Below are 52,975 nucleotides of genomic sequence, written 5' to 3'. Positions count from 1 at the left end.
TGGTGGGCATGGACGCGACCCTGCGAGCCCGCACAGGCGCCCGCTCAGCCGAAGGCCAAGGCCGCTCCCGCCGCCGAGGCCCCGGCGGGCCCCGAGCTGGTCACGCTGCGCGGCCCGGCCGCCGCCGTCGCCAAGAACATGAACGCCTCGCTGGAGCTGCCGACCGCCACCTCGGTCCGCGCGGTCCCGGTGAAGCTGCTGTTCGACAACCGGATCGTCATCAACAACCACCTCAAGCGCGCCCGGGGCGGGAAGATCTCCTTCACCCACCTCATCGGGTACGCGATGGTGCAGGCCATCAAGGCCATGCCGTCGATGAACTGGTCCTTCGGCGAGAAGGACGGCAAGCCGACCCTCGTCAAGCCGGCGCACGTCAACCTGGGCCTGGCCATCGACCTGGTGAAGCCCAACGGCGACCGCCAGCTGGTCGTCGCGGCCATCAAGAAGGCCGAGACGCTGAACTTCTTCGAGTTCTGGCAGGCCTACGAGGACATCGTCCGCCGCGCCCGTGACGGCAAGCTGACGATGGACGACTTCACCGGTGTCACGGTCTCCCTGACCAACCCCGGCGGCCTCGGCACCGTCCACTCGGTCCCGCGCCTGATGCCCGGCCAGTCGGTCATCATGGGCGTCGGCTCCATGGACTACCCGGCGGAGTTCCAGGGCACCAGCCAGGACACCCTGAACAAGCTCGGCATCTCGAAGGTCATGACGCTCACGTCGACCTACGACCACCGGGTGATCCAGGGTGCCGCCTCGGGCGAGTTCCTGCGTCAGGTCGCGAACCTCCTCCTCGGCGAGAACGGCTTCTACGACGACATCTTCGAGTCGCTGCGCATCCCCTACGAGCCGGTCCGCTGGCTGCGGGACATCGACGCCAGCCACGACGACGACGTCACCAAGGCCGCCCGCGTCTTCGAACTGATCCACTCCTACCGGGTCCGCGGCCACGTCATGGCCGACACCGACCCGCTGGAGTACCGCCAGCGCAAGCACCCCGACCTGGACATCGTCGAGCACGGCCTCACCCTGTGGGACCTGGAGCGCGAGTTCGCCGTCGGCGGCTTCGCCGGCAAGTCGATGATGAAGCTGCGCGACATCCTCGGCGTACTGCGCGACTCGTACTGTCGCACCACCGGCATCGAGTTCATGCACATCCAGGACCCCAAGCAGCGCAAGTGGATCCAGGACCGGGTCGAGCGCGGCCACTCCAAGCCGGAGCGCGAGGAGCAGCTGCGCATCCTGCGCCGTCTGAACGCGGCCGAGGCCTTCGAGACCTTCCTGCAGACGAAGTACGTCGGCCAGAAGCGGTTCTCGCTGGAGGGCGGCGAGTCCGTCATCCCGCTGCTCGACGCGGTCATCGACTCCGCCGCCGAGTCCCGCCTGGACGAGGTCGTCATCGGCATGGCCCACCGCGGCCGCCTGAACGTTCTGGCGAACATCGTCGGCAAGTCGTACGCGCAGATCTTCCGCGAGTTCGAGGGCAACCTCGATCCGAAGTCGATGCACGGCTCCGGCGACGTGAAGTACCACCTGGGCGCCCAGGGCACCTTCACCGGCCTGGACGGCGAGCAGATCAAGGTCTCGCTGGCCGCGAACCCGTCCCACCTGGAGACGGTGGACCCGGTCATCGAGGGCATCGCCCGCGCCAAGCAGGACATCATCAACAAGGGCGGCACGGACTTCACGGTCCTGCCGGTGGCGATCCACGGCGACGCGGCCTTCGCGGGCCAGGGCGTGGTGGCCGAGACCCTCAACATGTCGCAGCTGCGCGGCTACCGCACCGGCGGCTCGGTCCACATCGTCATCAACAACCAGGTCGGCTTCACCGCGGCCCCCGAGTCCTCGCGTTCCTCCATGTACGCCACGGACGTGGCCCGCATGATCGAGGCCCCGATCTTCCATGTGAACGGCGACGACCCCGAGGCGGTCGTCCGCGTCGCCCGCCTGGCCTTCGAGTTCCGGCAGGCGTTCAACAAGGACGTGGTGATCGACCTCATCTGCTACCGCCGCCGCGGTCACAACGAGTCGGACAACCCGGCCTTCACCCAGCCGCTGATGTACGACCTGATCGACAAGAAGCGCTCGGTGCGCAAGCTCTACACCGAGTCCCTGATCGGTCGCGGCGACATCACCCTGGAAGAGGCCGAGCAGGCCCTGCAGGACTACCAGGGCCAGCTGGAGAAGGTCTTCACCGAGGTCCGCGAGGCCACGTCCCAGCCGGCCGTCGTCGACGCCCGGGCGCCGCAGGACGGCTTCCCGGTCGCGGTGCCGACCGCGATCTCCTCGGAGGTCGTGAAGCGCATCGCCGAGTCCCAGGTCAACATCCCCGACCACTTCACCGTGCACCCGCGTCTGCTGCCGCAGCTGCAGCGCCGGACGACGATGGTCGAGGACGGCACGATCGACTGGGGCATGGGCGAGACCCTGGCCATCGGCTCCCTGCTGCTGGAGGGCACCCCGGTCCGCCTGTCCGGCCAGGACTCCCAGCGGGGCACCTTCGGCCAGCGCCACGCGGTTCTCATCGACCGCGAGACGGGCGAGGAGTACACCCCGCTCCAGTACCTCGCCGAGGACCAGGCGCGCTACAACGTCTACAACTCCCTGCTGTCCGAGTACGCGGTCATGGGCTTCGAGTACGGCTACTCGCTGGCCCGCCCCGACGCGCTCGTGATGTGGGAGGCGCAGTTCGGCGACTTCGTCAACGGCGCGCAGACGGTCGTCGACGAGTACATCTCGGCGGCGGAGCAGAAGTGGGGCCAGACGTCCGGCGTCACGCTCCTGCTCCCCCACGGCTACGAGGGCCAGGGCCCGGACCACTCCTCGGCCCGTGTCGAGCGGTTCCTCCAGCTGTGCGCCCAGAACAACATGACGGTCGCGATGCCGACCCTGCCGTCGAACTACTTCCACCTCCTGCGGTGGCAGGTGCACAACCCGCACCACAAGCCGCTGGTGGTCTTCACCCCGAAGTCGATGCTGCGCCTGAAGGCCGCCGCGTCGAAGACGGAGGAGTTCACGTCGGGCCAGTTCCGCCCCGTCATCGGCGACTCGACGGTCGACCCGGCCGCGGTGCGCAAGGTCGTCTTCTGCGCGGGCAAGGTCTACTACGACCTGGAGGCCGAGCGGGTCAAGCGCGGTGCCACGGACACGGCGATCATCCGCCTCGAGCGGCTGTACCCGCTGCCGGGTTCCGAGCTCCAGGCGGAGATCAAGAAGTACCCGAACGCCGAGAAGTACCTGTGGGCACAGGAGGAACCGGCGAACCAGGGTGCGTGGCCGTTCATCGCCCTGAACCTGATCGACCACCTGGACCTCGCGGTCGGCGCGGACGTGCCGCACGGCGACCGACTGCGGCGCATCTCGCGCCCGCACTCCTCGTCCCCGGCGGTGGGCTCTGCCAAGCGCCACCAGGCCGAGCAGGAGCAGTTGGTGCGTGAGGTCTTCGAGGCGTAGGCCTTGGGCAAGGGGCCCGGTGTCGAGTTCTTGCTCGGTGCCGGGCCCCTGGCATGCCCAGGGGCTGTTGAGAACGGCGTGTGGACGGGACGGTACCGCCTACCCTGAAGAAGTAACGTCGACGGCGTCAGCCCGTCCTCATCAGGAGCAAGAGTTGTACTTCACCGACCGAGGCATCGAAGAACTGGAGAAGCGGCGCGGCGAGGAGGAGATCACCTTCGAGTGGCTCGCCGAGCAGTTGCGGACCTTCGTCGATCTGAATCCGGACTTCGAGGTGCCGGTGGAGCGGCTCGCGACGTGGCTGGCCCGGTTGGACGACGAGGACGACGAGTAGCCACCTCGGTGTGGGCGCCCTGGCGGCGCCCTTTTTTTTCGCGGGAGCCCTCGGGGCGGAAGACCCACGCGCGCGTGAAGACGGCCCGCAGGAACGCATCCCACGCCCGGCGCAGGAAGCCCGGGGCTCACACGAAAGGGTGCCTTGACTTCCACGAGCCACGATATATCGTGTTCACCAGAGGACGCGATATGACGTGTCGTGTGACTGTGCCAGGCCGAGGAGTCCCCATGCCCGAGTGGTCCGTCAACGAGCCCCAGAAGCTGACCTTCGACGCCCGCGTGAGCGACCTCCAGGTCCGCATCGTCAACGGAACGGTGAACGTGGTGGGCACGGACGAAGGTTCCGCCCGCCTCGAGATCTCGGAGATCGAAGGCCCGCCCCTCGTGGTCACCCAGGAGGACGGCACCCTCACGGTGGCCTACGAGGACCTGCCCTGGAAGGGCTTCCTCAAGTGGCTCGACCGCAAGGGCTGGCGGCGCAGCGCGGTCGTCTCCCTGGCGGTGCCCGCCGACACCCGCGTGGAAGTGGGCGTGGTCGGCGCCGGCGCGGTCGTCTCCGGCATCCGCGGTCCGGCGGTGGTCAAGGGGGTGACCGGCGACACGACCCTGGTCGGCGTCTCGGGCCCGGTCCGCGCGGACACCGTGTCGGGCAACCTGGAGGCCCAGGCGGTCACCGGCGACCTGCGGTTCAACTCGGTCTCGGGAGACCTGACGGTGGTCGAGGGCTCCGGCCGCTCCGTCCGCGCCGACTCCGTCAGCGGCTCCATGATCGTCGACCTGGACCCGGACGGCCCGACGGAGGTCAGCCTCACCAGCGTCTCCGGCGAGATCGCCATCCGCCTGCCGCACCCGGCGGACGCCGAGGTGGAGGCGAACACCGCGAGCGGCACGATCTCCAACGCCTTCGACGGACTGCGGGTGCACGGCCAGTGGGGCGCCCACAAGATCACCGGACGCCTCGGCGCGGGCACGGGCAGGCTCCGGGCCACCACGGTCTCCGGCTCGATCGCCCTGCTGCGCCGCCCGCCGCGCGAGGACGAGGCGGACACCCCGCGGGAGGCCCGGCCCACAGACCCCTCGGCCCCCTCCGCGGCCCCGCGGGACCCCGGCACCGCCCCCGCCGCCGACGCCGACGCCCCGGCCGACGGCACGACCGACAAGAAGGTGCTCTGACATGCCTCCCGTCTTCGCCCACGGGCGTCTCCGCCTGTACCTGCTCAAGCTGCTGGACGAGGCCCCGCGCCACGGCTACGAGGTGATCAGGCTCCTGGAGGAGCGCTTCCAGGGGCTGTACGCCCCCTCGGCGGGCACGGTCTACCCCCGGCTGGCCAAGCTGGAGGCCGAGGGCCTGGTCACGCACACCACCGAGGGCGGCCGCAAGGTGTACGCCATCACGGACGCGGGCCGCGCCGAACTGGCCGACCGCAGCGAGGAGTTGGCCGACCTGGAGCTGGAGATCCGCGAGTCGGTCGCGGAACTGGCCGCCGAGATCAGGGCCGACGTGCGCGGCGCGGCCGGCGATCTGCGCCGCGAGATGCGCGCGGCCGCCTCCGAGGCCCGCCGGGGCACGAAGGCGGGCGGCGCGGGCCCCGTCGGGGAGTACGGCGACCTCGGCGACAAGGAGGCCTGGCGGGCCGCCAAGGAGGAGATGCGCCGGGTCAAGCAGGAGTGGAAGGACCAGGCCCGCCGCGCCAAGGACGAGAGCCGCCGGGCCCGCGAGGAGGCCCAGCGGGCCCGCCGCCAGGCCGAGGAGGCGCAGGCGCGGGCGCGGGCCCAGGCACAGGAGGAGATGCAGCGCATCGCCCGCCAGGTCCAGGACCGCGTGCAGGACCACTTCGCCCAGGGCGACTGGCCGACGGGCGTCCGCGAGGGTCTGTCCGAACTGGCCAGGGAGCTGGGCGACTTCGGCAAGCACTGGGGCTCCCCCCGCACATCAGGGGAACCGGCCCCGAAGCCCGCCGCCCCGAGGCCCGCCGCCACGACACCGCCTGACGCGCACTACGTCTCTCCCGCCGAGGACTTCCCGGCAGAGTACGAACCCACCTGGGCCCACGAGGACCCCACCGGCGACCCGGCCCGCGACCTGGACCGCCTCCTGGACCGCTTCCGCGACGACATCCGCGACGCGGCCCGCGACCACGGAGTCACCCCCACCCAGCTCCGGGAGGCCCGCCGCCACCTGTCCACGGCAGCGGCCCACATCGGCGCGCTCCTGGGCACACCGAAGGCCTGACGGGCGAGAGCGGAGCGCCGGACGCCGAAGGCCTGACCGGCGGGAACAGGACGGCGGACACCGAAAGGCCGGCCGTCCTGTCCGGGGTGGCGGCGGGATCCGGCCGGTGCCTCAGCCGACCCGTGCCTCAGCCGACCCGTGCCTCAGCCGACCCGTGCCTCAGCCGACCGGTGCCTCAGCCGGCCTGCGCCTCTCCCGCGCCGTACAGCACATGGGTCACCGACGCGTGCGTCACCCCGTGGTCCGCGAGCACCTCTCCCACCACCCCGGGCAGGACGGTCAGCGCGAGCAGAAGGTGCTCGTCCCCGATGTACCGGTCGCGGTGCCCGACGGCTACCCGCAGCGCCCTCTCCAGGACGTTCCTGGCACCCCGGCCGAAGCCCGGCCGCCGTCCCGGCCACCGGCGGCGGTCCTCCGGGTCGCCGGACATCGCCCCGACTCCGTGCACCTCCTCGACCCGGGCGACGATCTCCGACACATCGATGCCCAGCCCGGCCAGCGCGTCCGAGTCGGCCCGTGACAGCCCGCCCCGCCGCCGCGCCTCCTCCAACTCCTGCCGTACGGACGCCTTGCGCTCCCCGAGCCCCAGCGCGGCCAGCGCGAAGGAGGCGCGGCTGCCCTCCCGGTCGAGAAGGGCGAGCAGCAGGTGCTCGGCGCCGACGGTCTGTTCACCCGAGCCTTGGCAGTGGACGAACGCGCCCTTCACGACCTCGCGGGCGTCCTTGGTGAAGCGTTCGAACATCACTGCCTCCCGTACTTCTTGTGCACGGCCTGCCTGCTGACTCCGAGCTCCGCGGCGATCTCCTGCCACGACCAGCCCTGATTGCGCGCACTGCGCACCTGTACCGCCTCCAGCTGCTCCAGCAGCCTGCGCAGCGCGGCCACGGCCCGCAGTCCGACCCGCGGATCTCGGTCGCCGGCGCGCTCGGCGAGATCGGTTGCCTCGGTCATGATGTCAACCTACGTTGACAGCGCCCTCATGTCAACCGACGTTGACAAGCCGGGCACGCAAAAGGCGGGCCCGGACACCCGGACCCGCCCGACGACCGCTCTGGTCGAGGACCTCAGGAATGAGTGAGCACGATCTTCCCGAACTGCTCCCCCGACGCGAGCCGTTCGAAGCCCTCGCGGGCGCGGTCCAGCGGAAGTTCCTCGTCGATGACGGGCCGCACCCCGGTCGCGGCGCAGAAGGAGAGCAGGTCCTCCAGCTCCTCCTTGGTGCCCATGGTGGAGCCGACGACCTTCAGCTCGAGGAAGAAGATCCGGGTCAGTTCGGCATGCGAGGGCCGGTCCCCGCTGGTGGCACCGGAGATGACGATCGTGCCGCCGGGCCGCAGCGACTTCACCGAGTGGGACCAGGTCGCGGCGCCCACGGTCTCGATCACGGCGTCCACCCGCTGCGGCAGCCGCGCCCCCGGCTCCACCGACTCGACGGCCCCCAGTTCGAGGGCCCGCTTCCGCTTGGCCTCGTCCCGGCTGGTCGCGAAGACGCGCAGACCCGCCGCCTTGCCGAGCACGATCGCGGCCGTGGCGACCCCGCCACCCGCGCCCTGTACGAGGACCGAGTCACCGGGCCGCACCCCGGCGTTGGTGAACAGCATCCGGTAGGCCGTCAGCCAGGCGGTCGGCAGACAGGCCGCCTCGGCGAAGGACAGCTCCTTGGGCTTGGGCAGCACGTTCCAGGTCGGCACGGCGACCTGTTCGGCGAAGGTGCCCTGGTAGCGCTCGGTGAGGATGGAGCGCGGCTCGTCGGGGCCGACGCCGTGGCCGGTCTGGCCGATGACGGAGTGCAGGACGACCTCGTTGCCGTCCTCGTCGACGCCTGCGGCGTCGCAGCCGAGGATCATCGGCAGCTTGTCCTCCGCGAGGCCGACGCCCCGCAGGGACCAGAGGTCGTGGTGGTTGAGGGAGGCGGCGCGCACCGTGACGGTGCTCCAGCCGGGCCGGGCCTCGGGAGCCGGACGCTCCCCCAACTCCAGGCCGTTGAGCGGCTGGTCGCGGTCGATTCGGGCGGCGTAGACAGCGAACATGCAGCCGACGATAGGTGCGCTGATCAGCCAGCGGAACCGTGAGGACCTGTGACACATACCCTCTTGCGCAGGGCCACCCATGCGGCGCAGGCCGACGGGACGTCTTTCGGGCGGGCGGGTGGGCAAGAAAAATGGCCCCGCCCACACGGACGGGGCCATTTCCACGCAACGTCAGCGACGAGCAACACCCTCGGCGCGCGCGGCAGCCGCGACCGCCGCGGTGACCGCCGGAGCGACCCGATCGTCGAACGGCGAAGGAATCACATAGTCGGCGGCAAGGTCATCGCCGACCACCGCGGCCAGCGCCTCCGCCGCGGCGATCTTCATCCCCTCGGTGATCCGAGAGGCCCGCACCTGCAGCGCGCCCGCGAAGATTCCGGGGAACGCCAGCACGTTGTTGATCTGGTTCGGGAAGTCGGACCGCCCGGTGGCGACGACCGCCGCGTACTTGTGCGCGACGTCCGGGTGCACCTCGGGGTTCGGGTTGGCCATCGCGAACACGAAGGCGCCCTCGGCCATGGAGGCCACGGCCTCCTCCGGGACCGTACCGCCGGAGACGCCGATGAAGACGTCGGCGCCCACGAGGGCGTCCTCCAGCGAGCCGCTGATGGCGCCCTTGTTGGTGAAGCCCGCGAGCTCCTGCTTGACCGGGGTCAGGTCCTCCCGGTCCGCCGACACGACGCCCTTGCGGTCCGCCACGGCCACGTCGCCGATGCCGGCCTCGACCAGCATCTTGGCGATGGCGACACCGGCCGCGCCGGCGCCCGAGATGACGGCCCGCAGCTGCCCGATCTCCCGCCCGCTGAGCCGCGCCGCGTTCCGCAGCGCCGCGAGCGTCACGACGGCCGTACCGTGCTGGTCGTCGTGGAAGACCGGGATGTCCAGGCGCTCCTGGAGCCGGCGCTCGATCTCGAAGCACCGGGGTGCCGAGATGTCCTCCAGGTTCACTCCGCCGAAGGACGGGGCGAGCCGGACGACGGTCTCGACGATGTCGTCCACGTCGGTGCAGTCGAGCGCGATCGGCACCGCGTCGACGCCGCCGAACTGCTTGAAGAGGATCGCCTTGCCCTCCATCACGGGGAGGGAGGCCTGGGGACCGATGTCCCCGAGTCCGAGCACGGCCGTACCGTCGGTCACGACGGCGACCACCGAGGACTTCCACGTGTAGTCGTTGACCAGCTCCGGCTGCTCCGCGATCGCGGTGCACACGCGCGCGACGCCGGGCGTGTACGCGAGGGAAAGGTCGTCCTTGTCGCGGACCGGCACGGTGGCCTGCACGGCCATCTTGCCGCCACGGTGCAGCGCGAACACCGGATCGAAGGAATCCAGGGGCTCGGCCCCGCCGTCCTGATCCGTATTGCTGTCGCTGCGAGGATTGACGATCTCCGCTGCCACTTTGTTGTACCCCTTAGGTATGCATGGTTTGAGGGTCGACCACTCCTGGTGAGGGGTGGGCGGGCACCGCGTACCGCCCGATTGCTGATACGTACGGGCCATACGCGACGGGCGCGCCGCACACGCGCCCTGAGCCCCGGATGAGGGGTGTAAAGAACCTTCTTACCGGACGGACGGTGCCCACGACGAGTCCATTAGGTGCAAGGTCACATCGCGGAACCGCAAAGCCACGGCGAGATGACGCGCGGCTGACAAGCGGGCCGGGGATGTGAAAGCCGCTGGTACGCCCGCGCCCGCGCTGACCACATCGTGAGACATGCCGAAGATTCTCCGGCCGGAGAGCTGGGTTTCCGCAGATGGTCCGGTGGTGAACGACCGAGGATGTACCGGCCTGATGCGGTTCGGGGGTGACCCGTTATCCGATTTTGACATGGCGGCACCCCCGGACGGCGCAGTCCGCACGACAAGATGCGGTAAACCCACGGGGTCCGACACCGGCGGCCGTTCCGCATACCGCCACAGCAGACCAGCACGCTTGACGGCTACCTCACGGCGAGCAGCAGCGTGTCCGACGGCGAGCACCACACCGGCCGGGCCTCGGTGAAGCCCCGGGCCAGCAGCGTGCGGGCGTGCCAGGCGGCCGAGGGCGTGTCCCCGTCGGCGTGCTCACCGTAGATCTCGAAGCGGCGGGCGGTGGGCTCGGCGAGGACCGGGTCCTGCGCCGCGAGCCGCCACCATTCGGCCCAGTCCAGGACACCGTCCCGCTTGGCCTGATCCATGCGGGCGTGCCGCTGGGCGCGCTCGGCCGCGTTGATCCTGGGCGTGCGGTCGTCGATCATGTGGTCCGCGTTCATGAAGACACCGCCGTCGCGGACCAGCTCCGCGACCTGACCGTAGAGGGCCGCGAGGGGTTCGCTGTGCAGCCAGTGCAGGGCCGTGGCGGTCAGGACGGCGTCGTAGGAGTCGTACGGCAGCTTCGCCGGCCAGTCACGGTCCTTGAGGTCGGCGGTGACGAAGGAGACGCGCTCGTCGCCCTCGAAGGTGCCGCGCGCGATGGCGAGCAGGGCCGGGTCGAGGTCGACGCCGGTGCTGGTGGCCTCGGGGAAGCGCGCCAGCAGCCGGGCGGTGATGCTGCCGGTGCCGCAGGCGAGGTCGAGGACGCGCGGCGCCGTACCGACCAGCGCCTCGACCATGTCGAGCATGATCCGGAACCGCTCCTCCCGGTCCGGCATGTACCACCCCTGCTGCCGGTCCCAGCTCTCCTGCCACGCGGCCCAGTCGGTACCCGTGCTCATCGTCATGAAGTCTGTCCCCCTTGACTGCGTAATACCCTGAAAGCACGACCGGCTCTTACCCGACCGCAGACATGACCATAAAGCGCCCCCGTAAGGACTACAAGTGGAACTGGCCTATTACTCGGATTACGCCGTCCGACTCGTCAACAGCGAGGAACCGGCCCGGGGCAAGGACTCGCTGACCTCGGTCGAGGCCGTCCGCGACCTGTTCGGTGACATGTCGGCGGCCCGCCGCGCCACCGACGCCGACGTCACGCGCTTCCGCTCGGTGCGCGCCCGTCTGCGCGCGGTCTTCGAAGCGGCGGACAAGGGCGACGAGACCCTCGCCGTCGACCTCCTGAACTCACTCCTGCTGGAGTTCCCGGTGTCGCCCCAGATCTCGGGCCACGACCACCGGGACGAGGACGGCCGCCCGCTGTGGCACATGCACCTCGCCGATCACCCGTCGAACGCGACGGCGGGCTACGCGGCGATCGCCGCGATGGGCCTGGCCTTCCACCTCACCGAGTACGGCGTCGACCGCCTCGGCCTGTGCGAGGCCGCCCCCTGCCGCAACGCCTACCTCGACACCTCCACCAACCGCTCCCGGCGCTACTGCTCCGACCGCTGCGCGACCCGCGCGAACGTGGCCGCCTACCGGGCCCGCAAGCGCCTGGAGGCCGACCGGTCGGGCAGCAGCGGCCTCGCCGCCGAGAGCGCCCAGCGGACCAGCGCGAGCGGCGAGCGCTGACCGGCGGGCAGCGGCCGGTACCGGAAGCGCGCGCGCCCGAGGACGAGCTCATCGGGTACGACCCCGTAGTCCGTGCTGTCCCCGCCCGCGTACGGGTTGTCCCCGAGCACCCACCAGCCGCCCTCACGGCGCTCCACGGCACGCTTGACGACGAGCAGGTCCTGCTGGAACGGATGCCGCAGGACGACGACGTCGCCCGCCCTGACCGTCGCGCCGTACTGCACGAGCAGCCGGTCCCCGTGACGGAGCGTGGGCACCATGGACGGCCCGGTCACTTCCGCCACTCCGAACGGCGCCACGGCCCTCCCCCGCTCGGTCTCCTGCGACAGCTCCGGCATCCCCGGCACCTCCCCGGTCCGTTCCTCCACCAGTCTCAGTCTGACCCTGGACTTTTGTCCTAAGCCCTAGGGGGCACCCGAGAAATCGCCTTCCTCAGGGAGTAATGTCGCACCTGAGAAGACGATCACGAGGAAGGAATGCTCCATGCTTTCCCGCCTGTTTGCCCCCAAGGTCAAGGTCAGCGCCCACTGCGACCTGCCCTGCGGCGTGTACGACCCGGCCCAGGCCCGCATCGAGGCGGAGTCGGTGAAGGCCATCCAGGACAAGATGGCCGGCAACGACGACCCCCACTACCAGGCGCGTGCCACCGTCATCAAGGAGCAGCGCGCGGAGCTCGCCAAGCACCACGTCTCCGTGCTCTGGAGCGACTACTTCAAGGCCCCGCACTTCGAGAAGTACCCGGAGCTGCACCAGCTGGTCAACGACACCCTGAAGGCCCTGTCGGCCGCCAAGGCGTCCACCGACCCGGCGACGGGCCAGAAGGCGCTGGACTACATCGCCCAGATCGACAAGATCTTCTGGGAGACCAAGAAGGCCTGAGGCTTTCTGTCCTGCTTGGCAGGGGCCCGGCCGGTTTCTCCGGCCGGGCCCCTGCCTGTGCGGCCGCAGATCAGGGATTCCAGCCCCACACCTGGCTCGCGCCCTGCCTGGGACAGGAGTTCAGCCCCTGTGTCGTGGGCAGGCGGTCTTGCGACATCACGTGCGCATACGTGTTCCAGACCTCGGCGTGCCCCAAGCTGTAATTGCACACCAGGACACGGCTGCGCACCGCACCGCCGGCGCGTTTGACGGCGGGGAAGTAGTTCTGCTGGATGCTCTGGTGGTGGTTGGTGGCAGTGAGCTTGCCGGCCATGACGATCAGCCGATTGTCCGACGAGAGCTGCAGCCACCAGGCCAGCGTTTGATCGGCCTGTACGGTACGAGTGCCCGGTTCGTCGCATTTCCCGAAGTCCGACTGCGGCGTCCCCGGGTCGTAGAGAACCACGTAGTCGATGTTCCTCGCCCGGGCCGGATCGTGATCCTTGAGGTAGCGCAGAGCGTAGATCGGACCCAGTCGGCCCAGGCTCCATCCGGCCAGGCGTGTGATGTTCCGGCCCGCGAACGCCACGGCGTTCGCCGACGGCCGGCAGGAGCCGTCACCCGGCCATTTCCCGTCGTAGCTGCCGTCGGCCGTCAGCACCCGACCGAAGTGCAGGCTGCGCGCCAGATCCGCCCCGGCGTTGCCCTTCCCGGAGTAGTAGGCCACGTTCTGGCCCGCCGGAGCGGGAGGACTCGGAGTGCCGCCGCACGGCGGGACACCTGGGGCCACGTGGTTGGCGGTCATGCCGTCGTTGACGTAGTGGGTGTTGAGGAACCCTTTGTTGGCGCGTCCGGCTGCGCTGGGACGGGAGATGTTGTCGCTGTAGTACCAGACCCGGTTGCCGTACGGTCCGACGGAATCCCCCATCAGGTAGCACTCGGCTCGTACCTGCTCACCGCGGTAGACGCCCAGGCCGGTGATGCGGTCGGTGTCCTGGGTGTGGGGGCTGTTGCGGAACCATACGCCGTCGGGGAGGGTCTCGCTGGTGTTCATCACCGTGAAGACCGGGCCGGCGTCGGCGGACGCCGGCGCAGTACCGGCGATCAGGCTACCGGCGATGACGGCGGCGCTCGCGGCCGAGGCGAGTGCCGCGCGGAGTTGTTGCAACAACTAGCTCCTCCGAAGAGTGGAGATGGTGCACCGTGCGGAGAGCCCCGCTGTGGCAGAGGGTGCCGCCCAGGTACTGATCCCTCCAAGATTGCCGAATACCGTATTTTCGGCTCCAATCCCCCTTCAGCGTAGTGAAGTTGTTATGACGCATATGCCGGGTGGTCGATGCCGCCGAGGCCGCCGCCCTGACTCCCGCGCGGGTCGTGGGCGCGCGAGCCGGTGCGGACGGCGAGCCGCCCGGGATGGACGACCCCCGTCGCGCCGATCGTCCGCTCCCACAGGCCACGTCCGCCGCGCTCACCTCCGCCGAACTCCCCTTCCCGGACGCCGACTTCGGCGCCGCCCTCCGCGAAGCCGCCGTCCTCGTGCCGGCCTTTCCGGTCGGCGCCCCACGGAGCGGCGCTACTCCGCCAGCCACGCCGCCTGGTCCGGACCCAGCCGGCCGTCCTCGACGGGTCCGCCGGCCAGCAGGATCTCGCTGTGGGCGGGCAGCGGGTACGGCTCGGTGGAGAGGTTGACCACGCAGACGAAGCCGGGGTCGCGGCGGAAGGCGAGGACCCCGGCCGGGGCGTCCAGCCAGGTGAGGGTGCCGTCGCCGAGGGCGGGGTGCTCGCGGCGCCGGCGCAGGGCGGAGCGGTAGAGCTCCAGCATGGAGGTGTCGTCGCCGGTCTGCGCCTCGACGGTGCGCGCGGCCCAGTCCGCGGGCTGCGGCAGCCAGGGTGCGGCGTAGGCGTCCTCGGGGCTGAAGCCGTACGGTGCCGTCCGCCCCGACCAGGGGATCGGCACCCGGCAGCCGTCGCGGCCGCGGTCGGTGTGGCCGGAGCGTTCCCAGACGGGGTCCTGGAGGACGGCGTCGGGGAGGTCCTCGACCTCGGGCAGGCCGAGCTCCTCGCCCTGGTAGATGTACGCGCCGCCGGGCAGGGCGAGCATCAGCAGGGCGGCCGCACGGGCCCGTCGGGTGCCCAGTTCGAGGTCGAGGGGGCCTTCGGGTGCGTAGCGCTCGTTGGCCACCCAGCGCCGGGCCGCCCTGCGGCCGTACCGGCTGGCGTGGCGCATGACGTCGTGGTTGGAGAGCACCCAGGTGGCGGGCGCGCCGACCGCGCCGAGCATGGCGAGGGAGTCGTCGACGACCGCGCGCAGGTCCTTCGGGTCCCAACGGGACATCAGGAAGTCGAAGTTGAACGCCGTGTGCAGGCCGTCCGCGCGGACGTAGGCGGCCAGCCGCTCGGGGGTGTCCGCCCAGGCCTCGGCGACGAAGCACCGGTCGCCGGGGAACTCGTCGGCCACCTTGCGCCAGGCGCGGTAGATCTCATGGACCTCGTCGCGGTCCCAGTGGGGGTGGTCGAGGTGCTGCCGGCGCCGGCCGACCCCGGCCGGACGCGGGGGCAGGTCGGGCAGTTCGGGGTGCTTGATCAGGCCGTGCGCCACGTCGATGCGGAAGCCGTCCACGCCCCGGGCGAACCAGAACCGCAGGACCGACTCGAACTCGGCCCGCACCTCGGGGTGCTGCCAGTTCAGGTCGGGCTGCTGGGGGGCGAAGAGGTGCAGGTACCACTCCCCGTCGGGCAGCCGGGTCCAGGCCGGGCCGCCGAAGGAGGAGACCCAGTCGTTGGGCGGCAGGGCGCCGTCGGGGCCGCGGCCGGGGCGGAAGACGTAGCGCTCGCGCTCGGGGCTGCCCGGTCCGGCCGCGAGCGCCGCCTGGAACCAGGCGTGCCGGTCGGAGGTGTGGTTGGGCACCATGTCGGGGATGATGCGGATCCCGTGCCGGTGGGCTTCCTCTATGAGCTGCTCCGCCTCCTCCACGGTGCCGAACAGCGGGTCGATCGCGCGGTAGTCGGCCACGTCGTAACCGTGGTCCGCCATCGGCGACTTGTACCACGGGTTGATCCACAGGGCGTCGACGCCCAGCGACTTCAGGTACGGCAGGCGGGAGCGGATGCCGGCGATGTCGCCGACGCCGTCACCGTTCCCGTCGGCGAAGCTGCGGATGTAGACCTGGTAGATGACGGCGCTGCGCCACCAGGGTGCGGTACCGGGCATGCTGTTCCTTCACAGTGGGAGGGTCTACTTCGCGGCACCGGCCGTCAGGCCGGCGACGATGCGGCGCTGGAAGAGCAGCACCATGACCACCAGCGGGATCGTGACGAGGACGCCCGCGGCCATCTGGCTGCCGAACGGGGTCTCGTACGTCGTGGCGCCGGTGAACTTGGAGATGGCGACCGGTGCGGTCTGCATGTCCGGCCGGTTGGTCATCGACAGGGCGATGAGGAACTCGTTCCAGGCGGCGATGAACGTGATGATCGCGGTGGTGAAGATGCCGGGCGCGGCGAGCGGGATGATGATCTTGCGGAAGGCCTGGCCCCGGGTGCAGCCGTCGACCATGGCGGCGTGCTCGAGTTCGTCCGGCATCTGCCGGAAGAACGTGGTCAGGTTCCACACCGCGAGCGGCAGCGCGAAGGACATGCTGGGCACGATCATGGCCTGGTAGGTGTTGATCCAGCCGAGGTCCGTGAACAGCTTCAGCAGCGGGACCACGATCGACACCACCGGGAACATCGAGGTGGCGATGACGAGGGTCAGGATGAGGCGCTTGAAGCGGAACTCCAGCCTCGCCATCGCGTAGGCGGTGAACGTGGCCAGCAGCAGCGCCAGCGCGGTGGTGATGCCGGCGACGACGAGGCTGTTGAGCAGCGCCCGCGTGAACCCCTGGGAGGCGCCGAACAGCGAGCGGTAGTTCTGGAACGACACCGGGGACGGGACGAGCGAGGTGTCGAAGATGTCGGAGGTGCGGCGCAGGCTGGAGACCAGCATCCAGTAGAACGGCGCCAGGCAGTAGGCCACCACCGCGGCGACCCCCACGTACAGCAGCCGGCCGCGCCGTTTCGCCGTGGTCGCCGTGCTCGCCCTGGGCGTCATGGCTGTCATGCCGTCACCTCCGCGCGGCGGACGAACACGAGTCCGGTCCTCTTACGGCGGCCGCCGCCGGTGCCGCCGACCAGATCGGCGCCCAGCAGCCGTACGAAGGCGAGCGCGACGAGGAAGACGTAGAGGAAGAGGAGGACGGCGTAGGCGGAGGCCGGGCCGAAGCGGACGTTGGACGCCTCGTTCTGCGCCAGCATGGACAGCGTTTCCACCGAGTTCTTCTGTGCGCCGATCAGGATGTACGGCAGGTCGAACATCCGCAGCGCGTCCATGCAGCGGAACAGCATCGCCACCAGCAGCGCGGGCTTCACCAGGGGCAGCGTGATGTGCCAGAACCGGCGCAGCGCGCTCGCGCCGTCGATGCGGGCCGCCTCGTACACCTCGTTCGGGATGACCTGCAGTCCGGCCAGGACCAGCAGCCCGATGAAGGGGGCCGTCTTCCACACCTCGGCGACGATGACCGCGACCTTGGCGTGGAAGCCCTCGGTGGTCCACAGGATCTGGTGGCCGATCAGGGCGTTGGCGACGCCGTCGCTGTTGAAGATCCACCGCCACAGCAGGGCGGAGATGGCCGTGGGCACCGCCCAGGGGACGAGGATGCTCGCCCGGACCAGGGCCCGGCCGCTGAACGCCCGGTGCATGATGAGGGCCATGACCACGCCGATCACCGTCTCCAGCCCGACGGTGACGACGGTGAAGAAGGTGGTGTTCCAGAAGGCGTTCCAGAACCGGTCCCCGGCGGCGCCGACGATGTCGGCGTAGTTCTTCAGCCCGACGAACGGCTCGGTGCTGCGGATGAAGCCGGTCCTCGGGTCCAGGCCCTTCGGCCCGTACAGCGACTCCCGCAGTGCCATGACCGTCGGGTAGAGCACGACGATCGTCAGCACCAGGAGCGTCGGGGAGACCAGGAGGGCCGCCATCCGCCCGGAGCCGGCCGTGGCGCGGGCCCGGGTGCGCCGGCCTCTCACCGGTGTGCGGGACGGGTGGTGGGTCCCGGCTGCGGCGGGTCCGCTGGGGATCTCGACGTCGGTCATGGCCCCGCTCCTCACTGCGCCGTGGACTTCTGCAGCTCTTGCTGCAGGTCCTTCAGCGCCTGTGCGCTGCTCTTGGTGCCGGTCAGCGCGGCGTACGCCTCCTGCTGGACCGCGGAGGTCACATCGCCGTAGCTCACGACCCGCGGGCGCGGTACGGCGCGCAGGATCGACTGCTTGAGGACCGGGAGGTACGGGTACTGCCGGGCCAGTGACGTGTCGTCGTACAGGCCGGTGTACGGCGGGGCGAGGGAGGCCTTCTCCAGGAAGGTCCGCGCGGTGTCCTCGCTGCTGAAGAACTTCATGAAGTCCAGTGCCGTCGCCTTGTTCTTCGCGAAGGAGGACAGGGCCAGGTTGTGACCGCCCAGGCTGGAGGAGCCGGGGCCGTTCAGGCCGGGCAGCGGTGCGACGGCGTACTTGCCGGCCAGCTTGCTCTTGCCGGCGAGCGCGTACATGTACGGCCAGTTGCGCAGGAAGACCAGTTTGCCGGCCTGGAACGCCTGGCGGCCGTCCTCCTCCTGGTAGGTGATGGCCTCCTTGGGGATCGTGCCGTCCCGGAAGGAGCCGGCGAGGAAGTCCAGGCCGTTCTTCGCCGCGGGGGTGTCCACGTCGGGCTTGCCGTTGGCGTCGGTCACGACACCGCCCGCGGAGTTCACGGCCTCGGAGAAGTTCACCGTCAGGCCCTCGTACTTCTGGAACTGCCCGGCGTAGCAGGACATGCCCTTGGCCGCGGGCAGCTTCGTCACCTTGGCGCAGTCGGCCTTCAACGCGGCCCAGGTGGCCGGGGGTTCGGTGACTCCGGCCTGCTTCAGCAGGTCGGTGCGGTAGTACAGCAGGCCGCCGTCCGAGCTGGCCGGGGCCGCGTACAGGCCGCCGCGGTACCTCGCCGTCTCCACCACCGGCTTCAGCATCTTCCCCAGCGGGAACTGCTGATCGGGCAGCTTGTCGATCCACTGGTGGGCGGCGAACTCCGACGTCCACACGACGTCCAGGGAGAGCACCGTATAGGCGTCGGACTTCGTCTCCGCGTTCTGGATCATCTGCTGGCGCTGCGCGTCCGCGTCCGTCGGCAGCTGGATGAAGGTGACCTTCTCCTTCGGGTGCATCTTGTTCCAGCGGTCGAGGACCGGCTGTACGGCGCCGGTGGTGTCCTTTCCGGCCACGTAGGTGATGGGGCCGCGGCCGGTGAACGACGTGGTCCCGGACTGCCCGGCGGAGCCGCCGTCGTCGGACGAGCCGCAGGCGGCGAGGAGGAGCCCGGCGGCGGCGAGCGCGGCCGAGCACTGAAGGGCTCTGGCTGTTCTGGTCTTCACTGTCTGTCTCTCCTGGTCGTGCGGAACCGAAGGCGACTCTGTTGTGAGACTGCGTTGTCACGGCAGCCAATTGATCAAATACACAGGTCAAAGCAGCTGAAGTGAGCGCTCGGGGAACGACTTTGACCCGGCCGAGACAACGCTTGCACGCTAGGAGTGGGGTAAGCGGAAGTCAATGCGTTACTTCTGGGTAATGAGAGGAGGACGGGGCAAACAGCGTCGTGAAAGCGCTGTCACACCGGGCCTGGCGGCGCTGGCCTCCTGTGCTACCGTCCGGCACATGCCACCAGCTCAGCGACACCCCACGATGGCTGACGTCGCCGAACGGGCCGGGGTATCCGCCTCCACCGTCTCGCGGACCCTGCGCGGCCTGAGCACCGTCTCACCGGAGGTGCGCGCCCGCGTCGAACAGGCCGCCCGCGAACTGAACTTCGCCGTCTCGCGTCAGGCCGCAAGCCTCGTCACGGGGAAGACGGGCACCGTGGCGGTGCTCGTCCCCACCCTCAACGCCTGGTTCATGGGCTCGGCCCTGTCCAGCCTGGGCCCGCTGCTGCGGGCGGCGGGCATGGAACTGACCGTCTATGTGATCCCCGATCTCGCCGAGCGCACCTCGTTCTTCGAACGGCTGCCCGCCCGCCGGAACGCCGACGCGCTGCTGGTCTTCTCCTTCGACCTCACCGAGGAGGAGACCGGCCGGCTGGACAGCCTCGGCATGCCGGTCATCTACGTCAGCCAGCACGTCGACGGCCGCCCCAGCGTGTACGTCGACGACGTGGCCGGCGCCCTGCACGGCACCCGGCACCTGCTCAACCTCGGCCACCGCCGGATCGCGTTCATCAAGACGGTGGGCGCGAGCGGCTTCTCCTTCAGCTCCAACGAGCGGCTGCTCGGCTATCAGCAGGCGCTCACCGAAGCGGGCCTCCCGCTCGACGACGATCTGGTGGCCGCGCTGCCGGTCGGCGACAAACGCGCCACCGCCGAAGCGCTCGGAAAGCTGCTGAGCCTGCGCGAGCCGCCCACCGCCGTCTTCGCCGAACAGGACGAGGTCGCCGTCGCCGTCATCCGGGCGCTGCGCCGGACGCGGATCGAGGTGCCCGAGCAGATGTCCGTCCTGGGCTTCGACGACCAGCCGGTGGCCGACTGGTTCGACCTGTCCACCATCGCCCAGTCGCCCTCGGACATCGGCCTCGAGGCCGGCCGGCTGGCCCTGAAGCTCATCAACGACTCCGAGCCTGACCACAGGCAGCACATCGTGCTGCCCACCCATCTGATCCCGCGGGCCACCACCGCTCCCCTTCTCCCGAGGGAGCAGGAGGCCGACGGCGGGGCTCCGCGCACCTGAGGCCGCGAACACCGCAGCCGCCCGAGGCTCCGAACGCGGCAAGGGGGCCCGGTCGGTTTCCCCTCGACCGGGCCCCTGCCGTTGGTCGCGTGTCCGTCAGTGGAACTGCGGCACGATCAGAAAGATCCCGTACGCCACCACCGCCGCGCAGGCCAGGAAGCACAGGGCGGCCTGGACCCGGCCCGCGGTGGCGGCTCCGGAGCGGCCGGCTTCGGCGCCGTCGGCTTCGGCCCGGGAGAGCCCCAGGACGCCGAAGGTGAAGACGACGACCACGGCGACCGTGACACCGAGGCTGACCGCGGCGACCTTGCCGAGGGCGGACCAGTCGACATGCATGGGGACTCCCGGAGGTTCAGGCGGCCGTGCCGACGTTCGTCGGGGCCTGGGTGCGGAGGGTGACCTCGTGGTGGTCGTTGACGTTGTCGGCGCGCACCGGGTTGCGGCGGGACGCGGCGACGATGACGACGGCGAGGGCCAGGGCGACCAGGGCGATGACCGCCGTACCGAGATTGCCGCCGTGCTTGACCACGCTCGCCGCGAGGCCGCCGACCAGCGCGGCGGCGGGCAGCGTGATCAGCCAGGCCAGCACCATACGGCCGGCCACGCCCCAGCGGACCTCGGCGAGCCGGCGGCCGAGACCGGCACCGAGGATGCTGCCGGAGGCCACCTGCGTGGTGGACAGCGCGAAGCCGAGGTGGGCGGAGGTGAGGATCACGGTCGTGGAGGCCGTCTCGGCGGCGAAGCCCTGCGGCGACTGGATCTCCGCCAGGCCCTTGCCCATCGTGCGGATGATCCGCCAGCCGCCCAGGTAGGTGCCGAGTCCGATGGCGACGCCGGCCGCGCCGATCACCCACACCGGCGGGCCGGCGTCGTGGCCGAGCGCGCCTGCCGAGATCAGGGTCAGCGTGATGACGCCCATGGTCTTCTGCGCGTCGTTGGTGCCGTGCGCGAGGGAGACCAGCGAGGCGGAGGCGATCTGCCCGAGGCGGAACCCCTTGGTCACCGAGTCCTGGCGGGCGCGGGCGGAGAGCTTGTAGGCGAGGTAGGTGGCGACCAGGGCGGCCACGCCGGCCACCACCGGGGAGGCCACGGCCGGGATCAGCACCTTGTCGACGACCTTGTCGAAGTGCACGCCGTGGGAGCCGGCACCGACCCAGACCGCACCGATCAGACCGCCGAAGAGGGCGTGGGAGGAGCTGGAGGGCAGTCCGGCGAGCCAGGTCACCAGGTTCCACAGGATCGCGCCGACCAGCCCCGCGAAGATCATCGCCGGGCTGACCAGGGTGTCGTCCACGATCCCCCCGGAGATCGTCCTGGCCACCTCGGTGGACAGAAAGGCGCCGACGATGTTGAGGATTCCGCTGACCAGAACCGCGACCCGCGGCTTGAGCGCGCCGGTGGCGATGGAGGTCGCCATCGCGTTCGCGGTGTCGTGGAACCCGTTCGTGAAGTCGAACGCCAGTGCCGTGACGATGACGACCGCCACGAGGAACGTGATGTGGTCCATTCCCCCAGACAAGCAAGGGCGGGCCAATGCGCGGAGAACCGAAGGCGAACGGCGTGTCGAATATGGGGAAGCCTGTTGTGCAGTTCTGTGCGGAACCGTTGCATCCTCAGGTGTTCTCCCGGTGTCAGTGCCCTGTGCCACGCTGTGGACATGACGCTGGAGGACCTCAGACGGCTGCGGCGCGTGCGCGACCGCATGGACCGTGAGTACGCCGAGCCGCTCGACATGACCGAGCTGGCCCGGGGCGCCCACATGTCGCCGGGCCACTTCCAGCGCAGCTTCCGCAAGGCCTTCGGCGAGACCCCGTACAGCTATCTCATGACCCGCAGGATCGAGCGGGCCAAGGCGCTGCTGCGCCGGGGCGACCTCACCGTGACCGAGGTGTGCCTCGCCGTGGGATGTACCTCGCTCGGCTCCTTCAGCTCCCGCTTCACCGAGCTGGTCGGGGAGACGCCGAGCGCGTACCGGGCGCGCGACCACGAGGAGAGCGCGGTGATCCCGTCCTGCGTGGCGCGTACGTTCACCCGTCCACGCCGCCGACCGTACTGAGCCACCCGCGCGGCCTCCGACCGCCCGCCCCTGCGCGAGCGCCCCATGACGTCCCCGGTGCCCGGGCGGCCTTTCCGGTTCGCGCGCGTCGCGGCCCGGATGGGCCTAGCGTGAGCCCATGGACGTGAAACTCAAGCAGTGCTTCATCGCGGTGGACGACCATGACAAGGCGCTCGCCTTCTACCGTGACGTGCTCGGCCTGGAGGTCCGCAACGACGTGGGCTTCGAGGGCATGCGCTGGGTGACACTCGGCTCGCCGCTGCAGCCGGACGTCGAGATCGTGCTGGAGCCGCCGGGCGCGAACCCCGACGCCTCCCCCGCCGACCGGCAGGCGCTCGCCGAGTTGCTCGCCAAGGGCATGCTGCGGGGTGTCATCTTCACGACCGAGGACTGCGACGCGCTGTACGAGCGGGTGCGTGAGTCCGGCGCCGATGTGCTCCAGGAGCCGACGGACCAGCCGTACGGGGTGCGCGACTGCGCCTTCCGGGACCCGGCGGGCAACCAGCTGCGCTTCCTCCAGCGGCCCGCGGAGTGAACGCCCTGCCGCCCGGTCCGCGTGAATCGCCCGGTGCGGCCGGGGAGTTCACGCCTGCACTCCCCACGTGATCATTCGCTGGACGTACGCCTGCGCCGACCGGCCCGCCGCCCTGCTGCCCGAGGCACGCGCCTTCTGGACCGCCGTCACCGGCACCCGGGCGTCCCGGCCCCGTGGTGAGCGGGGCGAGTTCACGACCCTGCTGCCCGAGGGCGCGGCCGGGGCGGACCCGTGCGTGAAGCTCCAGGGCGTCACCGAGGGCGGCGGCGCCCACCTCGACCTCTGCGCCGGGGACGTACGGGAGCTGACCGCGGCGGCCCTGGAACGCGGCGCGGAGCTGGTGGCGGACCACGGCGACCGGGCCCTCCTGCGCTCCCCGGCGGGGCAGTTGTTCTGTGCCGTGCCCTGGCACGGGGAGGCGGTGCGGCCGCCCGTCGTGGCCGGCAGCCGGCTGGACCAGGTGTGCCTCGACATCCCGCCGTCGGCGTACGCCGCCGAGTCCGCGTTCTGGGCCGGGCTCACCGGCCGGCAGCGACTGACGGGTTCGCGGCCGGAGTCCGAGGTGCTGAAGCCGCCGGCGGGGCTGCCCGTCCGGATCCTGCTCCAGCGACTCGACGAGGAACGCCCCGCCTCCGCCCACCTCGACCTCGCCTGCGCGGACGTCGCCGCGGTCCGCGCCCGGCACGAGAAGCACGGCGCCGCCTCGGTGGGCGAGGGCCCGCACTGGACCGTGATGCGCGATCCGGCGGGTGGCGTCTACTGCCTGACCGGCCGCGACCCGGAGACGGGCGGCCTGCCGGGCGGTCGGCGGGCCGTCGTCGCCCAGAGGTCACCCCCAGGACTCGACGTCCACCACGGCGTCGGCCGGCACGGGCCCGTACACATGCGGGAACTCCTCCCCGCCGGGCTCCACGGCCTCGTACCTCACCGGCGCGCCGACCAGGGCCGGGTCCACGACCAGCACGACCAGCTCGTCCGGGCCGTCGTAGCCGCCGTAGAGGAACTCGGCGATGCGCGGCAGCTGTTCGCGGGTGGAGAAGTGGATGAAGCCCTCCTCCTGCAGGGTGCGGCCACGGGTCGACACCTCATAGGTGCCGCGTTCGCGCGCCGCCTCCCACAGGGAGCGCTCGGTGATGTGGACGATGTACGGAAGTTTCGGCATGCGGCCACGCTACGGCCCCGGCCGGGCCGCGCGTCTGCTTACCCCGCACCGATGTCGCCGGCGCCGTCCATGAGGGGCCGGATCACCACGGGGTAGTCGATCAGGCCCTCGGGGCCGGGGCAGCGGGTGACGCGTTCGGCGATCTCGGTGACCCGGTCCAGGCTCGCGCAGTCCACCAGCCAGTAACCGGCCATCAGCGCCTCGGTCTCGCCGTACGGGTCGTCGGTGACCACAATCCCGCCGTCCTCGCCGCGCGCCACGAGCCGGGTGCGGGCGGGCTCGGCCAGGCCCTGGGCGTCGAGGAGTTCGCCGGACTCCTGGAGGTCGTCGTTGATCGCGCTCATGTACAGGTACATGGCCTTGAGCTGCACCTCGGTCCAGGCCGGGGCGTGCCGGGTGGGCCTGCCGGCCATCGCGTCGTAGTCCGCCTGCGTGCCCTGCACCGTCACCAGGTACCTCATGGACCGCTCCTTCGGCTCGAGACCTCCTCGGCACGGCTCAGGATTTCTCGGCCGCGGATCCACCGGGGCGCGGCCGCTCGGTCCCCTCGGCCGGAGCCGCCGGCCCGACAGGCTCCCCGTAGGCCGGGCAGTCCGGGTTGCGGCAGGGGCCGGGACCCCACACCGGTACCCAGGCGCCCAGCGTCTTGTGCCGTCCGACGACCGTGTCGACGGGCTGTCCGCAGACGGGACAGACGTGGTCCTCGCTGGCCATGTCCTCAGGGTAGGGCGGGCGGGGGGTCGGCGCTTCCCGCGGTACGTCCGCACCGGCGCGGACAGGCAGCGGGCCCCGCGCACTGTGGGGATGCGCGGGGGCCGCCTGACCGGAGCCCCGGGGACCGCGCGGGGTCAGGAACCGCACGGCCCGGGGCTCCGGGTCCTTCTCGCTGCCGGGGCCGGCAGCGTCAGCTGCTGCGCCGGGTCACGAACTCGGCGAGTGCCAGCAGACCGCCCGCCGCCTCGGGGACCGGGACGGCGCGGGACAGCTCCTGCACGGCGCGGGCCATCCGGTCGGCCGCCTCGGCCTGCGCCCAGTCCCGGCCGCCGGCCCGCTCCACGGCCAGTGCCGTACGCGCGATGCCCTCCTCGTCACCGGACACGTACGGCTTCCCGTACAGCTCGGCGAGTTCGGCCGCGGCCTCGGTGCCGGAGGACAGGGCCGCCACCACGGGCAGCGACTTCTTGCGGGCGGCGAGATCGGCACCGGCCGGCTTCCCGGTGCGCCGTGGGTCACCCCATATCCCGATGACGTCGTCGATCAGCTGGAAGGCGAGCCCGGCCTGGCGGCCGAAGCCGTCCAGCGCCGCCACCTCCTCCTGGCCGGCGCCCGCGTACAGCGCCCCCAGGGCGCAGGCGCAGCCCAGCAGCGCCCCGGTCTTCGCCTCGGACATGGCGAGCACCTCGTCGAGGGCGACCTCGTCCGGGGCGCGGCGCTCCATGTCCGTGTCGGTGTGCTGGCCGGCGCACAGCTCCACGACACAGCTCGCGAGCCGGGCCGCGGCCGGACCGGCGGCCGGGTGCGGGTCCTCGGCGAGCAGCCGCAGGGCCAGCGCCTGGAGGGCGTCACCGGCGAGGATCGCGTCGGCGTCGCCGAACACGGTCCACGCGGTGGGGCGGTGCCGACGGGAGGTGTCCCGGTCCATCACGTCGTCGTGCAACAGCGTGAAGTTGTGGACCAGTTCGACCGCGACCGCCGCCCGGACCGCCGCCGTACGGGCCGGGGTTCCGCCGAGGGCCGCGGCCGCCGCCAGGACGAGCGCGGGCCGAATCGCCTTGCCCGCGTTGCCGGTTGCCGGGGTGCCGTCCGCGTGCTGCCAGCCGAAGTGGTAGAGCGCGATCCGGCGCATGGAGGCGGGCAGCGACTCCAGGGCCGCCCGCAGTTCCGGGTCGACGACGGCGCGGGTGCGCTCCAGCAGCGCCGCCGCCTCGTGCGGGTCGGGCTGCCCTTCGCGGTGTCCCTCGGCAGGCCCGTCGAGCGGACCGGTACCGGTGTCGCCGGTCCTCCCCCGCCGTTCCCCCGCCGTGCCGGGGTGCGGCACGGCGGGGGAACGCTGTTCGGTCTCCGTCATGAACTCGGCCATGTCTCCCCCTCGCCAGGTCCGCGGACACCGGCGTCGCCGGCCCGGCCGGACGCATATCCCGAGGGTCTACCCTCCCCGGCGGGCGGGGACACGGCCGCGAAGTGCGGAAACGTCACCTCCACCGGCCGATCTCGACGTTCTCCAGCACGCCGAGCGCGTCGGGCACCAGAACGGCGGCCGAGTAGTAGGCCGTCACCAGGTACTTGATGATCGCCTGTTCGTTGATGCCCATGAACCGCACGGACAGGCTCGGCTCGATCTCGTCCGGGATGCCCGACTGCCGCAGGCCGACGACACCCTGGTCCTGCTCACCGGTACGCATCGCGATGATCGACGTCGTGCGCTCCGGGGTGACCGGGATCTTGTTGCACGGGTAGACCGGGACTCCGCGCCAGGTCGGGATGCGGTTGCCGCCGATCTCGACGGTCTCCGGAACCAGTCCGCGCTTGTTCAGCTCGCGCCCGAACGCGGCGATCGCGCGCGGGTGGGCCAGGAACAGCTTGGTGCTGCGCCGGCGGCTGAGCAGCTCGTCCATGTCGTCCGGGCTGGGCACACCGTCGTGCGGCTGGATCCGCTGGTCGTACTCGCAGTTGTGGAGCAGGCCGAAGTCGCGGTTGTTGATCAGCTCGTGCTCCTGGCGCTCCTTGAGCGCCTCGACCGTGAGCCGCAGCTGCTGCTCGGTCTGGTTCATCGGCTGGTTGTAGAGGTCGGCCACGCGCGTGTGGATGCGCAGCACGGTCTGGGCGATGCTCAGCTCGTACTCGCGGGGCCGCGCCTCGTAGTCCACGAAGGTGTGCGGGATGTCGGGCTCGCCGGAGTGGCCGGCCGCCAGCTCGACCTCCTTCTCGCCGTACTTGTTGGTCCGCTGCTCCGGCAGCGAGCGCAGCTGCTCGAGGTGGTCGCGCAGGCTGTCCGAGCGCTCGGCGACCTGCTGGAAGTCCTGGCGGCTGAGGATCAGCACGGTGGTCGCCGTGTCGGCACGGACGGTGTGGTCCCAGATGGCGTCCGGGTCCAGCAGCGCCTGGTCGCCGAAGTAGGCGCCGTCGGCGAGGACTCCGAGGACGGCGTCGTCGCCGTAGGGGCCGGTGCCGATCTTCTCGACCCTGCCGTGCGCCAGCAGGTAGACCTCGCCCATCTGGTTGCCGAAGTCGGCGATCACCTCACCGGGCGCGAAGTCGCGCTGGCGGCAGCGCCGGGCGAGCTCCGTCAGCACCTCCTCGTCCTCGTAACTGCGCAGGGCCGGCAGCTCGCCGAGTTCGGCCGGGATGACCTCGACCTGGTCCCCGGTCTTCACGAAGGTGATGCGGCCGTCTCCGACGGAGTACGACAGCCGCCTGTTCACACGGTATGTACCGCCCTGTACGTCGACCCACGGGAGTGTGCGCAGCAGCCAGCGGGAGCTGATCTCCTGCATCTGAGGAACGGACTTGGTGGTGGTGGCCAGGTTCCGCGCGGCCGCGGTCCCGAGGGACTGCTGCGGCTTGCCCTGTTCCGTGCGGACCTCTTCGCCTACCGACATAGAGAATTGCCTCCCAGGTATACCCGGTGCCGAATCGCAGATGGCACCGGTCTCGGCACCGAGCCTTCCATCACGGTGCGTGGTCGCGCCATTACCCGAAAGAGCGGGAATGGATCATCGGATTACTGGGCACGAAGAGGGATCTCATCGCTGCGACAATGAAGCGGTGACCAGCCGGACCGTCCTCGCCCCCCGACTTCCCTCCCCGCTCCAGGAGGTCGGGGACGAGCGGTTCGAGAGGCACGGACTCCGGCTGCTGCTCAAGCGCGACGACCTGATCCACCCCGACCTCGTCGGCAACAAGTGGCGCAAGCTGGCGCCGAACATCGAGGCGGCGCAGGGCCGGCCGCTGGTGACCTTCGGCGGGGCCTACTCCAACCACCTGCGCGCCACCGCCGCCGCGGGCCGCCTGCTCGGCCTGCCGACCACCGGCGTGGTCCGCGGCGCGGAGCTGGCCGACCGCCCGCTCAACCCCTCCCTGGCCCGGTGCGCGGCGGACGGCATGCGGCTGCATTTCGTCGACAGATCGACGTACCGGCAGAAGAACGAGCCGGAGACACTGGGCGCCATCCTGCGCGCGGCCGGCGCCGGGGAGGCGTACGTCGTGCCCGAGGGCGGCAGCAACAGCGCGGCCGTACGCGGCTGCCGGGCCCTCGGCGAGGAGCTGCGCGGACACGCCGACGTCGTCGCCGTCGCCTGCGGCACCGGCGGCACGCTCGCCGGGCTGGCCGCGGGTCTGGCCCCGGGGCAGCGGGCACTCGGCGTGCCGGTCCTCAGGGGCGGCTTCCTGGGAGGCGACGTACAGGCGCTGCAGGAACGTGCTTTCGGCGGCCGTACCGGTTCCTGGTCCCTCGACGAGCGGTTCCACTTCGGCGGTTACGCCCGTACGACACCCGAACTGCGGGCATTCGCCGCGGACTTCGAGGACCGCCACGGGCTGCCCGTCGAGTGTCTCTATGTCGCCAAGATGCTCTACGGACTTGTCGCCCTCGCGGCCGAGGGCGCCTTCACGCGCGGCACGGCGATCGCGGCCGTCGTCACCGGGCGGCCCTTCCCGTAGGGCTAGCTCGCCTCACGGTAGGCCGCCGCCTCCTCCAGGTCCAGGCGTCTGAGCAGCACGCGCAGCATCTCGTCGTCGATGTAGCGGTGGTCGCGGAGCCTGACGAAGACCTCGCGTTCGGTGCTGATCATCTCGCGGGACAGGCGGCGGTAGGTGTCGTCCACGGATTCGCCGGTGACGGGGTTGGTCTGGCCGAGGCGCTCCCAGACGGCGTTGCGGCGGCGTTCCAGGACCGTGCGCAGGCGGTCGGCGAGCGGTGGGGGCAGGGCGTTGCGGTCGTCGGCGAGGAGGTCGTCGAGGCGGCTCTCGGCGGCGCGGGAGGCCTGGGCCTGGGCGTTGGCCTCGGCGAGGGTCTCGGCCTGCGGGTCGCGGCCGGGGAACCTCATCAGGCGGATCAGCGGCGCGAGGGTCAGGCCCTGCACCACGAGGGTGCCGATGACCGTGGTGAAGGTCAGGAAGAGGATCAGGTTCCGCTGCGGGAAGGGGGCGCCGCCGTGCACCGTGAGCGGGATCGAGAAGGCGATGGCCAGGGACACCACCCCGCGCATGGCGGCCCACGACGTCACGATCGGCGCCCGCCAGGTCGGGTTCTCCTCGCGCTCCCGGATGTGCCGGAAGAGCAGGCGGGGCACGAAGGCGGCCGGGTACACCCAGACGAAGCGGGCCGCGACGACCACGAGGAAGACCGCGATCGCGTACCAGACCGCGTCGGCCCCGTGGTACGCGGCCAAGCCCTGGAGGACGGTGGGCAGTTGCAGGCCGATCAGCGCGAACACCGCCGATTCCAGCAGGAAGGCGACCATCCGCCAGACCGCGTCCTCCTGGAGCCGGGTGGCGAAGTCGACCTCCCACGCGTGGTGCCCGAGATAGACCGCGACGACGACGACCGCCAGGACGCCGGAGCCGTGGAACTGCTCGGCGACGCCGTAGGCGACGAACGGGATCAGCAGGGAGAGGGTGTTCTGGAGGAGGGCCTCCTTCAGGTGTGTGCGCAGCCAGTGGATCGGCACCATGAGCACCAGTCCGACGACGACCCCGCCGACGGCGGCCCGCAGGAACTCGCCGAACCCGCCCGCCCAGGTCGCGCCCGCGCCGACGGCCGCGGCGAGGGCCACCTTGTAGGCGGTGATCGCGGTGGCGTCGTTGAGCAGGGACTCGCCCTGGAGGATGGTGGTGATCCTGGAGGGCAGGCCGACCCGGCGCGCGATCGCCGCGGCCGCGACCGCGTCCGTCGGCGCGACGACCGCGCCCAGCACCAGCGCGGCGGTCAGCGGCAGCCCCGGTACGACGAGGTAGGCGACCCAGCCGACGGCGAAGGTCGCGAAGAGCACGTATCCGATCGACAGCAGCCCCACGGGCCGCATCTGGGCGCGCAGATCGAGGTACGAGCTCTCGGTGCCCTCCTTGTACAGGAGCGGGGGCAGCACCAGGGGCAGGACGATCTCCGGGTCCAGGGTGTAGTGCGGGACGCCCGGGACGTACGAGACCGCGAGGCCCACGGCGACCAGCAGCAGCGGCGCCGGCACCGGAGTGCGCCGGGCGGCCCCCGCGATCCCCGCACTGCCCGCCACCAGCAACAGCAGCGGCATCACATCCATGATCCTCGCCCACCCTCGTTTTCCGCGCGGCCACCCGCACGACCGTCGTAATCTGGCAATCATGAAACAGTGCACGCACGCCGACGCGCTGCCGCACCCGGAACCGGAGCCGCTCGATCCGACCTGCCCCGAGTGCCTGCGCAACGGCACGCACCCGGTGCAACTGCGGCTGTGCCTCAGCTGCGGCCATGTCGGCTGCTGCGACTCCTCGCCCGGCAGGCACGCGACGCAGCACCACGAGATGTCCGGTCACCCGGTGATGCGGACCTTCGAGCCCGGCGAGGACTGGCGGTGGTGCTTCGTGGACCACGTACTCGTCTGACCCTGTCCGGCCCTTTCCGACCCTCTTCCGAGCGGCTTTCCGTGTGATCGCATTCCCGCCCGACCGGGTTGTCGTGTGACACTGCATGGGGCGGTGGCCGCACGACGGTTCGAGCGTGTGACGTCTGGGTACGTCAACCCGGCGCGCGCTCTTCCCATTTGGGCCCGCAAACCCTCTAGACACGGAGCGTATGCACAGCTTTACTGTGAGTGACGCCAGGGGGGTTGGGGTCCCGGGACAGGAACGTTCGGAGCGCGATAGCGTCACCGCGGAACCGCGTCCGCGTTACCCCGGGGGGCGACCCTCGGCCCCGTAAAGCTTGTACCACCATGGAGGTGAGGGTGTCCCAGATCGCAGGCGAGCCCGCGGCGAACCAGGACTTCGTGGAAGTCCGGCTGCCGGCCGCGGGTGCCTACCTGTCGGTGCTGCGGACGGCCACGGCCGGACTCGCGGCCCGCTTGGACTTCACCCTGGACGAGATCGAGGACCTGCGCATCGCCGTGGACGAGGCCTGCGCGATCCTGCTCCAGCAGGCCGTGCCCGGCTCGGTGCTCAGCTGTGTCTTCCGGCTCGTCGACGACTCGCTGGAGGTCACGGTCTCCGCGCCGACCACGGACGGCCACGCCCCCTCGCGGGACACCTTCGCCTGGACCGTGCTCTCGGCCCTCGCGGGCAAGGTCTCGTCCGCCGTGGACGAGGACAAGACCGTGTCGATCAGCCTCTACAAACAGCGCGGCGCGGGCCCCGGCCCGGCGTGAGGAACGGGGACGGTCCGGTGCGGGACGAAGAGCGCGGCACACGGGAGCTGCCGGCCGGGGACGGGGGTGCCCCCTGGCCGAGCACGGGCGACCTGTCCGGGGAGGCTCCCCGGGACGGTTCCCGGCGCATGGCGGACGGCATCGACGGCATCCCCGAGCAGGCCAGACCACACCCGCAGGAGGACTCCGCGGGAGCCGGTGGCGAGGCGCCCACGGCGGAGCGCCGCGCGGGGGCCAGGGCTCGGGGAAGGGCTACGGGCGGGACGATGAGCGAGCACGAGCGGTACGCCGAGGACGACGCGCCGGGCACGCAGGCCGTACAGGCCGTACAACCCGTGCAGGCCGTACAGCACGACCCGGCGGACCGCAGCGGTGCACGGGCGAAGTTCGTGGAGCTGCGCGCCCTGAAAGAGGGCAGCCCGGAGTACGCGGAGCTGCGCAATCAGCTGGTCCGTATGCATCTGCCGCTCGTGGAGCACCTGGCGCGCCGGTTCCGCAACCGCGGCGAGCCGCTGGACGATCTCACCCAGGTGGCCACGATCGGGCTGATCAAGTCCGTCGACCGGTTCGACCCGGAGCGCGGCGTGGAGTTCTCCACGTACGCCACCCCGACGGTGGTCGGCGAGATCAAGCGGCACTTCCGCGACAAGGGCTGGGCGGTCCGCGTACCGCGCCGGCTGCAGGAGCTGCGGCTCGCGCTGACCACGGCGACGGCCGAGCTGTCCCAGCTGCACGGCCGCTCCCCCACGGTCCACGAGCTGGCCGAGAAGCTCGCGATCTCCGAGGAGGAGGTCCTGGAGGGCCTGGAGTCCGCCAACGCGTACTCCACGCTGTCCCTGGACGTCCCCGACACCGACGACGAGTCCCCGGCGGTCGCCGACACCCTCGGCGCGGAGGACGAGGCGCTGGAGGGAGTGGAGTACCGGGAGTCCCTCAAGCCGCTGCTGGAGGATCTGCCGCCGCGCGAGAAGCGGATCCTGCTGCTGCGCTTCTTCGGGAACATGACCCAGTCGCAGATCGCGCAGGAGGTCGGCATCTCCCAGATGCACGTCTCCCGGCTGCTGGCCCGCACGCTGGCCCAGCTGCGGGAGAAGCTGCTCGTGGAGGAGTGAGGAGTCCTACTCCGCGCGGCCCGGTCCCTTGATGCCGAGGGCCCGGGTCGTCTCGCCGTTGACGAGGAGGACCAGCGCCGCCACGGCGACCACCGCGAGGGCGATGCCGGCCGGGATGGCCATGCTGTCGGCCTTGAGCAGGTTGTAGGCGATCGGCAGCGCCATGACCTGGGTGATCACCGCGGGGCCACGGCTCCAGCTGCGCCGCAGCAGCAGTCCGCGCGCGGCGAGCAGCGGCAGCAGCGCGAGCACGACGAGGGTCCCACCGAGGGTCACGGCCTGCTGCCGGTCGTCCGGGGAGCCGGTGAACGCGAGGACGAGCACCCACAGCCCGCCGACCCCGAGGGCGGCGCCCTCCAGCCCGGCCAGCGCGGCGGCGTAGGTCAGCCGGCGGGGACGAGGTTCCTGGGCGGGTTTCTGCTCACTGCTCACCCCAGCAGGGTAGCGGGGCGAGTCAGCGCCCCGACGGGGCGGCCCGCAGACCAGCGGCGTGTCCAGGCTCACGCCCGCCCCTCTTACCCGATCCCTACCTCGCTGTGGGCCCGGTACCCCCCAGTAGGTACGCTGCTGACCATGCGTGCACTTCTCGTGGTCAACCCGGCGGCAACCACCACAAGTGCGCGCAGGCGTGATGTGCTGATCCACGCGCTGGCGAGCGAGGTGAAGCTGGAGGCGGTCACCACCGAGTACCGAGGGCACGCGCGCGACCTCGGCCGGCAGGCGGCGGACAGCGACGACATCGATCTCGTGGTGGCCCTCGGCGGCGACGGCACGGTCAACGAGGTCGTCAACGGCCTGCTGCACGCCGGCCCCGACCTGGACCGCCTGCCCGGTCTCGCCGTCGTACCCGGCGGCTCCACGAACGTCTTCGCCCGCGCCCTGGGCCTGCCCAACGACCCGGTCGAGGCCACCGGCGCCCTGCTGGACGCGCTGCGGGAGGGCCGGGAGCGGGTGGTCGGGCTCGGACTGACCTCGGGCACGCCCGGCACCGAGGACGAGGCGGTCCCGGACCGCTGGTTCACCTTCAACGCGGGACTGGGATTCGACGCGGGTGTCGTCGGCCGGGTGGAGCAGCAGCGTGAGCGCGGCAAGAAGTCGACGCACGCGTTGTACGTACGTCAGGTGATCCGGCAGTTCCTCGGTGAGCCGAACCGGCGGCACGGCTCGATCACGCTGGAGCAACCCGGCGAGGACCCGATTGCCGATCTTGTGGTCGCCATAATCTCGAACACGTCCCCTTGGACGTATCTCGGCAATCGCCCCATGTACACATCACCTAAGGCCTCGTTCGATACCGGCGTCGACGTACTCGGTCTCAGCCGCCTGTCGGCGGCCGCGGTTGCCCGGTATGGCACCCAGTTGCTCACTTCGTCCCCCGAGCGCGGACCCCATGGTCGACATGTCGTCTCGCTGCATGATCTGGATCAGTTCACCTTGCATTCGAAGGTTCCTCTGCCCCTACAGATGGACGGTGACCACCTGGGACTGCGTACGAGCGTGACGTTCACAGGTGTACGCCGTGCACTGCGTGTGATTGTGTGAGCGGAACGGGCAAAAGTCCTTTCACTCGAACGTTTAGGCCAGGATCCACCCCATGGAAGTACGGCTGTGACCTAGTCGACACCGAGGAATCAAAAAAAACTTTCCGGAAGGGGTTGTATCCGTCGCCGAGGTTTGCGAGTCTCTACGTGGCGATCGGGACGGCCCGCAACACCGGCCTCCACTGATCACCGGAACCCCTCTTCAAACCAAGGACCACGCCGGGGAAGACTCGGCGGTCGGCCCTTCACTTGTTGAGGGATTCGTGAAAGCGTTCACATTCACAAGCAACCTGCACGTCATATACGTTCAGAGAACCTAGGAGAGGTAGCAGCCATGGACTGGCGTCACAACGCCGTTTGCCGCGAGGAAGACCCCGAGCTCTTCTTCCCCATCGGCAACACCGGTCCTGCGCTGCTGCAGATCGAGGAAGCCAAGGCCGTCTGCCGTCGCTGCCCGGTGATCGAGCAGTGTCTGCAGTGGGCGCTCGAGTCCGGTCAGGACTCCGGCGTCTGGGGTGGTCTCAGCGAGGACGAGCGCCGCGCCATGAAGCGCCGCGCCGCCCGCAACCGGGCCCGTCAGGCCTCCGCCTGACATACCCACCCCTGCTGACAGCCTGAGCTTGGCGGCGCGTGCAGCACGCACGCATCTCCCGCCCCCGAGCCGCAGCGCGCAGTATCCCCCGATGCCGCTAGCGTTTTAGCAGAGCAGCAACGAGCACGAGCCTCGGACCAACGACGGTCCGGGGCTTTTTGCTGTCCTCAAGCTCCTTGACGGCGCACGGAGTTGTTCACTTCTGCGCCCGCACCGGAATGTCGAGGATCACCCTGGTCCCCCGCCCCGGCGCCGGGACCATGTCGAAGGAGCCGCCCAACTCCCCCTCCACCAGGGTGCGTACGATCTGCAGCCCCAGGTTGCCGGAGCGGTGCGGGTCGAAGCCCTCGGGCAGGCCGACGCCGTCGTCCTGGACCGTGACGAGGAGGCGGGCCTCCTTCGTCGTACCGCCACGGACCGCCGAGACCTCGACCGTGCCGGTGTCGCCCTCGCGGAAGCCGTGCTCCAGAGCGTTCTGCAGGATCTCGGTCAGGACCATCGACAGCGGGGTGGCCACCTCGGCGTCGAGGATCCCGAACCGCCCGCTGCGCCGACCGGTCACCTTGCCCGGCGAGATCTCGGCGACCATCGCCAGCACGCGGTCGGCGATGTCGTCGAACTCCACGCGCTCATCCAGGTTCTGAGACAGCGTCTCATGCACGATCGCGATCGAGCCGACCCGCCGGACGGCCTCCTCCAGGGCCTCCCGGCCGCGCTCGGACTCGATGCGCCGGGCCTGCAGCCGCAGCAGCGCGGCGACGGTCTGGAGGTTGTTCTTCACCCGGTGGTGGATCTCCCGGATGGTCGCGTCCTTGGTGATCAACTCCCGCTCGCGGCGCCGCAGTTCGGTGACGTCCCGGCACAGCACCAGCGAACCGATCCGGGTGCCCTTGGGCTTGAGCGGGATCGCCCGGAACTGGATGACGCCGTCGTTGGCCTCGATCTCGAACTCGCGCGGCGCCCAGCCGCTCGCGAGCTTGACGAGGGCCTCGTCCACCGGTCCCCGGGTCGGGGCGAGTTCGGCGGTGGTCTGCCCGAGGTGGTGGCCCACCAGGTCGGCGGCGAGACCCAGGCGATGGTAGGCGGACAGCGCGTTCGGGGAGGCGTACTGGACGAGGCCGTCGGCGTCCAGCCGGATCAGGCCGTCGCCGACGCGCGGCGAGGCGTCCATGTCGACCTGCTGGTCGGGGAAGGGGAACGATCCTGCGGCGATCATCTGCGCGAGGTCCGAGGCGCTCTGGAGGTAGGTCAGCTCCAGACGGCTCGGGGTGCGGACGGTCAGCAGATTGGTGTTGCGGGCGATCACACCGAGCACGCGGCCCTCGCGCCGTACGGGGATGGACTCGACCCGTACGGGGACCTCTTCGCGCCACTCCGGGTCGCCCTCGCGCACGATCCGTCCCTCGTCCAGCGCCGCGTCCAGCATGGGCCGCCGGCCGCGCGGGACCAGGTGGCCGACCATGTCGTCCTGGTAGGAGGTGGGGCCGGTGTTGGGGCGCATCTGGGCGACCGAGACGTACCGGGTGCCGTCCCGGGTGGGGACCCACAGGACCAGGTCGGCGAAGGAGAGGTCGGAGAGCAGCTGCCACTCCGAGACCAGCAGGTGGAGCCACTCGAGGTCGGAGTCGTCGAGGGCGGTGTGCTGGTGGACCAGTTCGTTCATGGAGGGCACGTTGTGAGCGTACCCGCGAGCCTCGGATGGCCGGAAAACACCCGTGACCGGCCCCGGGAAACACCCGCGGGCCGCGGCGCCTGGAAGGGACCCTCAACCCTCCCGGCACCGCAGCCCGGAGCATCATCGGCCGTGGGGTGTGCGGTCCCGGTCGGCCGAAGGTCGAGGAGCCGGTGCAGTCAGGGCAGAGAGCCCCGGTTCCTCGATCCGCCTTCCTGTGCGGGGAAGACGGAGGCTTGTTCACTTGGAAGCCCACGGTCTGGTTGCCCAGTGTGATTGTGGACTAGACCACAACGCTGTGTCCATGGTCTTGTCGGTCTGCACGAAGACCGGCGCACAGGACCGATGGCACCCGATGCCACGAAGCCTAGCCCGCGCGGGTCACCCTTGGGGCCAGATGGACAGGGCAATTTCCGCGAGTGCCTCCAGTTCTTCGCGGCTCGCCCCGTCGCGGGCCTGCTGGGACATGCCCTGGATCATGGCACCGGTGTGCCGGGCGAGGGCGGCGGCGTCGGTGCCGGCCGGAAGCCGGCCCGCCGTGACGTCCGTCCGGATCCGGGACTCGAAGGCGGCGATGTCCGCGGTGCGCCGCTCGCTGAGCAGCCGCTCCACCTCGCGGCTGGCGCAGTTGGTGGCGGCGTGTACGACCAGGCAGCCGTACGGGTGCGCGGGGTCGGTGTACTCGGCGGCGGCCTCGCGCAGCATGCGCGCGACGGCGGCGCGGGCGGTGGGCTCCTCGGCGAGGGCGCGCTCGCGGAAGGCGCCGTACGTGTCGGTGTAGAGCCGCACGACCTCTTCGAACAGCGTCCGCTTGTCACCGAAGGCCGCGTACAGGCTCGGGGCGCCGATGCCCATGATCCGGGTGAGGTCGGCGACCGAGGTGGCCTCGTAGCCGTGCTCCCAGAAGGCCATGAGCGCCTTCTCCAGGGCGGTGGCACGATCGAAGGAGCGCGGACGGCCGCGCGTTCTGGAGGCCCCGGCCCGCGTTCCCGTGTCCTGACCGCTCACCATGGGGGGCATTTTATAACGGCCCTTAGAAAAATACAGAGGCTCACTCCGGGGGACCCGGTTCTGTTAGATTGGTCTAAACCACCCAGACGTCCAGAGCCCCTTCAGAACGGCAGGCCCAGCGTGGAAGTTGTCATCGTTCCGGACGCCGCGGCGGGCGGCGAACTGATCGCCGAGGCCATGGCACAGCTGCTGCGACGCAAGCCCGACGCCCTGCTCGGCGTGGCCACCGGCTCCACCCCGCTGCCCGTCTACCAGGCACTGACCGCGAAGTGGCGCTCCGGCGCCGTGGACACCTCGCGGGCGCGCATAGCCCAGCTCGACGAGTACGTGGGACTGCCCGCCGACCACCCCGAGTCCTACCGCTCGGTGCTGCGCCGGGAGGTCCTGGAGCCGCTCGGCGTCGGCATGGACGCGTTCCTCGGACCCGACGGCACCGCCGAGGACATCCAGGCGGCCTGCGAGGCGTACGACCGCGCGCTCGCCGCGGCCGGCGGGGTGGACCTGCAGCTGCTGGGCATCGGCACCGACGGGCACATCGGGTTCAACGAGCCGTGCTCGTCCCTCGCCTCGCGCACCCGGATCAAGACGCTGACCGAGCAGACCCGCGTCGACAACGCCCGCTTCTTCGACGGAGACATCGAGCAGGTGCCGCACCACGTCATCACCCAGGGCATCGGCACCATCCTGGAGGCCCGTCACCTGGTGCTGCTGGCGACCGGCGAGGGCAAGGCGGACGCGGTCGCCGCGACCGTCGAGGGCCCGGTCGCGGCCGTCTGCCCGGCCTCCGCGCTCCAGCTGCACCCGCACGCCACGGTGGTCGTCGACGAGGCGGCCGCGTCCAAACTGAAGCTGGCCGACTACTTCCGGCACACGTTCGCGGCCAAGCCGGACTGGCAGGGGATCTAGACCGGGACCTCCGGGCTGATGGACTAGACCAACTTCGGTTGCAACGATATATAGAGGGGATCACGGAGCGTGCGGGTGGAGTCCTGACAGAAGAACCCGTGCCACGATGTGAGCCGTGGCCGATGTCAGTCGGTCGCTTTCGGCACCGGGAGCCGGGAAGGCAGAGCATGACCACCGACGTCAGCAGTGCGGAGAACGAGGCCGGTACGACCGTCCGTACGGCGCGCGTGCCCAAGTACTACCGCCTGAAGAAGCACCTGCTCGACATGACGGAGACCCAGGCGCCGGGCACGCCCGTCCCGCCCGAGCGCACCCTGGCGGCCGAGTTCGACACCTCCCGCACCACCGTCCGCCAGGCCCTGCAGGAACTGGTGGTCGAGGGCCGCCTGGAGCGCATCCAGGGCAAGGGCACCTTCGTCGCCAAGCCCAAGGTCTCCCAGGCGCTCCAGCTCACCTCCTACACCGAGGACATGCGCGCCCAGGGCCTGGAGCCGACCTCGCAGCTGCTGGACGTCGGCTACATCACCGCCGACGACCGGCTCGCGGGACTGCTCGACATCGCCGCCGGCGGACGGGTGCTGCGCATCGAGCGGCTGCGCATGGCCAACGGCGAGCCGATGGCCATCGAGACCACCCACCTCAGCGCCAAGCGCTTCCCGGCCCTGCGCCGCTCCCTGGTGAAGTACACGTCCCTCTACACCGCCCTCGCCGAGGTCTACGACGTCCACCTCGCCGAGGCCGAGGAGACCATCGAGACCTCGCTGGCCACCCCGCGCGAGGCGGGCCTGCTCGGCACCGACGTGGGCCTGCCGATGCTGATGCTCTCCCGCCACTCCCTGGACCGCGAGGGCAAGCCGGTGGAGTGGGTGCGGTCGGTGTACCGGGGCGACCGCTACAAGTTCGTCGCGAGGCTGAAGCGGCCCGCCGAGTAGGACCCACCGAACGTCGCTGAATCGATATACCGAGATCCGGACGAGGTCTTCCGCTTCCAGGACACCGTCACCTACATTGCCTGCGCATTACACAGGTGATCAGCGAGGGGACGGAGCCCGTGGCATGTCCGAAACGCCTGAAGTGAAACCACCGGTGGTGACACCGGTCCGCGTGATCATCGGCCTGTGTCTCGTCGCGCCCTTCGTGGCGACGCTCTGGGTCGGCTCCTACGCCAAGACGGACCCCGCCCTCATCGGGATCCCGTTCTTCTACTGGTACCAGATGCTCTGGGTGCTGATCTCCACCGCACTCACGATGACCGCGTACAAGCTGTGGCAGCGCGACCAGCGCGACCGCGCCGCCCATGCTTCCTCCGCTTCCCCCGCTGCCGAGAAGGGTGGTGACGCGAAGTGAAGAACGGCGTCAACGGCGTCGCGCTCGGCGTCTTCATCTTCTTCTTCCTGGCCGTCACGGTCATCGGCTTCCTCGCCGCACGCTGGCGCAGGGCCGAGAACGAGCACTCCCTGGACGAATGGGGCCTGGGCGGACGGTCGTTCGGCACCTGGATCACGTGGTTCCTGCTCGGCGGCGACCTGTACACGGCGTACACCTTCGTCGCCGTGCCGGCGGCGATCTACGCGGCGGGCGCGGCCGGCTTCTTCGCGGTGCCGTACACGATCCTGGTCTACCCGCTGATCTTCACGTTCCTGCCCCGCCTGTGGTCGGTCAGCCACCGCCACGGCTATGTGACCACGTCCGACTTCGTCCGGGGCCGCTTCGGCTCCAGGGGCCTGTCGCTGGCGGTCGCGCTGACCGGCATCCTCGCGACGATGCCGTACATCGCGCTCCAGCTCGTCGGCATCCAGGCGGTGCTGGACGTGATGGGCGTCGGCGGGGACAGCAGCACCAACTGGTTCGTGCGGGACCTGCCCCTGCTGATCGCCTTCGGCGTGCTGGCGGCGTACACCTACTCCTCCGGCCTGCGCGCCCCCGCCCTGATCGCCTTCGTCAAGGACGCGCTGATCTACATCGTCATCGCGGTGGCGATCATCTACATCCCCATCAAGCTGGGCGGCTTCGACGACATCTTCGCCAAGGCGGGCCACGCGTTCAGCCAGGTCAACCCGGCGACGGGCAAGCCGCGCGGCGCGCTCGTGCCCCCGCAGACCGGCCAGTGGACGTACGCCACCCTGGCCCTGGGCTCCGCCCTCGCCCTGTTCATGTACCCGCACTCGATCACCGCGACCCTGTCCTCCAAGAGCCGTGACGTGATCCGCCGCAACACCACGATCCTGCCGCTGTACTCCCTGATGCTCGGCCTGCTGGCGCTGCTGGGCTTCATGGCGATCGCGGCCGGGGTCAAGGTCACCAACGGCCAGCTGGCCATCCCGCAGCTGTTCGAGAACATGTTCCCGGACTGGTTCGCGGGCGTGGCCTTCGCGGCGATCGGCATCGGCGCGCTGGTCCCGGCGGCGATCATGTCCATCGCGGCGGCGAACCTCTTCACCCGCAACATCTACCGGGACTTCATCAAGCCGGACGCGACGCCGAAGCAGGAGGCCCAGGTCTCCAAGATCGTCTCGCTGCTGGTGAAGGTCGGCGCGCTGGTCTTCGTCCTCACCATGGACAAGACGGTCGCCATCAACTTCCAGCTGCTGGGCGGCATCTGGATCCTGCAGACGTTCCCGGCCCTGGTCGGCGGCCTGTTCACCCGCTGGTTCCACCGCTGGGCCCTGCTCGCCGGCTGGGCGGTCGGCATGGCGTACGGCACGGTCGCCGCGTACGGTGTCGCCTCCCCGACCCAGAAGCACTTCGGCGGCTCGGCCAAAGAGATCCCCGGCATCGGCGAGATCGGCTACATCGGCCTCACCGCGTTCGTCCTCAACGTCGTGGTCACCGTGCTCCTCACCTTCGTCCTCAAGGCCGCGAAGGCCCCCGAGGGCGTCGACGAGACCGAGCCGGAGGACTACACGGCGGACGCGGGCGAGCCGGGGGTACAGGTGGAACTGCCGCCGGCGACGGCGGGCGCCGGTCACTGAACGACTGTCGTACGACGGGCCGCCGGAGGAGAATCCGGCGGCCCGTTGTCGTACCCCTACGGCACACTCGGTGCCATGGACTTCGTGATCCGGCAGGCGACGCCGGGCGACTACGAAAGCCTCGGCGAGATCACCGCCCAGGCCTATCTTCAGGACGGCCTCCTGGACTTCGGAGAGGGCGACTCGTACCTCGGCGAGCTGAGGGACGTGGCGAAGCGCGCCGCCGACGCGGACGTGCTCGTCGCCGTGGAGGACGGCAGAGTGCTCGGCGGGGTGACCTTCGTGCCGTCCGGCGGTCCCATGGCCGACATCGCGCGCCCCGGGGAGGCCGAGATACGGATGCTGGCCGTCGCCCGGACAGCGCGTGGCCGGGGCGTCGGCGAGGCCCTCGTGCGGGCCTGCGTCGACAGGGCGCGGACCATCGAGAGCTGTGTGCGGATCGTCCTGTCCACCCAGCACACCATGCACGCCGCCCACCGCATCTACGAACGGCTGGGTTTCGTTCGCACACCCGAGCGGGACTGGAATCCGCTGCCGGAGCAGCTCGACATCACCCTGCTCACCTACGAGTTGACGCTGTCAACCACCCCTCGTTGAGGCGACGGGCTTGCACAACGGGCGTCACTGGCGGTGGCGCTGCGTCTGCGTCCTGCCTCACCCCGCTGCTCCGGGGGTGGGGCGGGGGCCGTTGACTGGGCCCCGCATCGCCACAACTCCCGCGCGCGAGCGCGGATGTTGCGGGAGCCGTTCCGGTCCGCGTGATCAACGAATCCGCAGGACCGGCATGCGAAGCGGGCCTGGGAGACCCGGTTCGCCTTGTCCATGTGCCCGCACTCTGCGCAGGTGCGGGGGGTGTACACCGGGTCGACGTACACCACCGGTACCCCCGCCCGGCGGGCCTTGTACGCGATGAACTGCCCGAGCTGGGCGAAGGCCCAGCTGGAGTGGGTGGCCCGTTGGGGCCACATGCTTCGCAATCTTGTGACTGATGCAGGTCTTCTTGATCACATGTTGGGCAGCTTGTGCCCCCAGCCCCCAGCCCCCACCTGGACTTCACTTCGCCGTACGTGCGCTGCCGCAACTCGAAGTTGCGCTTCACATCCTTGTCGAACGCCACGCGACTACACCAGGTCGCAGCCTCGTTGCAGGCGCGCGGAGTCGCCTCAAGTGCCGCCGCCTGCAAGGGCGTCGGCACGCACCTGCACGTTCACAGCGGATCACTCGATCGAGCGACTGATCTGGCTGCACGACCGTACGCCCGAGAAAGACCCATACCTGGATCCCTCCGTACCGGTTATATCCGGGGAACACGCTCCGAAGCCGCCACAACACAACATCTGGGGGTGACACGACAGCCCGCCACTAGATGTATGCTCATCCTCGCTGTCGCCGCAGGGGAATCCGGTGTGAATCCGGAACTGTCCCGCAACGGTGTACTTGTGCATGTCCGTTCCCAGAAACGCCGTGCACAGGAGTCAGTCCGAGGACCTGCCGGCAGCGCACCCGGCCGTCCGGTCCGGGTGGCCTTCAGACGTCCGGGCCTCGTGGGATGGGCCGGTGGACGCGACGCCGTGCGCGCTCGTGGCTGCCCCCTGCCCTCCACAAGGCCCCCGTGCCGATCGAGGGAGAGCCCCACGTGACCATCGCGCCAGCAGATCCGGCTTCAGCCAGCGGCCTGGAGACCGACGGTCCCGGTACCGCGTTGCTGCGGACCCTGACCGAGCTGACCGCCGACCTCCCCGACGCCGACCCCGGCCGGGTCGCCGCCGCCGCGCTGCGCGGCCGGTCCGCTCGGGCCGACGAGGCGGAGTTGCGCGAGCTGGCCACCGAGGCCGCCGCCGGGCTCATCTCCGAGGACCCCGCCTACTCCCGGCTGGCCGCCCGGCTGCTGACCCTCTCCATCCGCGCCGAGGCCGCCTCGCAGGGCGTGACGTCCTTCACCGGGTCCGTGGCCGTGGGGCACCGCGAGGGGCTCATCGCCGACCGCACCGCCGACTTCGTGCGGCTGCACGCCGAGCGGCTCGACGCGCTGGTCGACCGCCGGGCCGACGACCGCTTCGGCTACTTCGGCCTGCGCACCCTGCACAGCCGTTATCTGCTCCGGCACCCGATCACCCGCAAGGTCATCGAGACGCCCCAGCACTTCATGCTGCGGGTCGCGAGCGGCCTGGCCGAGGACGACACGACCCGCTCCGTGGACGAAGTGGCCGCGCTCTACGGGCTCATGAGCCGGCTCGACTACCTCCCGTCCTCCCCCACGCTCTTCAACTCCGGCACGCGGCACCCGCAGATGTCGTCCTGCTACCTCCTCGACTCCCCGCTGGACGAGCTGGACTCCATCTACGACCGCTACCACCAGGTCGCCCGGCTCTCCAAGCACGCCGGCGGCATCGGTCTGTCGTACTCCCGTATCCGCAGCCGCGGTTCGCTGATCCGCGGCACCAACGGGCACTCCAACGGCATCGTGCCGTTCCTGAAGACCCTGGACGCCTCGGTGGCGGCCGTGAACCAGGGCGGCCGGCGCAAGGGCGCCGCGGCCGTCTACCTGGAGACCTGGCACTCCGACATCGAGGAGTTCCTGGAGCTGCGGGACAACACCGGCGAGGACGCCCGCCGCACGCACAACCTGAACCTCGCGCACTGGGTCCCGGACGAGTTCATGCGCCGGGTCAACGCCGACGCGCAGTGGTCGCTGTTCTCCCCGGCGGACGTGCCGGAGCTGGTGGACCTGTGGGGCGAGGAGTTCGACGCCGCCTACCGCAAGGCCGAGGAGGCGGGCCTGGCGAAGAAGACCATGCCGGCGCGTGAGCTGTACGGCCGGATGATGCGCACGCTCGCGCAGACCGGCAACGGCTGGATGACCTTCAAGGACGCGGCCAACCGCACCGCCAACCAGACGGCCCTGCCGGGGCACGTGGTCCACTCCTCCAACCTCTGCACGGAGATCCTGGAGGTCACGGACGACGGGGAGACGGCGGTCTGCAACCTGGGTTCGGTGAACCTCGGTGCCTTCGTGGCCGACGGGGACATCGACTGGCAGCGGCTGGACGACACCGTCCGCACCGCCGTCACCTTCCTCGACCGCGTGGTCGACATCAACTTCTACCCGACCGAGCAGGCGGGACGGTCGAACGCCAAGTGGCGTCCCGTCGGCCTCGGCGCGATGGGTCTGCAGGACGTCCTCTTCAAGCTGCGCCTGCCCTTCGACTCGCCGGAGGCCAAGGCCCTGTCCACGCGGATCGCCGAGCGGATCATGCTCGCCGCGTACGAGGCCTCCGCCGACCTGGCCGAGCGCAACGGCCCGCTGCCGGCCTGGGAGAAGACCCGTACGGCCCGGGGTGTGCTGCACCCCGACCACTACGGCGTCGAGCTGACCTGGCCGGAGCGCTGGGCGGCCCTGCGCAGCCGTGTCGCCGAGGTCGGCATGCGCAACTCCCTGCTGCTGGCCATCGCGCCCACCGCCACCATCGCCTCCATCGCGGGCGTGTACGAGTGCATCGAGCCGCAGGTGTCGAACCTGTTCAAGCGCGAGACGCTGTCCGGTGAGTTCCTGCAGGTCAACTCCTATCTGGTGCAGGACCTGAAGGAGCTGGGCGTGTGGGACGCGCGCACCCGGGAGGCGCTGCGCGACTCGGGCGGCTCGGTGCAGGACTTCGCGTGGATCCCGGCCGACGTACGGGCGCTGTACCGCACGGCGTGGGAGATCCCGCAGCGCGGCCTGATCGACATGGCGGCGGCGCGCACCCCGTTCCTGGACCAGGCCCAGTCCCTGAACCTCTTCCTGGAGACGCCGACCATCGGCAAGCTCTCCTCGATGTACGCCTACGCCTGGAAGTCGGGGCTGAAGACGACGTACTACCTGCGTTCCCGCCCGGCGACCCGCATCGCCCGCGCGGCCCAGGGCCAGGCGCAGCCCCAGAAGACCATCCCCGTCCAGCAGGTCGCCGACCCCGACGCGGTCGCCTGCTCCCTTGAGAACCCCGAGTCCTGCGAGGCCTGCCAGTAATGACCGCTCCGACCACCACCCGTAACACGAACCTGCTCGACCCGGGCTTCGAACTCACCCTCCGCCCCATGCGCTACCCGGACTTCTACGAGCGCTACCGGGACGCGATCAAGAACACCTGGACCGTGGAGGAGGTCGACCTCCACTCGGACGTCGCCGACCTCGCGAAGCTGACGCCCGAGGAGCAGCACCTCATCGGCCGCCTGGTCGCCTTCTTCGCGACCGGTGACTCGATCGTCGCCAACAACCTGGTGCTGACGCTGTACAAGCACATCAACTCCCCCGAGGCGCGGCTCTACCTGAGCCGTCAGCTCTTCGAGGAGGCCGTGCACGTCCAGTTCTACCTGACGCTCCTGGACACCTACCTGCCCGACCCGGACGACCGGGCGGCGGCCTTCGCGGCCGTCGAGAACATCCCGTCCATCCGCGAGAAGGCGCAGTTCTGCTTCAAGTGGATCAACAAGGTGGAGAAGCTGGAGCGGCTGGAGACGAAGGCCGACCGCCGTCGCTTCCTGCTCAACCTGATCTGCTTCGCCGCGTGCATCGAGGGCCTGTTCTTCTACGGCGCCTTCGCGTACGTCTACTGGTTCCGCAGCCGGGGCCTGCTGCACGGTCTCGCCACCGGCACCAACTGGGTGTTCCGCGACGAGACGATGCACATGTCCTTCGCCTTCGACGTGGTCGACACCGTCCGCAAGGAGGAGCCGGACCTGTTCGACGACGAGCTGGGGCAGCAGGTCACCGACATGCTGAAGGAGGCCGTGGAGGCCGAGCTGCAGTTCGCGCGCGACCTGTGCGGCGAGGGCCTTCCGGGCATGAACACCGAGTCGATGCGGCAGTACCTGGAGTGCGTCGCCGACCAGCGCCTCGGCCGCCTCGGCTTCGCCCCGGTGTACGGCTCGGAGAACCCGTTCTCCTTCATGGAGCTGCAGGGCGTCCAGGAGCTGACGAACTTCTTCGAGCGCCGCCCGTCGGCGTACCAGGTCGCGGTGGAGGGCACCGTCGACCTGGACGAGGACTTCTGAGCCGGCGCTCCGTTTCGGGGATACGCCTACCGGCGCGCGTTCCGGGGCCCTGAGGCCGCCTGAGCGCGCGCCGGTACCAGGTGTCCTGCCCCGGCGCTCCTACCAGGGCAGCGGCCTCAGCAGCAGGTTGTGCGGGCGGAGCGTGATACCCACGCGGGTGGTGTCGTCGGACCCGGCGACCTGCTCGAAGCGGTACTTCGCCGAGATCGCCGCGGTGATCAGGCTCAGCTGGGTCATGGAGAAGTGGTCGCTGGGGCACTTGCGGTTGCCGACGCTGAAGGGGCTCATGGCGTACTTGGGCACCTCCTTGGCCCGCTCCGGCAGCCACCGGTCGGGGTCGAAGTCGAGGTGGCGGTCGTAGGAGCGGGCGTCGCGCTGGATCGCGTAGGGGCTGTAGACGATGTCGGCCCCGGCGGGAATGCGATAGGCGCCGAGCGCGGTGTCGGTCACCGCGCGCCGCGTCAATATCCATACGGCCGGCCTGAGCCGCATGGCCTCGACGACGACATTGTTGGTGTGCGTGAGTGAGCGGACGTGTTCGAATCCGACCGGTCGGCCACCGGTCACGGATTCGACCTCGGTCCGTACCTTCTCGGCGTGTTCCGGGTGTTCCGCGAGGACCTGAAGCAGCCACATGATCGTGGAAGCCACTGTTTCGCTTCCGGGGGTGAGTATGGCGACGACCTGGTCGTGGATCTCCTGTTCCCCGATGGGGTCGCCATTGTCGTCCTTCGCCTCCAGCAATGCCGTCAGCAAATCGTCCGGCTTTTGACCAGATGCCCTCCGCTCGGCGACGATCTCGTCCACCAGCAGATGCAAATCGGCCAGCGCCCGGTTGAATTCGCGGTTGGCCGGGAAGGGCAGCCGGTACAGCGGCCCCAGCGGGATGACCATCCGCCGGTACATGCCGCGGAAGACGGTGGCGAGGTCGATGCTGAGCCGCTCGGCGCGCTCGTCCATGTACTCGCCGCGCAGCAGGCAGCGGGCGGCGATGCGCACGGCCACCCGGAAGGACTCCGAGGTGCAGTCGACGGTCTCGCCGGGCCGCCAGCGCTCGGTCAGCCCGTGCGCCTCCTCCTCCATGATCGGCCCGTAGTCCGGGATCGCGTCGAGCCGGAACGCGGGCTGGATGGTGCGCCGCTGACGCCGGTGCCGGGGGCCGTTGGCGGTGGCCACGCCCTCCTTGCCGAGCAGCCCCTCGAGGGACTCCCACAGGGGTCCGTCGATCTTGAAGTCGGGGTTGAGCGCGAGCGCGCCGGTGAGCTCCGGGGTGGTGACGGCGTACACCGTCTTGGGGCCGAGCTTGAGGCGTACGACGTCGCCGTGGTCGCGGAGTCGGGACATGAACGCGAGCGGGTCGCGGACCAGTTGCAGGCCGTGCCCGAGGCCCGGAACGGCGCCTCCGGCCAGCGGGGGTTCACGCAGCTCGGTGGTCTCGGAGGTCAGGGGGTGCACAGACTCGACGGTCATTACTCACCTGCCGCTTCGTTCGTGACGTACGGGGGCGTGGACCGGTCGTCCCAGGTGTCGACCATGTACCGGCCGGACTCGTGGTGGAACCAGTAGACGGAGCTGAACCAGTTCCGCATATTGCCGACGCAGGCGCGCACCGCGGCGCTCAGTTCCTTTCCGTGGACGGTGCCGTCGGCGAGGTCGTCGGCGAATTGCAGGGCGTCCTGCTCGACCTGGAGGAATTCATCGATGCATTCCTCGACGCGCCGCCTGACTTCGTCCACCGATTCCTCGAGAGTCAGCCCCTCATGGGTGATGAGACTGATGCCGAGATTGTGGACCTCGTCGCCCGCGATTTCCTTCGGCAGCGAGCACAGATCGTTGTACCAGGCGGCGAATTCCTGGCTGAGCAGCGCGGCCCGGCGATAAGCTGGGTCTTTTCTTACGGAATCCGGGAGTTCACACCCGGCGCTCGGCTCCAGCAGGTCCGTCCATATCCAGTGGGCGAAGGTGTGCCGGCGCAGGACGAGGTATTCCTCGACGCCGGGGATGTATCCCTCGGTGCGGTTGCGGAACTCGCGGTCGTAGGCCTCGACCACCGCGTGGAAGTGCCGGGCGAACCGCTGGTTCCAGGTGCGCGACAGGAAGCCGTACAACCGCAGCACGCTGTCAGCGAACCCCGCGACCAGCGGGTCCGGGTGGTGCAGATGGTGCCGGGGTGCGTCCAGGGCCGCGTGCAGGCGGTGCCTGAGGCGCCGCCAGTCGTCGGCCCGGCCGTGGACGACGTACCGGTCGTGGCGGTCGTCCCAGACGAAGAACCATGCGCTGTAGTCGGCGATGGCCTGCAGGACCTCGTCGGCGGCGCCGAGGTAGTAGCCCGCCATGAGGTCGGTGTAGCACAGTCCGTCGGCATATTCCTGCACCTTGTCCGCCGGCATGAGCCGTTTTTCCAGCAGCCAGAGACGTGTCTTCTCCTGGAGTCGCGGCCAATACGGGTGCAGTTGCCGAGGAAAGGCGGACTCGATCACCGGGAGTGCCAGCGAGGGTGGTACTACGACCGCCATCGGCGTCGCTGTGGTGCTGTGTGGGAAAGCATGCACGTACAAACCCCTCTCAGCCGCCAGGAGCGCACGCCCCTCCCGTCGTGCCGGGCGTGCGCCGTTGCGTATCCCCGCACTTACATTCAGCACCACAACTGACCGTCATGGGAACGGATTTGCTTCACTCACTACCCCAAGGTGCCGAGAATCCCCCCTTGCGTGACCGATTAAGGATCACCAGGAGGACAGAAGGGATCAGTTGTACGCCGCACGGACGAGCGAGGCCGGGCAAGAGAAGGGCGCCCGACCGGGAGCGATCCCGGCCGGGCGCCCCAAGTGCCCGACGTCGGCTAGTCGTTGGCGACCACCGGATAGCGTGGCTCGTTCTCGGCCATCTGCCGCAGCGCGTCCTTGCGGTCCCGCTTGGACAGCCGGTCGATGTACAGGTAGCCGTAGAGGTGGTCGGTCTCGTGCTGCAAACACCGTGCGAAGTAGCCGGTGCCGCGGACCCTGATCGGGTTGCCCTTCTCGTCCTGGCCGGTCACCTCGGCGTAGTCGGGCCGGGCGAGCGGTGCGTACGCCGTCGGCACGGACAGGCAGCCCTCGTTGCTGTCGTCCAGGCGGCGCCTGTCCGCGGGCAGCTCGACGAGCTTGGGGTTGCAGACCACGCCGGTGTGCCGGACGCCCTCGTCGTCGGGGCAGTCGTAGACGAAGACCTTCAGATCGACACCGATCTGGTTGGCGGCCAGGCCCACGCCCTCGGCGGTGCGCTGGCTGGCGAACATGTCGGCGACGAGCTGCTGCAGCTCCTCGCCGAACTCGGTGACGTCCTTGCACTCCTTGTGCAGCACCGGGTTGCCGACGACCGTGATCGCCCGCGAGGTCCCGCGCTCCCGCCAGGCCTTCTCGCGCTCCTCGCAGTCCTCCGTGTCGACGACGTACCCCTCCTCGTCGACGGGGAGCACGCCCGCGTGCTGCTGATCGGTGTCCTGCTGCGCCATGACCGACGTACGCCTTCCTGCAAAACTGGGAAAAGTCTCGGGTACAGCCTAAAGGCGGCAGGTCGTCGGCGGCTCAGCAAACCTCTTCCAGGTCGCGCCAGTCCCTGGAGTCCGGGCTGTCGGCGACCCACCCGTCCAGCAGCCCCCGCACCAGCGAAGCCGGCGCAGCCACCCCGCACTCCCGCTCCGGCACCCACAGCTGCCCGTCCGTCCGGTGCCCCAGCGGCCCGGGATGACCGGGCTCGCTGTGGTCGTGCGGATCCAGGTGGTCGCCCTCGCCCTCGTCCGACGGCATCCGCGACTCCGAGCACATCCGGCACAGCAGCCGCACCGAGGAGGACCAGTCCTCCGCGGCGAACCCCGCGTCGGCGGCCAGCTGCTCCAGCGCGTCCCGGTCCGCCTCCGTGGCCGCCTCCAGCAGCACCACCCAGGTCGGCACGGGTGAGGGCGCCCACAGCTCGATCTCGTCGAAGACCGGGTAGGCGTGGCCGGTGGTCGTCGTGCGCTCGCCGTGCGGGACCCCGTCGTGCAGCACGACCTCGCCCCAGCGTCGCCCGGACGAGGGAAGCGGGATGGACAGCACCTCTATCCGCGCCGGGTCCAGCCTGCGGCCCCACACGACCTCGGCCTCACCCTCCGGGGACAGCCGTACGGCCGCGCTGCCCAGCTCCATGCCGACCGGTTCCCCGGCCACGGCGGCTCCGCCGGGCACCTTCAGCCCGTACGCCTGCCAGGCGCGGCGGGCCAGCGACCAGTCCTGCAGGGCGGTGGCGGCGATGCCGACGTTCCACCAGTCGGGCGCCCCGTTCTCCCGGTCCAGCAGCGCGACCGCCCGCAGACCGGCCGCGCGAGCCTGCTCCCAGTCGTGGCGGAACTTGTGCAGCAGGGCGAGGTTGAACCAGGACTCCGACAGCCAGGGCTCCAGATCGGCGGCCCGTGTCAGCAGCTCGCCCGCGTCCTCGTAGCGGCCGTCGCCGATGAGCGTGAACGCGCGGTCGGTGGCCTGCCGCCAGGAGGCGGAGGGCCGGTGCCGTCCCTTGCCGAAGATCCTCACGATTCCCGCCTGCCAGTTCCATTTCCGCACAGTGGGCTGGCTTGTGCCCCCGGACACCCTCTCCCTCGCATCCAACCACGTACGCCGGGAAAGGCGCTCATTACCCATGGGTTACCCAGCCGGGAGCGGGGTCAGACAGTGCCGTGCGTCTCCCGTGGCCCGCCACCGGCGCGCTCTCCCGCCAGGCCCGTGGCCGGGCCAGGACCCGGGCGAGGGACTCCACCACCTCCGGAGCGTAGTCACCGGCGGTGCCGAGGCGCAGCTCCTCCAGCGCCCGCAGGGGCCCCTCGGGGCCGGCGTCCCGGGTCTTCTCCTCGTAGGCGTTCACGGCCCGGACGATCCGGGCGGCGACGGGCTGTTCGCGCCAGGGTTCCGCCTGCTGTTCCACCACCACGGCGACGGCCGCGGACACACCGGTCTGCCGTACGACGGCCCCGCCGAGCAGGGCGATCCGCCGCTGCTCCGCGGCGGGCAGGTCGGCGGTGGCGCCGGCCGGGACCGGGTCGACCAGGCTGAGCTGGCCGATGTCGTGCATGAGGGCCGCGTACTCCAGGACGGTCAGTTCCTCCCCGGTCAGACCGAGATCCCGGCCGACGGCGAGGCCGAGCGCGGCCACGCGGCGGGCGTGCCCGGCGGGGGTGCAGCCGGCTATCTCGGTGGCGCGGGCGAGGGAGGCGATGGTCTGCCGGTAGGTGGCGCGGACGGCCGCGTACCGGCGCAGGGACAACTGGGTGAGCAGCAGGGGCAGGCAGAACACGGGCAGCGCCCACAGCCCGGCGACGGCGACCCCGAGCGCCATCACCGCGCCGGTCGCGCAGACGGCGGAGCCGATGCCGAGCAGCCCGCGCAGCTCCTCGCGCAGGCGCGGGCCGAACGGCCAGCGGGTGCGGGAGTGGGCGAGGACGGCGGCCAGGACGGCGTCGCACAGGGCGGTGAGGCAGAGCAGGGCGACCAGGAGCAGGGCGTGCTCGGGGCCGCTCCAGGAGGTGAACACGCCCCTGCCGTAGAGGGGTTGGAAGCAGACGGCGGCGAAGCCGACGGTGAGCACCCGGCGGGCCAGATGGTCGAGGGTGGGGGTGCGTCCGTGCCAGATGTGCGGGACGGCGCCGAGCAGCGCGGCGGCGAGGACCACGGTGACGACCTGCGCCGCGTCGTGGTGCGTGGGCCGTCCGGCCACCGCTCCGAGCAGGGCGTACGACAGCGAGCCGGCGGTGGCGAGGGGGGCGGCCTGCCGTACCTGGGCGCCGCTCCAGCGGGTCAGCTCGCCGACGGCTATGAGCACCCCGAAGGCGAGGGCCACGCCCCGTTCGTCGAGCCCGGTCCACAGGGTGACGGCGAGGGAGCCGGCCGCGGCGAGGGCGGCGGCGCCGTGGACGATCCGCAGGACGGTCACCGGGGTGCCCCGATGACCGGCGTCCGGCCCTGGCTCCCGTGCGGCGTCCCGGTGTCCTCGGAGGTGACCGCGGGGTGCCAGCCGCAGCGGCGCAGCGCCCGGCCGAGCGCGCCGACCATGCGCGGGTCGAACTGCGTGCCGGCGCAGCGCTCCAGCTCGGCGACGGCGGCCTCGACGGGCCGGGCCCGGCGGTAGGAGCGGGTGGAGGTCATCGCGTCGAAGGCGTCGGCGACGGCGACGACGCGGGCGCACTCGGGGATCTGGGTGCCGGCGAGGCCGTAGGGGTAGCCGCTGCCGTCGAGGCGTTCGTGGTGGTGCAGGATCGCGGCGCGGGCCTCGCCGAGGAAGGAGATCCCGCGGACCATCTCATGGCCGTACTCGGGGTGCAGTTCGATGATCCGGCGTTCCTCGGGGGTCAGCGGGCCGTCCTTGCGCAGCAGCCTCGTCGGGACGCCGAGCTTGCCGACGTCGTGCAGGATGCCGGCGAAGCGCAGCACCTCGACGCGGTCGTCGTCCATGCCGAGTTCGCGGGCGATCATCACGGAGGCCTGGCCGACGCGTTCGCTGTGGCCTCGGGTGTAGCCGTCCTTGATGTCGACGGCCTGCACCAGGGCGCGGATGGTGGCCTGGTGGGCGGCGCGTTCGCGGTGGTACTGGGCGAAGATCCACCAGGACACGCACATCGGCAGCAGCACGAGCAGCGCGGCGACCGGGCCGTACGGACTGCGCCACAGCACGGCCATCATCAGCCCGGCGAGTCCGTGCACCGCGACCGGCGCGAGACAGCGGGACAGCAGCCCGCGCCAGGCCCGGCGCAGCGGGATGCCGAGGGCAGCGGCGCGGATGCCGCCGTCGAGGACGGTGAGGATCAGGCAGAAGGCGAGGACGGCCGCGCCGGCGGGCAGCAGCGCGTACGGGAAGTCGGGGCCGACGACCGCGTCCCGGCCGCCGAGCGCCCAGTGCACCCGGGCGGCGCCCCCCACGGCGAGCGCGGGCCGC

The 52,975-nt window shown here is 70.6% G+C and carries 51 protein-coding genes, 1 pseudogene and 1 riboswitch; of the genes and pseudogenes, 23 read left to right on the top strand and 29 right to left on the bottom strand.

Annotation, left to right across the window (positions count from 1 at the left end):
* The 4 genes from ABT288_RS28795 to ABT288_RS28780 form a co-directional block, all read left to right on the top strand.
* Positions 1 to 3,453, top strand: a 3,453-nt coding sequence (locus ABT288_RS28795; RefSeq protein WP_351613573.1) for a multifunctional oxoglutarate decarboxylase/oxoglutarate dehydrogenase thiamine pyrophosphate-binding subunit/dihydrolipoyllysine-residue succinyltransferase subunit, incomplete at its 5' end; no start/stop codon positions are given.
* A 154-nt stretch (positions 3,454 to 3,607) separates the two neighbouring features.
* Positions 3,608 to 3,787, top strand: coding sequence for a DUF6104 family protein (locus ABT288_RS28790; RefSeq protein WP_028420339.1), 180 nt, complete (start codon positions 3,608 to 3,610; stop codon positions 3,785 to 3,787).
* Positions 3,788 to 4,017: 230 nt separating this feature from the next.
* On the top strand, positions 4,018 to 4,962 hold the full coding sequence (locus ABT288_RS28785) for a DUF4097 family beta strand repeat-containing protein (RefSeq protein WP_351613570.1): 945 nt from the start codon (positions 4,018 to 4,020) through the stop codon (positions 4,960 to 4,962).
* Position 4,963: 1 nt separating this feature from the next.
* Positions 4,964 to 6,022 (top strand): PadR family transcriptional regulator, encoded by a 1,059-nt coding sequence (locus tag ABT288_RS28780; protein ID WP_351613569.1) that lies wholly within the window; start codon positions 4,964 to 4,966, stop codon positions 6,020 to 6,022.
* Between the two features lie 175 nt (positions 6,023 to 6,197).
* Here the strand turns inward: ABT288_RS28780 and ABT288_RS28775 are convergent, their stop codons facing one another.
* The 5 genes from ABT288_RS28775 to ABT288_RS28755 all read right to left on the bottom strand — a co-directional run bounded on the left by ABT288_RS28775 (position 6,198) and on the right by ABT288_RS28755 (position 10,748).
* Complete coding sequence (locus tag ABT288_RS28775; RefSeq protein ID WP_351613568.1) at positions 6,198 to 6,764, bottom strand: Clp protease N-terminal domain-containing protein; 567 nt, start codon at positions 6,762 to 6,764, stop codon at positions 6,198 to 6,200.
* Positions 6,764 to 6,973, bottom strand: a complete 210-nt coding sequence (locus tag ABT288_RS28770; protein ID WP_018571396.1) for a helix-turn-helix domain-containing protein — start codon at positions 6,971 to 6,973, stop codon at positions 6,764 to 6,766. Before ABT288_RS28770 ends, ABT288_RS28775 begins: the two co-directional genes overlap by 1 nt.
* 113 nt (positions 6,974 to 7,086) lie before the next feature.
* Positions 7,087 to 8,052: a zinc-binding dehydrogenase gene (locus tag ABT288_RS28765; RefSeq protein WP_351613566.1), complete on the bottom strand. Its 966-nt coding sequence runs from the start codon at positions 8,050 to 8,052 to the stop codon at positions 7,087 to 7,089.
* 171 nt (positions 8,053 to 8,223) lie between these two features.
* Positions 8,224 to 9,447 carry an NAD(P)-dependent malic enzyme gene (locus ABT288_RS28760; RefSeq protein WP_351613563.1) on the bottom strand — a complete coding sequence of 408 codons (1,224 nt, stop codon included), beginning with the start codon at positions 9,445 to 9,447 and terminating at the stop codon, positions 8,224 to 8,226.
* Between the two features lie 542 nt (positions 9,448 to 9,989).
* Entirely contained in the window at positions 9,990 to 10,748 is a 759-nt protein-coding gene (locus ABT288_RS28755; RefSeq protein WP_351613560.1) for a class I SAM-dependent methyltransferase, read from the bottom strand.
* 97 nt (positions 10,749 to 10,845) lie between these two features.
* Between ABT288_RS28755 and ABT288_RS28750 the strand changes: the two genes are divergently transcribed.
* Positions 10,846 to 11,472 carry a CGNR zinc finger domain-containing protein gene (locus ABT288_RS28750; RefSeq protein WP_351613557.1) on the top strand — a complete coding sequence of 209 codons (627 nt, stop codon included), beginning with the start codon at positions 10,846 to 10,848 and terminating at the stop codon, positions 11,470 to 11,472.
* On the opposite strand, the gene sodX is transcribed toward ABT288_RS28750, so the two are convergent.
* Positions 11,376 to 11,810 (bottom strand): nickel-type superoxide dismutase maturation protease, encoded by a 435-nt coding sequence (gene sodX / locus ABT288_RS28745; RefSeq protein ID WP_351613581.1) that lies wholly within the window; start codon positions 11,808 to 11,810, stop codon positions 11,376 to 11,378. The two genes, ABT288_RS28750 and sodX, sit on opposite strands and share 97 nt — an antisense overlap.
* Positions 11,811 to 11,955: 145 nt before the next feature.
* Between sodX and sodN the strand changes: the two genes are divergently transcribed.
* A complete protein-coding gene (gene sodN / locus ABT288_RS28740; protein ID WP_351613554.1) occupies positions 11,956 to 12,351 on the top strand; it encodes a superoxide dismutase, Ni in 396 nt (131 codons plus the stop codon).
* 70 nt (positions 12,352 to 12,421) lie between these two features.
* Here the strand turns inward: sodN and ABT288_RS28735 are convergent, their stop codons facing one another.
* The 5 genes from ABT288_RS28735 to ABT288_RS28715 all read right to left on the bottom strand — a co-directional run bounded on the left by ABT288_RS28735 (position 12,422) and on the right by ABT288_RS28715 (position 18,767).
* Positions 12,422 to 13,498, bottom strand: coding sequence for a hypothetical protein (locus ABT288_RS28735; RefSeq protein WP_351613551.1), 1,077 nt, complete (start codon positions 13,496 to 13,498; stop codon positions 12,422 to 12,424).
* Positions 13,499 to 13,903: 405 nt separating this feature from the next.
* Entirely contained in the window at positions 13,904 to 15,541 is a 1,638-nt protein-coding gene (locus ABT288_RS28730; RefSeq protein ID WP_351613548.1) for a glycoside hydrolase family 13 protein, read from the bottom strand.
* A gap of 24 nt (positions 15,542 to 15,565) precedes the next feature.
* Positions 15,566 to 16,426 carry a carbohydrate ABC transporter permease gene (locus ABT288_RS28725; protein WP_351613545.1) on the bottom strand — a complete coding sequence of 287 codons (861 nt, stop codon included), beginning with the start codon at positions 16,424 to 16,426 and terminating at the stop codon, positions 15,566 to 15,568.
* Complete coding sequence (locus ABT288_RS28720; RefSeq protein WP_351613543.1) at positions 16,423 to 17,457, bottom strand: carbohydrate ABC transporter permease; 1,035 nt, start codon at positions 17,455 to 17,457, stop codon at positions 16,423 to 16,425. Before ABT288_RS28720 ends, ABT288_RS28725 begins: the two co-directional genes overlap by 4 nt.
* A gap of 11 nt (positions 17,458 to 17,468) precedes the next feature.
* Positions 17,469 to 18,767 (bottom strand): ABC transporter substrate-binding protein, encoded by a 1,299-nt coding sequence (locus ABT288_RS28715; RefSeq protein ID WP_351613541.1) that lies wholly within the window; start codon positions 18,765 to 18,767, stop codon positions 17,469 to 17,471.
* 307 nt (positions 18,768 to 19,074) lie between these two features.
* On the opposite strand from ABT288_RS28715, the gene ABT288_RS28710 reads away from it, so the two are divergent.
* Positions 19,075 to 20,109, top strand: a complete 1,035-nt coding sequence (locus tag ABT288_RS28710) for a LacI family DNA-binding transcriptional regulator (RefSeq protein ID WP_351613578.1) — start codon at positions 19,075 to 19,077, stop codon at positions 20,107 to 20,109.
* 96 nt (positions 20,110 to 20,205) lie between these two features.
* Here ABT288_RS28710 and ABT288_RS28705 read toward each other — a convergent pair whose 3' ends face one another.
* Together ABT288_RS28705 and ABT288_RS28700 are read right to left on the bottom strand one after the other, a co-directional pair.
* Positions 20,206 to 20,445, bottom strand: a complete 240-nt coding sequence (locus tag ABT288_RS28705; protein ID WP_351613538.1) for a hypothetical protein — start codon at positions 20,443 to 20,445, stop codon at positions 20,206 to 20,208.
* A 16-nt stretch (positions 20,446 to 20,461) separates the two neighbouring features.
* Positions 20,462 to 21,616, bottom strand: coding sequence for an inorganic phosphate transporter (locus ABT288_RS28700; RefSeq protein WP_351613535.1), 1,155 nt, complete (start codon positions 21,614 to 21,616; stop codon positions 20,462 to 20,464).
* A gap of 150 nt (positions 21,617 to 21,766) precedes the next feature.
* On the opposite strand from ABT288_RS28700, the gene ABT288_RS28695 reads away from it, so the two are divergent.
* From ABT288_RS28695 to ABT288_RS28685, 3 genes and pseudogenes are all read left to right on the top strand, one after another.
* A complete protein-coding gene (locus ABT288_RS28695) occupies positions 21,767 to 22,165 on the top strand; it encodes a helix-turn-helix transcriptional regulator (protein ID WP_099055057.1) in 399 nt (132 codons plus the stop codon).
* Positions 22,166 to 22,283: 118 nt separating this feature from the next.
* Positions 22,284 to 22,700: a VOC family protein gene (locus ABT288_RS28690; RefSeq protein ID WP_351613532.1), complete on the top strand. Its 417-nt coding sequence runs from the start codon at positions 22,284 to 22,286 to the stop codon at positions 22,698 to 22,700.
* Positions 22,701 to 22,767: 67 nt separating this feature from the next.
* Positions 22,768 to 23,505: pseudogene (locus ABT288_RS28685) on the top strand (VOC family protein); the annotation flags it as partial.
* A 24-nt stretch (positions 23,506 to 23,529) separates the two neighbouring features.
* On the opposite strand, the gene ABT288_RS28680 reads toward ABT288_RS28685, so the two are convergent.
* From ABT288_RS28680 to ABT288_RS28660, 5 genes are all read right to left on the bottom strand, one after another.
* On the bottom strand, positions 23,530 to 23,862 hold the full coding sequence (locus ABT288_RS28680) for a DUF952 domain-containing protein (protein WP_351613576.1): 333 nt from the start codon (positions 23,860 to 23,862) through the stop codon (positions 23,530 to 23,532).
* A 38-nt stretch (positions 23,863 to 23,900) separates the two neighbouring features.
* Positions 23,901 to 24,323 (bottom strand): YciI family protein, encoded by a 423-nt coding sequence (locus ABT288_RS28675; protein ID WP_351613529.1) that lies wholly within the window; start codon positions 24,321 to 24,323, stop codon positions 23,901 to 23,903.
* A gap of 37 nt (positions 24,324 to 24,360) precedes the next feature.
* Entirely contained in the window at positions 24,361 to 24,576 is a 216-nt protein-coding gene (locus tag ABT288_RS28670) for a hypothetical protein (RefSeq protein WP_351613526.1), read from the bottom strand.
* Between the two features lie 190 nt (positions 24,577 to 24,766).
* Entirely contained in the window at positions 24,767 to 25,942 is a 1,176-nt protein-coding gene (locus tag ABT288_RS28665) for a family 2 encapsulin nanocompartment cargo protein polyprenyl transferase (protein ID WP_351613523.1), read from the bottom strand.
* 112 nt (positions 25,943 to 26,054) lie between these two features.
* On the bottom strand, positions 26,055 to 27,461 hold the full coding sequence (locus ABT288_RS28660; RefSeq protein ID WP_351613520.1) for a family 2B encapsulin nanocompartment shell protein: 1,407 nt from the start codon (positions 27,459 to 27,461) through the stop codon (positions 26,055 to 26,057).
* A 166-nt stretch (positions 27,462 to 27,627) separates the two neighbouring features.
* On the opposite strand from ABT288_RS28660, the gene ABT288_RS28655 reads away from it, so the two are divergent.
* Complete coding sequence (locus ABT288_RS28655; RefSeq protein ID WP_351613517.1) at positions 27,628 to 28,521, top strand: 1-aminocyclopropane-1-carboxylate deaminase/D-cysteine desulfhydrase; 894 nt, start codon at positions 27,628 to 27,630, stop codon at positions 28,519 to 28,521.
* A gap of 2 nt (positions 28,522 to 28,523) precedes the next feature.
* On the opposite strand, the gene ABT288_RS28650 is transcribed toward ABT288_RS28655, so the two are convergent.
* Complete coding sequence (locus tag ABT288_RS28650) at positions 28,524 to 30,119, bottom strand: Na+/H+ antiporter (RefSeq protein ID WP_351613514.1); 1,596 nt, start codon at positions 30,117 to 30,119, stop codon at positions 28,524 to 28,526.
* A gap of 61 nt (positions 30,120 to 30,180) precedes the next feature.
* Here ABT288_RS28650 and ABT288_RS28645 point away from each other — a divergent pair, with 61 nt between their 5' ends.
* The 3 genes from ABT288_RS28645 to ABT288_RS28635 all read left to right on the top strand — a co-directional run bounded on the left by ABT288_RS28645 (position 30,181) and on the right by ABT288_RS28635 (position 32,311).
* Positions 30,181 to 30,441 carry a UBP-type zinc finger domain-containing protein gene (locus tag ABT288_RS28645; RefSeq protein ID WP_351613511.1) on the top strand — a complete coding sequence of 87 codons (261 nt, stop codon included), beginning with the start codon at positions 30,181 to 30,183 and terminating at the stop codon, positions 30,439 to 30,441.
* Positions 30,442 to 30,782: 341 nt separating this feature from the next.
* Positions 30,783 to 31,199, top strand: coding sequence for an ATP-binding protein (locus ABT288_RS28640; RefSeq protein WP_009190566.1), 417 nt, complete (start codon positions 30,783 to 30,785; stop codon positions 31,197 to 31,199).
* A gap of 17 nt (positions 31,200 to 31,216) precedes the next feature.
* Positions 31,217 to 32,311, top strand: a complete 1,095-nt coding sequence (locus ABT288_RS28635) for an RNA polymerase sigma factor SigF (RefSeq protein WP_351613508.1) — start codon at positions 31,217 to 31,219, stop codon at positions 32,309 to 32,311.
* A 6-nt stretch (positions 32,312 to 32,317) separates the two neighbouring features.
* Here ABT288_RS28635 and ABT288_RS28630 read toward each other — a convergent pair whose 3' ends face one another.
* Positions 32,318 to 32,743: a hypothetical protein gene (locus tag ABT288_RS28630; protein WP_351613505.1), complete on the bottom strand. Its 426-nt coding sequence runs from the start codon at positions 32,741 to 32,743 to the stop codon at positions 32,318 to 32,320.
* A gap of 141 nt (positions 32,744 to 32,884) precedes the next feature.
* Here ABT288_RS28630 and ABT288_RS28625 point away from each other — a divergent pair, with 141 nt between their 5' ends.
* Positions 32,885 to 33,853 carry a diacylglycerol/lipid kinase family protein gene (locus tag ABT288_RS28625; protein ID WP_351613503.1) on the top strand — a complete coding sequence of 323 codons (969 nt, stop codon included), beginning with the start codon at positions 32,885 to 32,887 and terminating at the stop codon, positions 33,851 to 33,853.
* A 333-nt stretch (positions 33,854 to 34,186) separates the two neighbouring features.
* Positions 34,187 to 34,444 (top strand): WhiB family transcriptional regulator, encoded by a 258-nt coding sequence (locus tag ABT288_RS28620; protein WP_003992873.1) that lies wholly within the window; start codon positions 34,187 to 34,189, stop codon positions 34,442 to 34,444.
* A gap of 196 nt (positions 34,445 to 34,640) precedes the next feature.
* Here ABT288_RS28620 and ABT288_RS28615 read toward each other — a convergent pair whose 3' ends face one another.
* Together ABT288_RS28615 and ABT288_RS28610 are read right to left on the bottom strand one after the other, a co-directional pair.
* Positions 34,641 to 36,107, bottom strand: coding sequence for a sensor histidine kinase (locus ABT288_RS28615; protein WP_351613500.1), 1,467 nt, complete (start codon positions 36,105 to 36,107; stop codon positions 34,641 to 34,643).
* 390 nt (positions 36,108 to 36,497) lie between these two features.
* A complete protein-coding gene (locus tag ABT288_RS28610; RefSeq protein WP_351613497.1) occupies positions 36,498 to 37,127 on the bottom strand; it encodes a TetR/AcrR family transcriptional regulator in 630 nt (209 codons plus the stop codon).
* Between the two features lie 120 nt (positions 37,128 to 37,247).
* On the opposite strand from ABT288_RS28610, the gene nagB reads away from it, so the two are divergent.
* The 5 genes from nagB to ABT288_RS28585 all read left to right on the top strand — a co-directional run bounded on the left by nagB (position 37,248) and on the right by ABT288_RS28585 (position 41,602).
* Positions 37,248 to 38,033 (top strand): glucosamine-6-phosphate deaminase, encoded by a 786-nt coding sequence (nagB, locus tag ABT288_RS28605; RefSeq protein ID WP_351613495.1) that lies wholly within the window; start codon positions 37,248 to 37,250, stop codon positions 38,031 to 38,033.
* 167 nt (positions 38,034 to 38,200) lie between these two features.
* Positions 38,201 to 38,965 (top strand): GntR family transcriptional regulator, encoded by a 765-nt coding sequence (locus ABT288_RS28600; RefSeq protein WP_055705994.1) that lies wholly within the window; start codon positions 38,201 to 38,203, stop codon positions 38,963 to 38,965.
* A gap of 124 nt (positions 38,966 to 39,089) precedes the next feature.
* Entirely contained in the window at positions 39,090 to 39,380 is a 291-nt protein-coding gene (locus ABT288_RS28595; RefSeq protein ID WP_351613492.1) for a DUF3311 domain-containing protein, read from the top strand.
* Entirely contained in the window at positions 39,377 to 41,005 is a 1,629-nt protein-coding gene (gene mctP, locus ABT288_RS28590) for a monocarboxylate uptake permease MctP (protein WP_351613489.1), read from the top strand. The genes ABT288_RS28595 and mctP overlap by 4 nt, the downstream gene beginning before the upstream one ends.
* A 75-nt stretch (positions 41,006 to 41,080) precedes the next feature.
* Positions 41,081 to 41,602, top strand: a complete 522-nt coding sequence (locus ABT288_RS28585) for a GNAT family N-acetyltransferase (RefSeq protein ID WP_351613486.1) — start codon at positions 41,081 to 41,083, stop codon at positions 41,600 to 41,602.
* On the opposite strand, the gene ABT288_RS28580 is transcribed toward ABT288_RS28585, so the two are convergent.
* The gene (locus ABT288_RS28580) at positions 41,569 to 41,973 is read right to left on the bottom strand and encodes a zinc ribbon domain-containing protein (RefSeq protein WP_351613483.1); all 405 of its coding nucleotides are present in this window, start codon (positions 41,971 to 41,973) and stop codon (positions 41,569 to 41,571) included. The two genes, ABT288_RS28585 and ABT288_RS28580, sit on opposite strands and share 34 nt — an antisense overlap.
* Positions 41,974 to 42,375: 402 nt before the next feature.
* Positions 42,376 to 42,515: riboswitch (cobalamin riboswitch) on the top strand.
* Positions 42,516 to 42,641: 126 nt separating this feature from the next.
* Here ABT288_RS28580 and ABT288_RS28575 point away from each other — a divergent pair.
* Together ABT288_RS28575 and ABT288_RS28570 are read left to right on the top strand one after the other, a co-directional pair.
* The gene (locus ABT288_RS28575) at positions 42,642 to 45,011 is read left to right on the top strand and encodes a ribonucleoside-diphosphate reductase subunit alpha (protein ID WP_351613480.1); all 2,370 of its coding nucleotides are present in this window, start codon (positions 42,642 to 42,644) and stop codon (positions 45,009 to 45,011) included.
* Positions 45,011 to 46,036 (top strand): ribonucleotide-diphosphate reductase subunit beta, encoded by a 1,026-nt coding sequence (locus ABT288_RS28570; RefSeq protein WP_351613477.1) that lies wholly within the window; start codon positions 45,011 to 45,013, stop codon positions 46,034 to 46,036. The genes ABT288_RS28575 and ABT288_RS28570 overlap by 1 nt, the downstream gene beginning before the upstream one ends.
* Positions 46,037 to 46,135: 99 nt before the next feature.
* Here ABT288_RS28570 and ABT288_RS28565 read toward each other — a convergent pair whose 3' ends face one another.
* The 6 genes from ABT288_RS28565 to ABT288_RS28540 all read right to left on the bottom strand — a co-directional run.
* A complete protein-coding gene (locus ABT288_RS28565; protein ID WP_351613475.1) occupies positions 46,136 to 47,506 on the bottom strand; it encodes a bifunctional albaflavenone monooxygenase/terpene synthase in 1,371 nt (456 codons plus the stop codon).
* Positions 47,506 to 48,588 (bottom strand): epi-isozizaene synthase, encoded by a 1,083-nt coding sequence (gene cyc1, locus ABT288_RS28560; RefSeq protein ID WP_351613472.1) that lies wholly within the window; start codon positions 48,586 to 48,588, stop codon positions 47,506 to 47,508. The genes ABT288_RS28565 and cyc1 overlap by 1 nt, the downstream gene beginning before the upstream one ends.
* Before the next feature lie 290 nt (positions 48,589 to 48,878).
* Complete coding sequence (def, locus tag ABT288_RS28555; protein WP_351613469.1) at positions 48,879 to 49,529, bottom strand: peptide deformylase; 651 nt, start codon at positions 49,527 to 49,529, stop codon at positions 48,879 to 48,881.
* Between the two features lie 73 nt (positions 49,530 to 49,602).
* Complete coding sequence (locus tag ABT288_RS28550; protein WP_351613466.1) at positions 49,603 to 50,583, bottom strand: hypothetical protein; 981 nt, start codon at positions 50,581 to 50,583, stop codon at positions 49,603 to 49,605.
* Positions 50,584 to 50,683: 100 nt separating this feature from the next.
* Entirely contained in the window at positions 50,684 to 51,976 is a 1,293-nt protein-coding gene (locus tag ABT288_RS28545) for an HD-GYP domain-containing protein (protein ID WP_351613463.1), read from the bottom strand.
* Positions 51,973 to 52,975, bottom strand: a 1,003-nt coding sequence (locus tag ABT288_RS28540) for an HD-GYP domain-containing protein (protein WP_351613460.1), incomplete at its 5' end; no start/stop codon positions are given. The genes ABT288_RS28545 and ABT288_RS28540, both read right to left, overlap by 4 nt.

It is taken from the genome of Streptomyces sp. NPDC001093 (assembly GCF_040298985.1).
Taxonomy (GTDB): domain Bacteria; phylum Actinomycetota; class Actinomycetes; order Streptomycetales; family Streptomycetaceae; genus Streptomyces.
Note: the sequence above shows the minus strand (reverse complement) of the source record. Positions and strands in the feature narration are given on the sequence as shown.

What these genes read in the sequence shown, in the direction of transcription:
- ABT288_RS28785 (WP_351613570.1), top strand. Translation starts at nt 4,018, where the DNA reads ATGCCCGAGTGGTCCGTCAACGAGCCCCAGAAGCTGACCTTCGACGCC.
- ABT288_RS28780 (WP_351613569.1), top strand. Translation starts at nt 4,964, where the DNA reads ATGCCTCCCGTCTTCGCCCACGGGCGTCTCCGCCTGTACCTGCTCAAG.
- ABT288_RS28775 (WP_351613568.1), bottom strand. Translation starts at nt 6,764, where the DNA reads ATGTTCGAACGCTTCACCAAGGACGCCCGCGAGGTCGTGAAGGGCGCG.
- ABT288_RS28770 (WP_018571396.1), bottom strand. Translation starts at nt 6,973, where the DNA reads ATGACCGAGGCAACCGATCTCGCCGAGCGCGCCGGCGACCGAGATCCG.
- ABT288_RS28765 (WP_351613566.1), bottom strand. Translation starts at nt 8,052, where the DNA reads ATGTTCGCTGTCTACGCCGCCCGAATCGACCGCGACCAGCCGCTCAAC.
- ABT288_RS28755 (WP_351613560.1), bottom strand. Translation starts at nt 10,748, where the DNA reads ATGACGATGAGCACGGGTACCGACTGGGCCGCGTGGCAGGAGAGCTGG.
- sodX (WP_351613581.1), bottom strand. Translation starts at nt 11,810, where the DNA reads ATGCCGGAGCTGTCGCAGGAGACCGAGCGGGGGAGGGCCGTGGCGCCG.
- sodN (WP_351613554.1), top strand. Translation starts at nt 11,956, where the DNA reads ATGCTTTCCCGCCTGTTTGCCCCCAAGGTCAAGGTCAGCGCCCACTGC.
- ABT288_RS28730 (WP_351613548.1), bottom strand. Translation starts at nt 15,541, where the DNA reads ATGCCCGGTACCGCACCCTGGTGGCGCAGCGCCGTCATCTACCAGGTC.
- ABT288_RS28725 (WP_351613545.1), bottom strand. Translation starts at nt 16,426, where the DNA reads ATGACAGCCATGACGCCCAGGGCGAGCACGGCGACCACGGCGAAACGG.
- ABT288_RS28720 (WP_351613543.1), bottom strand. Translation starts at nt 17,457, where the DNA reads ATGACCGACGTCGAGATCCCCAGCGGACCCGCCGCAGCCGGGACCCAC.
- ABT288_RS28710 (WP_351613578.1), top strand. Translation starts at nt 19,075, where the DNA reads ATGGCTGACGTCGCCGAACGGGCCGGGGTATCCGCCTCCACCGTCTCG.
- ABT288_RS28705 (WP_351613538.1), bottom strand. Translation starts at nt 20,445, where the DNA reads ATGCATGTCGACTGGTCCGCCCTCGGCAAGGTCGCCGCGGTCAGCCTC.
- ABT288_RS28700 (WP_351613535.1), bottom strand. Translation starts at nt 21,616, where the DNA reads ATGGACCACATCACGTTCCTCGTGGCGGTCGTCATCGTCACGGCACTG.
- ABT288_RS28695 (WP_099055057.1), top strand. Translation starts at nt 21,767, where the DNA reads ATGACGCTGGAGGACCTCAGACGGCTGCGGCGCGTGCGCGACCGCATG.
- ABT288_RS28690 (WP_351613532.1), top strand. Translation starts at nt 22,284, where the DNA reads ATGGACGTGAAACTCAAGCAGTGCTTCATCGCGGTGGACGACCATGAC.
- ABT288_RS28680 (WP_351613576.1), bottom strand. Translation starts at nt 23,862, where the DNA reads ATGCCGAAACTTCCGTACATCGTCCACATCACCGAGCGCTCCCTGTGG.
- ABT288_RS28675 (WP_351613529.1), bottom strand. Translation starts at nt 24,323, where the DNA reads ATGAGGTACCTGGTGACGGTGCAGGGCACGCAGGCGGACTACGACGCG.
- ABT288_RS28670 (WP_351613526.1), bottom strand. Translation starts at nt 24,576, where the DNA reads ATGGCCAGCGAGGACCACGTCTGTCCCGTCTGCGGACAGCCCGTCGAC.
- ABT288_RS28665 (WP_351613523.1), bottom strand. Translation starts at nt 25,942, where the DNA reads ATGGCCGAGTTCATGACGGAGACCGAACAGCGTTCCCCCGCCGTGCCG.
- ABT288_RS28660 (WP_351613520.1), bottom strand. Translation starts at nt 27,461, where the DNA reads ATGTCGGTAGGCGAAGAGGTCCGCACGGAACAGGGCAAGCCGCAGCAG.
- ABT288_RS28650 (WP_351613514.1), bottom strand. Translation starts at nt 30,119, where the DNA reads ATGGATGTGATGCCGCTGCTGTTGCTGGTGGCGGGCAGTGCGGGGATC.
- ABT288_RS28645 (WP_351613511.1), top strand. Translation starts at nt 30,181, where the DNA reads ATGAAACAGTGCACGCACGCCGACGCGCTGCCGCACCCGGAACCGGAG.
- ABT288_RS28625 (WP_351613503.1), top strand. Translation starts at nt 32,885, where the DNA reads ATGCGTGCACTTCTCGTGGTCAACCCGGCGGCAACCACCACAAGTGCG.
- ABT288_RS28620 (WP_003992873.1), top strand. Translation starts at nt 34,187, where the DNA reads ATGGACTGGCGTCACAACGCCGTTTGCCGCGAGGAAGACCCCGAGCTC.
- ABT288_RS28615 (WP_351613500.1), bottom strand. Translation starts at nt 36,107, where the DNA reads ATGAACGAACTGGTCCACCAGCACACCGCCCTCGACGACTCCGACCTC.
- ABT288_RS28610 (WP_351613497.1), bottom strand. Translation starts at nt 37,127, where the DNA reads ATGGTGAGCGGTCAGGACACGGGAACGCGGGCCGGGGCCTCCAGAACG.
- ABT288_RS28600 (WP_055705994.1), top strand. Translation starts at nt 38,201, where the DNA reads ATGACCACCGACGTCAGCAGTGCGGAGAACGAGGCCGGTACGACCGTC.
- ABT288_RS28595 (WP_351613492.1), top strand. Translation starts at nt 39,090, where the DNA reads ATGTCCGAAACGCCTGAAGTGAAACCACCGGTGGTGACACCGGTCCGC.
- ABT288_RS28585 (WP_351613486.1), top strand. Translation starts at nt 41,081, where the DNA reads ATGGACTTCGTGATCCGGCAGGCGACGCCGGGCGACTACGAAAGCCTC.
- ABT288_RS28580 (WP_351613483.1), bottom strand. Translation starts at nt 41,973, where the DNA reads ATGTGGCCCCAACGGGCCACCCACTCCAGCTGGGCCTTCGCCCAGCTC.
- ABT288_RS28570 (WP_351613477.1), top strand. Translation starts at nt 45,011, where the DNA reads ATGACCGCTCCGACCACCACCCGTAACACGAACCTGCTCGACCCGGGC.
- ABT288_RS28565 (WP_351613475.1), bottom strand. Translation starts at nt 47,506, where the DNA reads ATGACCGTCGAGTCTGTGCACCCCCTGACCTCCGAGACCACCGAGCTG.
- def (WP_351613469.1), bottom strand. Translation starts at nt 49,529, where the DNA reads ATGGCGCAGCAGGACACCGATCAGCAGCACGCGGGCGTGCTCCCCGTC.